The sequence below is a fragment of the Microvirga sp. P5_D2 genome, from assembly GCF_054049475.1.
Window position 1 is genome coordinate 1 of record NZ_JBFUMH010000032.1, and the last position, 42228, is coordinate 42228.

General features: G+C 62.1%; 38 protein-coding genes and 1 pseudogene. 19 read left to right on the forward strand and 20 right to left on the reverse strand.

What is annotated here, in order from left to right; translation table 11 throughout:
- The first annotated feature begins 1383 nt into the window (after positions 1 to 1383).
- Positions 1384 to 2487, forward strand: a complete 1104-nt coding sequence (locus ACXJKO_RS11315) for an AraC family transcriptional regulator (protein WP_457091191.1) — start codon at positions 1384 to 1386, stop codon at positions 2485 to 2487.
- A gap of 95 nt (positions 2488 to 2582) precedes the next feature.
- Here ACXJKO_RS11315 and ACXJKO_RS11320 read toward each other — a convergent pair whose 3' ends face one another.
- Positions 2583 to 2759: a hypothetical protein gene (locus ACXJKO_RS11320; RefSeq protein WP_457091192.1), complete on the reverse strand. Its 177-nt coding sequence runs from the start codon at positions 2757 to 2759 to the stop codon at positions 2583 to 2585.
- 108 nt (positions 2760 to 2867) lie between these two features.
- Positions 2868 to 3011: a hypothetical protein gene (locus ACXJKO_RS11325; protein ID WP_457091193.1), complete on the reverse strand. Its 144-nt coding sequence runs from the start codon at positions 3009 to 3011 to the stop codon at positions 2868 to 2870.
- Positions 3012 to 3398: 387 nt separating this feature from the next.
- Between ACXJKO_RS11325 and ACXJKO_RS11330 the strand changes: the two genes are divergently transcribed.
- Positions 3399 to 3629 carry a hypothetical protein gene (locus tag ACXJKO_RS11330; protein WP_457091194.1) on the forward strand — a complete coding sequence of 77 codons (231 nt, stop codon included), beginning with the start codon at positions 3399 to 3401 and terminating at the stop codon, positions 3627 to 3629.
- A 381-nt stretch (positions 3630 to 4010) separates the two neighbouring features.
- On the opposite strand, the gene ACXJKO_RS11335 is transcribed toward ACXJKO_RS11330, so the two are convergent.
- Together ACXJKO_RS11335 and ACXJKO_RS11340 are read right to left on the reverse strand one after the other, a co-directional pair.
- Entirely contained in the window at positions 4011 to 5417 is a 1407-nt protein-coding gene (locus ACXJKO_RS11335) for a porin (protein ID WP_457091195.1), read from the reverse strand.
- A gap of 310 nt (positions 5418 to 5727) precedes the next feature.
- Positions 5728 to 6507: an outer membrane protein gene (locus ACXJKO_RS11340; protein WP_457091196.1), complete on the reverse strand. Its 780-nt coding sequence runs from the start codon at positions 6505 to 6507 to the stop codon at positions 5728 to 5730.
- A 487-nt stretch (positions 6508 to 6994) separates the two neighbouring features.
- Here ACXJKO_RS11340 and ACXJKO_RS11345 point away from each other — a divergent pair, with 487 nt between their 5' ends.
- Positions 6995 to 7426: a hypothetical protein gene (locus ACXJKO_RS11345; RefSeq protein ID WP_457091197.1), complete on the forward strand. Its 432-nt coding sequence runs from the start codon at positions 6995 to 6997 to the stop codon at positions 7424 to 7426.
- 6 nt (positions 7427 to 7432) lie between these two features.
- Here the strand turns inward: ACXJKO_RS11345 and ACXJKO_RS11350 are convergent, their stop codons facing one another.
- Positions 7433 to 7744: a hypothetical protein gene (locus ACXJKO_RS11350; protein ID WP_457091198.1), complete on the reverse strand. Its 312-nt coding sequence runs from the start codon at positions 7742 to 7744 to the stop codon at positions 7433 to 7435.
- A gap of 147 nt (positions 7745 to 7891) precedes the next feature.
- Positions 7892 to 8059: a hypothetical protein gene (locus tag ACXJKO_RS11355; protein ID WP_457091199.1), complete on the reverse strand. Its 168-nt coding sequence runs from the start codon at positions 8057 to 8059 to the stop codon at positions 7892 to 7894.
- A gap of 364 nt (positions 8060 to 8423) precedes the next feature.
- On the opposite strand from ACXJKO_RS11355, the gene ACXJKO_RS11360 reads away from it, so the two are divergent.
- Positions 8424 to 8642: a hypothetical protein gene (locus ACXJKO_RS11360; RefSeq protein ID WP_457091200.1), complete on the forward strand. Its 219-nt coding sequence runs from the start codon at positions 8424 to 8426 to the stop codon at positions 8640 to 8642.
- On the opposite strand, the gene ACXJKO_RS11365 is transcribed toward ACXJKO_RS11360, so the two are convergent.
- From ACXJKO_RS11365 to ACXJKO_RS11385, 5 genes and pseudogenes are all read right to left on the reverse strand, one after another.
- The gene (locus ACXJKO_RS11365; protein ID WP_457091201.1) at positions 8639 to 11224 is read right to left on the reverse strand and encodes an EAL domain-containing protein; all 2586 of its coding nucleotides are present in this window, start codon (positions 11222 to 11224) and stop codon (positions 8639 to 8641) included. The two genes, ACXJKO_RS11360 and ACXJKO_RS11365, sit on opposite strands and share 4 nt — an antisense overlap.
- Positions 11225 to 11488: 264 nt before the next feature.
- Positions 11489 to 12196: an outer membrane protein gene (locus ACXJKO_RS11370; RefSeq protein ID WP_457091202.1), complete on the reverse strand. Its 708-nt coding sequence runs from the start codon at positions 12194 to 12196 to the stop codon at positions 11489 to 11491.
- A gap of 289 nt (positions 12197 to 12485) precedes the next feature.
- Positions 12486 to 12941, reverse strand: a complete 456-nt coding sequence (locus ACXJKO_RS11375) for an NUDIX hydrolase (RefSeq protein WP_457091203.1) — start codon at positions 12939 to 12941, stop codon at positions 12486 to 12488.
- Positions 12942 to 12982: 41 nt separating this feature from the next.
- A complete protein-coding gene (locus tag ACXJKO_RS11380) occupies positions 12983 to 13483 on the reverse strand; it encodes a phasin family protein (RefSeq protein WP_457091204.1) in 501 nt (166 codons plus the stop codon).
- A gap of 45 nt (positions 13484 to 13528) precedes the next feature.
- Positions 13529 to 13891, reverse strand: a pseudogene (locus ACXJKO_RS11385) (phasin); the annotation flags it as partial.
- 215 nt (positions 13892 to 14106) lie between these two features.
- On the opposite strand from ACXJKO_RS11385, the gene ACXJKO_RS11390 reads away from it, so the two are divergent.
- Positions 14107 to 16944 (forward strand): ATP-binding protein, encoded by a 2838-nt coding sequence (locus ACXJKO_RS11390; RefSeq protein WP_457091205.1) that lies wholly within the window; start codon positions 14107 to 14109, stop codon positions 16942 to 16944.
- Positions 16945 to 17031: 87 nt separating this feature from the next.
- Positions 17032 to 19755, forward strand: coding sequence for a bifunctional acetate--CoA ligase family protein/GNAT family N-acetyltransferase (locus ACXJKO_RS11395; RefSeq protein ID WP_457091206.1), 2724 nt, complete (start codon positions 17032 to 17034; stop codon positions 19753 to 19755).
- A gap of 70 nt (positions 19756 to 19825) precedes the next feature.
- Here the strand turns inward: ACXJKO_RS11395 and bfr are convergent, their stop codons facing one another.
- From bfr to ACXJKO_RS11425, 6 genes are all read right to left on the reverse strand, one after another.
- The gene (gene bfr, locus ACXJKO_RS11400; RefSeq protein WP_457091207.1) at positions 19826 to 20311 is read right to left on the reverse strand and encodes a bacterioferritin; all 486 of its coding nucleotides are present in this window, start codon (positions 20309 to 20311) and stop codon (positions 19826 to 19828) included.
- A gap of 81 nt (positions 20312 to 20392) precedes the next feature.
- Complete coding sequence (locus tag ACXJKO_RS11405) at positions 20393 to 20650, reverse strand: (2Fe-2S)-binding protein (protein WP_457091208.1); 258 nt, start codon at positions 20648 to 20650, stop codon at positions 20393 to 20395.
- A gap of 116 nt (positions 20651 to 20766) precedes the next feature.
- Positions 20767 to 21333, reverse strand: coding sequence for a putative glycolipid-binding domain-containing protein (locus ACXJKO_RS11410; RefSeq protein ID WP_457091209.1), 567 nt, complete (start codon positions 21331 to 21333; stop codon positions 20767 to 20769).
- Positions 21334 to 21410: 77 nt separating this feature from the next.
- Positions 21411 to 22082, reverse strand: a complete 672-nt coding sequence (locus tag ACXJKO_RS11415) for a LutC/YkgG family protein (protein ID WP_457091210.1) — start codon at positions 22080 to 22082, stop codon at positions 21411 to 21413.
- Entirely contained in the window at positions 22079 to 23512 is a 1434-nt protein-coding gene (locus tag ACXJKO_RS11420) for a LutB/LldF family L-lactate oxidation iron-sulfur protein (protein ID WP_457091211.1), read from the reverse strand. Before ACXJKO_RS11420 ends, ACXJKO_RS11415 begins: the two co-directional genes overlap by 4 nt.
- Positions 23509 to 24300 carry a (Fe-S)-binding protein gene (locus ACXJKO_RS11425; RefSeq protein ID WP_457091212.1) on the reverse strand — a complete coding sequence of 264 codons (792 nt, stop codon included), beginning with the start codon at positions 24298 to 24300 and terminating at the stop codon, positions 23509 to 23511. Before ACXJKO_RS11425 ends, ACXJKO_RS11420 begins: the two co-directional genes overlap by 4 nt.
- 220 nt (positions 24301 to 24520) lie before the next feature.
- Between ACXJKO_RS11425 and ACXJKO_RS11430 the strand changes: the two genes are divergently transcribed.
- Positions 24521 to 25561, forward strand: a complete 1041-nt coding sequence (locus ACXJKO_RS11430; RefSeq protein WP_457091213.1) for a hypothetical protein — start codon at positions 24521 to 24523, stop codon at positions 25559 to 25561.
- Between the two features lie 89 nt (positions 25562 to 25650).
- Here ACXJKO_RS11430 and ACXJKO_RS11435 read toward each other — a convergent pair whose 3' ends face one another.
- Positions 25651 to 26037, reverse strand: coding sequence for a c-type cytochrome (locus ACXJKO_RS11435; protein ID WP_457091214.1), 387 nt, complete (start codon positions 26035 to 26037; stop codon positions 25651 to 25653).
- Between the two features lie 191 nt (positions 26038 to 26228).
- Here ACXJKO_RS11435 and ACXJKO_RS11440 point away from each other — a divergent pair, with 191 nt between their 5' ends.
- The 5 genes from ACXJKO_RS11440 to ACXJKO_RS11460 all read left to right on the forward strand — a co-directional run bounded on the left by ACXJKO_RS11440 (position 26229) and on the right by ACXJKO_RS11460 (position 32429).
- Entirely contained in the window at positions 26229 to 27662 is a 1434-nt protein-coding gene (locus ACXJKO_RS11440; RefSeq protein WP_457091215.1) for an FAD-linked oxidase C-terminal domain-containing protein, read from the forward strand.
- Complete coding sequence (locus ACXJKO_RS11445) at positions 27659 to 28840, forward strand: FAD-binding protein (protein WP_457091216.1); 1182 nt, start codon at positions 27659 to 27661, stop codon at positions 28838 to 28840. The genes ACXJKO_RS11440 and ACXJKO_RS11445 overlap by 4 nt, the downstream gene beginning before the upstream one ends.
- Position 28841: 1 nt before the next feature.
- Positions 28842 to 29453 (forward strand): DUF2585 domain-containing protein, encoded by a 612-nt coding sequence (locus ACXJKO_RS11450; protein ID WP_457091217.1) that lies wholly within the window; start codon positions 28842 to 28844, stop codon positions 29451 to 29453.
- A gap of 9 nt (positions 29454 to 29462) precedes the next feature.
- Complete coding sequence (gene glcF, locus ACXJKO_RS11455; RefSeq protein ID WP_457091218.1) at positions 29463 to 30818, forward strand: glycolate oxidase subunit GlcF; 1356 nt, start codon at positions 29463 to 29465, stop codon at positions 30816 to 30818.
- Between the two features lie 165 nt (positions 30819 to 30983).
- Positions 30984 to 32429 carry a hypothetical protein gene (locus ACXJKO_RS11460; RefSeq protein ID WP_457091219.1) on the forward strand — a complete coding sequence of 482 codons (1446 nt, stop codon included), beginning with the start codon at positions 30984 to 30986 and terminating at the stop codon, positions 32427 to 32429.
- Between the two features lie 41 nt (positions 32430 to 32470).
- Here the strand turns inward: ACXJKO_RS11460 and tyrS are convergent, their stop codons facing one another.
- Positions 32471 to 33721 carry a tyrosine--tRNA ligase gene (tyrS, locus tag ACXJKO_RS11465; RefSeq protein ID WP_457091220.1) on the reverse strand — a complete coding sequence of 417 codons (1251 nt, stop codon included), beginning with the start codon at positions 33719 to 33721 and terminating at the stop codon, positions 32471 to 32473.
- Positions 33722 to 34089: 368 nt separating this feature from the next.
- On the opposite strand from tyrS, the gene ACXJKO_RS11470 reads away from it, so the two are divergent.
- The 3 genes from ACXJKO_RS11470 to ACXJKO_RS11480 all read left to right on the forward strand — a co-directional run bounded on the left by ACXJKO_RS11470 (position 34090) and on the right by ACXJKO_RS11480 (position 36267).
- Positions 34090 to 34938: an SDR family NAD(P)-dependent oxidoreductase gene (locus tag ACXJKO_RS11470; protein WP_457091221.1), complete on the forward strand. Its 849-nt coding sequence runs from the start codon at positions 34090 to 34092 to the stop codon at positions 34936 to 34938.
- Positions 34935 to 35534: an NUDIX hydrolase gene (locus ACXJKO_RS11475; protein WP_457091222.1), complete on the forward strand. Its 600-nt coding sequence runs from the start codon at positions 34935 to 34937 to the stop codon at positions 35532 to 35534. The genes ACXJKO_RS11470 and ACXJKO_RS11475 overlap by 4 nt, the downstream gene beginning before the upstream one ends.
- 61 nt (positions 35535 to 35595) lie before the next feature.
- On the forward strand, positions 35596 to 36267 hold the full coding sequence (locus tag ACXJKO_RS11480; RefSeq protein WP_457091223.1) for a DUF2076 domain-containing protein: 672 nt from the start codon (positions 35596 to 35598) through the stop codon (positions 36265 to 36267).
- A gap of 187 nt (positions 36268 to 36454) precedes the next feature.
- Here the strand turns inward: ACXJKO_RS11480 and ACXJKO_RS11485 are convergent, their stop codons facing one another.
- Positions 36455 to 37183 (reverse strand): L,D-transpeptidase, encoded by a 729-nt coding sequence (locus tag ACXJKO_RS11485; RefSeq protein ID WP_457091224.1) that lies wholly within the window; start codon positions 37181 to 37183, stop codon positions 36455 to 36457.
- Positions 37184 to 37442: 259 nt separating this feature from the next.
- On the opposite strand from ACXJKO_RS11485, the gene ACXJKO_RS11490 reads away from it, so the two are divergent.
- The 4 genes from ACXJKO_RS11490 (at position 37443) to ACXJKO_RS11505 (ending at position 42194) form a co-directional block, all read left to right on the forward strand.
- Positions 37443 to 38288 carry a DMT family transporter gene (locus tag ACXJKO_RS11490; protein ID WP_457091225.1) on the forward strand — a complete coding sequence of 282 codons (846 nt, stop codon included), beginning with the start codon at positions 37443 to 37445 and terminating at the stop codon, positions 38286 to 38288.
- 166 nt (positions 38289 to 38454) lie between these two features.
- Positions 38455 to 38742, forward strand: coding sequence for a co-chaperone GroES (groES, locus tag ACXJKO_RS11495; RefSeq protein ID WP_457091226.1), 288 nt, complete (start codon positions 38455 to 38457; stop codon positions 38740 to 38742).
- Positions 38743 to 38794: 52 nt separating this feature from the next.
- On the forward strand, positions 38795 to 40441 hold the full coding sequence (gene groL, locus ACXJKO_RS11500) for a chaperonin GroEL (RefSeq protein WP_457091227.1): 1647 nt from the start codon (positions 38795 to 38797) through the stop codon (positions 40439 to 40441).
- Positions 40442 to 40568: 127 nt separating this feature from the next.
- Positions 40569 to 42194 carry a calcium-binding protein gene (locus ACXJKO_RS11505; RefSeq protein WP_457091228.1) on the forward strand — a complete coding sequence of 542 codons (1626 nt, stop codon included), beginning with the start codon at positions 40569 to 40571 and terminating at the stop codon, positions 42192 to 42194.
- Positions 42195 to 42228: the final 34 nt, after the last annotated feature.

Here is a 42228-nt window from a genome sequence, read left to right on the forward strand (position 1 = left end):
CCCCGGGGACCACGGGCGACCGCGCCACGCGGTCCGCGCGCCACAGCCCCGCCCCGCGGGCCGCGGGCGGCTGCCCGTGCATATACCAGGTCTCGGTCCTGAACGATGGTGAGCAGCGTGGGTGAGAAGTCCATCCGTGAAGCGCTCGATGGCACGGGAGTTGCCCTGGCCGGAGTTCCTGCGATCAGCAATCCGATCAAGCAAGCAGATCCGATGGTCCCAAGGAGGAACCGACCTTGGCATTTGTTATGCATGCGCCTCTCCCGTTAGTGCCTCACGAGCAGCAAGGAGCGGCCCCGTCGTAATCGGAACAAGGTCCGTGAAGAATGTCTTCCATGCTCGGTCTGGGATCAGCATTCTATCGGTTCGCGCCTCGTGCTTGACACTTCAGGACAGGTGGTTTGCAGTTTGCGACATCCAGCACAGGAGAACCCGTGCCGGGTCGAGGGGCGGCGGCTCCAGTCCTGGATCATGCGTTCCTCCGCGACCGGGCATCAGTACGACCAACGGAAAAGCCATCGAGCGTCAATGGATGTTGGCAGCACGATCTCCGTCACCGGATGGGCGGCGCTTAGAGCACCACGCCCATGCACTAGAACTGGTTCAGGCTGTGCGGGTACTGCGTGGCGAGTTGACGCCGAGATTGCGGCCGCAATCTCGGCGCAATTGCCCGCGTGCCGGAGAGCGCACAACGCCCATGTATCCTCGCACCTCGGCATCCGGTTGAACCCGCCTTCGAGACTCGCGAAGCGGCGCACGTCCGCATTTGTGGGGCCGTTGCCTCGGCCGCATTTGGCTCAGGCGACGAAGAGGCCAAGAAGTCCTGTGCTCAAAAAGATTTGCATCCCTTGTGTGAGCAGTCGCACGGTCAAGGATGAAGCAGTGGCGGGTACCGGCTACGGCCTAAAGGGTAACACCAGAATGCGTCTGCTAATTCTGTCAGCATTGCTGTCCCGGTTGCATGCCTATGCCCTAACGGATGTATCGGTTGATTTGACTTCGGAGTAGTTTCGCGGCCTGATGGCCATGTCTTCGGGAACCTCCAAAGTAAAGAAAACCAGATCCTGTCCTCACAAAGGGCAGGGTTTTTTGTATCTGATCTGCCATTTTCAGGGTTTTCCGGCCGGCTTTCCGGGTTTTTCCTGATGGAACAGCTTGGTGGTTCTGATAGTCTTGTGTTGACACTCAGGGACATTACCTGCTCCAATCCGCACCAATGAAGGCCGTCGGGCTTGTTGATGGAGCTATGGTCTGATCCCAGATCTCCAGCCTGGATTGGGATTGGGGCGGCGATCGCCCCAGGCACGACGGTGTGACTGAGGATGCGGGGACATCATCAGGTTGATTGCGTAAGGGCATCCGATCGACCTGCATGAGGTTCTCATGAAGCAAGTTGATGGCACCGAATGCCTGGCGGCGGGTGACAGCCGGCCACCAGGCCAGGTGTCCCACACCGTCCCGGCAGCAAGTGGGCGAGCGCCTTCCCCAGGTTACATCCACCTCGGCGTCTCCAAGGAAATCGTGCCGACCCTGCAAGCACTCGGCGTCGATCCCGATCCGGTCGTCCGAGAGGCGGGACTCGATCCGCGCCTGTTCGATGACAGCATGAACGTGATCCCGTTTGCGGCCCTGGGCCGGCTGTACACTCTGTGCGTGGCCCGCACGGGCTGCGCGCATTTCGGATTGCTGGTCGGCCGGCGGGCGAGCATCCTGTCGCTCGGCCTGGTCGGCCGCCTGATGCGGCACTCGACCACCATGGGCGACGCCGTGCGCGCCCTCGTCTCGAACCTGAGCGTCGAGGACCGGGCGGTGGTGCCGTCGCTGACGATCCGCGACGGCACGGTCCTGCTCACGTATGCGACCTATCAGGTGGAGAGCCGGAGCATGGAGCAGATTCTCGACGCAGCCGTGGGCGTGACCGTCACCAWCCTGCGGACCTTGTGCGGCTCTGACTGGCGGCCGAGCGAGGTTCTGTTGCCCCGGACCGCCCCGGCGGATGAGGCGCCGTATCGACATCATTTCCGCGCCCCGGTCCGGTTCAACCAGGAAAGCGCCAGCATCGTCTTCTCAGCCCGCGATCTGGATCTGCGGATTGCCGGGTCCGATGCTCTGTTGCGGGCCATGCTGGAGGAGAAGATCCAGCAACTGAAGGGCGCGCAAGGGTCCGAACTCTCCGACGACATTCGGCGGCTGCTGCGCACACGGCTGACCAGCAACCGCTGTTCGGCCGAAGACATCGCGGACCTGCTCGCCGTGCACCGGCGCACCCTGAGCCGGCGCCTGAAGGACAGCGGCCTGGGCTACCGGGAGATCACGAACGAGATCCGGTTCGAGATTGCGCGTCAGTTGTTGCAGCACACGACGGTGCCGCTGGGCGAGATTGCGGCGGCACTGGGCTACTCGGAAGCGAGTGCCTTCACCCGGGCCTTCCGGCGCTGGTCGGGCCAGACCCCGACGGCCTGGCGGGCTGAAGGCCGTCATGAGTGACGCGCCGGCGTCCTCAATCGGTCAGTGATCGTCCCCAGGGTTCAAGCACGAGGTGCCGGCTGGACCTGCGGCTCGAAAGTGTTGTGGTCGCCTGACTAACGTGGAAGGTCGCGCATAGGCATTGCGGCTCCCCCGAAGGTGTCGTTGCGGATCGCGGGCGCCTGGTGCGCTTGGGACGAGACGTAGTTCGGCGGTCGGGTCTGGGATCCCGAGCCGGAGACGCAGCCCATCAGGACAGCGCTGGCCGCCAGCGCGACGATGATCATCTTCATGGAGCCTCCTTGATCTGCCGACGGGTCATCCGAGCACTCCGCCGGCATGTCCGTCGGCCATGAACCATCTCGCCAAGCGCCAAGCCCATGAACGTGACGGGATGACGGTCATCGACGATCGTGCAGCCTTCGGGCCGAGGCATCCTCTTCGCCATCGCCGCCCGAACCGTCGGGCTCGGCCCAGACGAGCGCCACCGTGGACAGACCGACGGCGAGACCGAGCGGCACGCTCATCATAAGCAGCCCGAACATGGGCCTTCTCCATGAAAGGGCCCCGTCCGGGCGATCCGAACGGGGCAAAGTTGGCGAAGGCCTCGGGTGCGGGGATGGGAATGGGAGGCCTTCGGATAAGGGATCATGCCGCGTCCGATACCGGGGTGCTTGACCGATCAAGACAGCGGCTGAACTCTTCGGGACAATCGACCTTTTGCGAAGGGATTTCATCCGCTTCCCAACGAGCCCGCAACGATGCCCCGGGTCCTGATTGCCCATTGCTGTCTGAGATCACCGGCCTATCGCCCATCCGGTCTGGTCACTGCTCCTGGCCCGAAATGCCTAGCCGATGAATTGTACCTTGTTGGTCTGGTGCACTGTGATGCGCCTGCAAGGACGGCTTCTTCTTTTTCGAGGAGTTCCAGCATGAGCGAAGTCACCCTTTCCCAAGTCATCTCCCGTCGACGGGCTCTTTCTCTCGTGGGGTGGGCGGCTGCCCTCAGCCTCGCAGCGCCCGCTGCGGTCGTGATGGCGTCACAGGCTGAGGCCCAGACCTCCAGCATGGAACGGCGTAACGAGCAGCGGACAGGCCGTCACGAGCGGCGTGAGGAGCGACGCACCGGCCGCACGGAGCGTCGTGAAGAGCGCCGCAACTGAGCGGGAAAGCTCGCTCTAAAGAGCGTTCCGGACAGTCTTTGCAAAAGGGACCGGCGTGTGAAGCGGAGCGCCTCAGACAGCACCAAGGCACGATGCCGATGGCGGGCTGGAGCCCGGCGGGCGCGTGCAGGTCAGCCTCCAACGCCGTGGGGCCCAGGTTGACGTGACAGGAAATCTCGCGGGGCCATCGGGTTCCGGCCACTGGACCATCGCCGGCAGGATCGACTGTTCGGGCCGGTGGACCGCCACCAAATGGCGCTGATGCCTGAGGCATCGATCATGAGCCCTCAGGATGCGCTCACGCCAATGGACGAGGCGGCTGACCGGCAAAGGCCTGATCGGAGGGCGTAAGGATCAGGATGTCCCTGGATCTTCCTCGCGTCAGAAGTCGCGCTGGACGCGCAGACGGCCTTCCCACGTATCCTGCGAGCTCGTCGATCTGAAGGTGCCGGTCGCATCGCCGGATGCCGTCGTGAGCGGCACGGCAACCCGGTCGCTGGCGTCGACCCTGATGTAAAGCGCCTCGACGCCAATCAGGAAATCCTTCACCGGGGCCCAGATCACATTGGCCCCCAAGCGGTACTCGTTGAAGTCAACCAGGCCCGTGGTCGTCCCGGCTGTTCCCGCGGCAATCGTCGCAGCGGTCGTGGGCACCGCGTATTGCGCGATCCCGGGAGCATCGAAGTGCATCCAGGAGCCGAAAACATTCGTTTGGATCGAGGGTGTCCAGTTGTGGTTGATGCCGCCGGCAACGCCATAAGCCTTATTGGTGTCGAACTCGCCCGTAAACGGGTTGACGAAGGCATCGGCAAAGGGCAAGCCAAGCGGACCGGCGCTGATGAAGGCGTTGCTGATGGGGCTCGCCTGGCCGGCATTGATGTAGCCGACGGCTCCATCCGTGTAAGTGGCGGAGATCCAGCCTGTATCGCCGTCTCCGAGGAACGGCAGATTGACATAGGCATTGGCAGCGATCGCGAAGCCATAATCCGTGTCCGCAGAGGTCGGATTGGGCAGGCCGGTGATGGGATTGATAACGGGAACCACGACACCGCCGTCTGTGGTGAGGCCCGCGGCCACGTCGCGGATCTGATGCAGAGCGCCCGAGAGCTGGGCTCCGCCCCAGGTGCCGGTGTAGCGGATGTTGGCGACGACATCGGGGAAGCGCTCGCCGGCATAGGTGAACGGGATCGGAGCAAAGACCGCGGTTGGGCTGGCCACCCCGAACAAGGGGAAGTCGAGTTCGTTGTTGACCCGGCGCTCAATCCCGTCTTCCAGCGACACAGTGGCGGAGAAGCCGTTGCCGAACGAGAAGGTGTAGGCCAGCAGGTTCACTTCTGCATTGGCCGGATCGTCGAACCGCAGGTCGCCGAAGTTCGGGGCCGGCAGGTTCGGATCGGTGAAGAACGAAACGGCGCGTCCGGCCGTCAGCCCGCCGAACTGGACGAAGGCCTGAGCGATGTTGGGGGTTGTGGAGATGCCGCCGCCCGTGTGCGCGCCGCTGCTGCGGGTGATTTCCATGCGGATGTAGGTGCGCAGCAGGCCGTAAGCCGTTGCCGTGCGAGCGTCGAGGTTCAGGCGCCCCCGGGCGCGGAAGCCGATGGTGTCCTGGGAGCGGTCCGTCGGCTCGACGTACAGATACTCGGCCCGCACGCGGCCGCCGATGCGCAGGCAGGTTTCCGTGCCGGGGATGTAGACGAAGCCAGCGCCATAAGTGGAGCAAACACGGACATACTCGATCGGCGTTGCGGACTTGGCGGGCAGGTCGGCGGCCTGTGCCCCGCCGGTCATGATCGCCACGGATCCAAGCAACACAGTTCGAACAGAAATCATCGTGCAAGCTACAGGACAGGTCCATCGACCCAGGGACGATGATAGGGCTCGAATGCTAAAAACCCGTCAAGCTTCGTTCAGATGAATGTGCCCGATCCCATGAAAAAGCCGACCGCTGTGGTTCTTTTGCAGCAGGGGACAACTGGACGGCTCAACGTGATCGCAGGGCTATGCTGCCTTCCCCACGACCGCCCATGGCACCTCCCGGGTCAGCAACAAAAAGGCCCGGGTTGCCCCGGGCCTCTTCGTCTGCGGATGATGGGCGATCTCAGTACGTGCCRAACTTGAAGTTCAGYTTGGCGCGAGCRATGAAGAACTCATTGTCATTGTTGCCCAGGTTGGGGGCAAACACRTCAACYGYTSGTCCRRYGGCAGRGGTGAAGSKACCGATSGGACGATTGAAGTCAAAGTCGTCATCRTCYTCRAARCTGACCCACAACCCTTCGAKGCCGATGGTGGCCGCRGARCCGATGCTGCCGAACAAMCCRCCGACCGGCAGCGCCCACTCGACGCCTCCGCCGAGGGCCCAGCCGGTTTTGTCGTCGGTAAAGGCAACACCGCCGGTGGCGTAGATCAGCGCCCGGTCAAACGCGACACCCGCGCGGAGGCGCGCCGTGCCGAACCAATCCGAYAGATTGTTGTTGAACTCGCCGGGCACGAAGACGCCAGGAGCTCCRGCYGGCACGAAGCGGACCTCTTCGGCATTGTCGGTGTCGGCCCACTGAATGTCGGCTTCAACACCCCAGACGAAGGAGCCGGTCTGGAAGTTGTAGCCGATCTGGCCACCGCCGACGAAGCCGCCGTCGCCGTTGCCCGGGAAGAACAGGGTGCCCGGAGCCACGCCGTTCAGAATGACGGTTTGCCGGTTATCGTCACGCCAGCCCCAGCCGGCATTCACACCGGCATAGAAGCCCGTCCACGTGAAGACAGGCACCACGATCGGAGCCGGAGGCGGAGCCGGTGACGGCAAATCTGCCGCCATGGCGCCCGTCAAGGCAAGAGTTGAAATGGCGGTGCCGGCTAGAAGACTAAGAACACTTTTTCTCATGCTAACCACCCTTGTGTAGAGATGAACAAGCGCAGCTTAGGGCGGGTTATTTGATATTTCCTATAGCAAACGGGCAACAGGCAGTAATTATCGTTGGGCGAATACATACTACTATAGAAGTAACTCTGCGTAAGATATAGGAATTTATAAACATTCAAATGATTGTAATCTTAGCGCTTTCTGGGGAAATGTAAATCATCTGTTGACGCCACAGAGGATGCGTGGCCTACTCAATGGGCTTTCGGGAAGTTACCGAGGCGAGGAAAGCAGACTGACCCTGCCCTGCGAAGGGCAGGGTATTTTTATTTCAGCCTCATGGTCGTTGCTGATGGCAGGTCGAGCATTGGGCTGAGTCTCCTGCTGCTTTCCGCTCAGACCATGTAGTTCGGGCAAGCGAATACTCCCGCCAACGGCTTTATCGAGCCGGCACTGACTGCCGAATCGGCAACTCATTTCATCGTCTTAGTTCGCGATCATGCTTCCGGTAATGATACTGCTCTCGATCGGAGCCAACGAGCTGACGGACGCGCTCTCCGCACGCCGGAAGGTCACGGTGGCGTCGAGCATCCTGTCCGATCTCATTGCCCAGCAGCGCGATGTGGATGGCATTTATGCGGGCAACGCGTTCATCGCCGTGTCGATGATCATGAAGCCCTTCGCGAGCGATGGGTTGACCTCCATCGTGTCGAGCATCGTGGTGGATAAGGACGGTAATGCCAGTGTCGCCTGGAGCCTTGCGAGAAACAAAGCTTCGCTTCAGGAAGGCGATCCTTACGTGTTGCCGAACGAATTAAAGGTCGCGAACAGCAGCGTGGTCGTGGCCCAGGTTGGCTACAGCTACAGCCCTATGCTCGGCTATGTCCGCCTGCGCGTTGCATCACAGGTGAGCGGCGTCACCTGTACGGCAAGCGATTGCTGAACGAGATTACCGGGAGGCCGACATGCCTGCCGCCTGAGGGACTGGGCTCTTGGTCAGAACCATCCGGTTGTCAGCGCGGCTGCAGGAGACGGTGACGAAACCGTCGGAGGCCGGAATGCGAACCGTCGTCTCATCGCTCGTATCGACGAGGCGCACCGGCTGTTCGTCGATCTCGTCGGAGGCTTCGGCAATGATGGCGAGGCAATCGGCATAGGGCATGGATGCGACGCGCGAATTGACGTCCTGTGCATGAACGGCTGAGCCGAGAGACAGGATTCCCAGAGCGCCGGAGATGACGGAAACGATTGTGAGCCGCATCGATTGATCCTTCCAACGCTCGGAAGATCAGCACGCCCGAGGTTTCGCCGCTGTGTCCTATCACACAGGGCATGAACGTTCCCCTAGCGCGGGGCGTTCCTGACAGGATTGTCGCAGGTGAGTCGCACTTTCTCCACAACAGAAAGCTTAGCCGCTCGACTCTTTCATGCGCGCCGACATCTCGCGCCCGCGACGCTCCGCTTGCTCCAGCGCCTCTGCGATGACAAGTAGGCTCTCGGGTGAGGCGACGGGATTGGTGGATCGCATCTGCGCCAGAATTTTTTCAGCTTCCGCTTCGTATCGGCCTTCCGGCATGGGCATGTCTCCTTCAAGCTATACCGATGCAACGATGGAATTGAGTTGCCAGTTCCGCCCCTCATCACGACTTCGCGAGAGGGCGCTGCCTGCGGCATCGCGCACCCTACGCAAGCCTTGCCATTTGTTGGCGAATGTAAGACAGTTCCATTCGTGAGGCGGCGTTGCATCCACCCGTGTCGCGGTTCCTCCAGCGATCCTTATCCTTAAGCTTGTGCCTTGAGTTCCTGACGTTGCCGGAAGCGGGCTCATGACCCGCCAGCGCAGACGAGTTTTCTGTTCATTCCCCCTTCGGGACTTTCCGTCCCGTTTTTGATTTTCGTGTTCAGCCATGATTCATCCCAAGATCGGCAGGGATGGTCCCATGATGTTATCCGGACCTGATCCCTTGCAGGATGCCCTCGAACTCAGGGCGCAGATCCGGGGCCTGAAGGCCCTGCTCGATCTGCAGCGCTGGCAGATCGAGGTGCTCACAGACAAGCTTTATTMCGCGGAGCCCGGAGGGACCGCGGCCCGACGCTTGCTGGCGCTCAAGCAGAGCGAAGAGCGCTCGCGATACAGGGTTGAAACGGAAAAATCCTAGTGATTGAAGGCGGGCCACTGGTCGCGCGCGAAGACGGAGTTGCGGTCGGGGAGACCGAAGCGCGTGCCGTTCCATGCTGGGATCAGGTTGGGAATGTTCCCGCCTGGGACAGCCCGTCCGAACAGGAAGCCCTGGCCCAGGTCGCATCCCTGGCTGCGCAGGAAGGCGGCCTGAACCGATGTCTCCACACCCTCGGCGACCGTCGTGATCCCGAGGTTGCGTCCCAGATTGAGCACCGCCTGCAGGATAGCGGTGTCGTTGGCGTTACTCGCCAGATCATGAACGAACGAGCGGTCGATCTTGATAATGTCGACCGGGAACTGCTTAAGGTGCGACAGGGACGCGTAGCCCGTGCCGAAATCGTCGAGGGCGATCTTGACGCCTTCCGCGCTGAGCGTGCGCAGCGCCTTCTCGACGCTCTCGGCTCCATGGCCGAGGAAGACGGTTTCCGTGACCTCGAGTTCGAGATGGTGGGTAGGAATCTGTGCCCGGCGCAGGCGTTCCAGAATCTGATCGGCGAAATCGCCGGCCTTGAATTCGGCGGGGGAAGCGTTGATGGCCACATGGCCGAACTCGAGACCGGATTGCAGCCAGCGGCGCATGTCGTCGAAGACGATGTCGTGCATCTGCTTGCTGAGGCCGAAGGCCAGGTGCGGATCGTCGAACGCAGCTTGGAGCTTTCCGGGAAGCTCGATGCCGTTGCTGGGATTGCGCCAGCGCAGCAGCGCCTCGAAACCCGCGAGCAAGCCGGAGTTCAGGAAAACCTTGGGCTGGTAGAAGGCTTCGATGCTGCGGTTGTCGATGGCGTCGCGCGCGTTGTTGCGCATCTGCGCCTTCTTCTGCGTTTCGGTGCGCATGGAAGGCTCGAAGACCATCACCTTGCTACGCCCCGTGATCTTGGCGGTCATAAGAGCGACGTCCGCCTGCTTGAGCAGATCGGCCGCCTCCTGCGCATGGTCGGGCCAGATGCTGACGCCGAAGCTCGCGCGGCAATCCAGAGTACGGCTTCCGTACGTGAAGGGTTTCTGAAGCTCCTCGAGGATCGGTAAGGCAACGGCCTTCGCCTCGTCTTCGCCCGTGATGCCGGGAAGGATGATGGCGAATTCGTCGCCGCCGTTGCGGGCGACGATATCGGCGGGGCGCACCAAGCGGCTGAGATTGTTGGCAACCGCCTGAAGAACGGCGTCGCCGGCATCATGGCCGATTGTGTCGTTGATTTCCTTCAGGTGATCCACATCGAGCAGGATCAGACCGACCTTGCGCCCGATATTTGCGGATTGCTCCAGGGCCTTCGCGAGGCGTGCATGGAAGAGGGTGCGGTTCGGGAGCTTGGTGAGCGAGTCGTGGTGAGCGGTCCAGAGGATGCGCTCCTCCGCCTCCTTTTGAGCCGTGATGTCGCTGATGATGCCCTCAAGCGCGATGGGCTTTCCCGCTGCGTCGTAGATACCCTGGCCCCGGTCCACGACCCAGCGGACGGTGCCGGTTCGCGTGATGATGCGGTAGACGATGTTGAAGATGCGGTTCTTCTCCACGCCGTCGCGAACCATCTCCTCGACGAGCGCACGATCGTCAGGGTGAATGATGTCCCCCCACGAGACCCTGTGCTCCTCGAAATCGCTGACCGGATAGCCGCTGAGAACTTCCGCCCCTTCGCTTATGAGGGAGAAGGGCCAAGGCGATGTAATGCTGCACCTGTAGACGAGACCCGGCAGATTATCGATGAGCGTCGCAAGCTGGCGCTTGCTCTCGCGCAGTTTCGCTTCAGCGTCGATACGCTCCTCTTCCGCGAGCTTGCGGGCGTGGATGTCATTCGCGACCGTGATGATGGAGACTATTTTGCCCGTATCGTCCCGGACGAAGGAGACATAAACCGCGCACCAGATGGTCGATCCGTCGGGGCGCACATAACGCTTTTCGATCTGGAAAGGCACGCCGCTTCTCAGGCTTTCCTGAAAGATGGCTTTGTTCGCCTCTGCATCCTCGGCATAAGTGAAGTCCTGCATTGGCAGGCCTTCCAGCTCGTCAGGGCTGCGGCCGACGATCTCGCAATAGCGCTCGTTGACCATCAGCACATGAGCGTTCAGATCCCGGTGCAGAATGCCGACTATGGTTTGCCGGAAGACCGTGGCGAGCTGCCTCTCCCTGATACGCAGGGCCTCCGCCGCATTCCGGCGCTCATTGATGTTTCGGAAGATAACCGTCAGGCCCGTATCGACGGGAACGGCATGGACTTCGTACCAGGCGGAAAGCGGTTCGAAATAGGCCTCGAAAACCTGCAGCTTCTTCTCCGATACGGCCCGGCGATAATGATGCTCGAAGATCGAACCCAAGGTCCTCGGAAAGCGCTCCCACAGAATGGAGCCGATGAGATCGCTTTGGGTGCCGAGTTCCCGGCAGGCACGCTCGTTATGATAGATGAAGCGCCATTGGTCATCGAGAAAGAACACGCAATCCGTCGTGCCCTCGACGAAGGCTTGGACATAGCAGGATGGCTGAGCAATAGCGGAGGGCGCGCTGACACGCGATGGTGGGCGAATGCCGAGGGAGAGGCGATGCAGCCAGGAGCGGCCCCAATTACGCATTACTGCACTCGTTGTTATGACCGCGAAAAAACTCCGCAGCCTTGTTCTGCTTGGTCAGTTCCAGCGTTCTGTGATGCCGTCGCAATGAATGACGATAGGATCGGAAAATTATGATGGCCGCTCAACGGGAAAATCAAGCAGAACTTGCCGCGGCGTTTCGGTAAATAGATCAAGAAACGCAGTAACATTCCCGCAAGGGCGCGAGCCCGAAAAGCAAAAAGCCCGGCGTGAACGCCGGGCTTTCGAAATGTCTTTAGAGGACGATCAGTTGAACTTGTAGTTCACGCCGGCGCGGATCACGCCGAACTCCGTGTCGCGACGGATGTTGATGCGATCGGCGAGGGCGTAGTTGTCCTTCGTGTCGAGGTTCACGTAGAGGCCTTCGACCTTCGCGGTGAAGTTGTCGGTCACAGCATATTCCATGCCGCCGCCGACGGTCCAGCCGCCGTTGGTGTCGTTGCTGCGGTGATTGCCGAGCACGGTGTCGAGGCCCTTGTTGCCGCCGATGTCGCCGTAAGCAAAGCCGGCGGTGCCGAACACGAGAGCGCGGTCGAAAGCAACACCGGCGCGGGCGCGGATCGTACCGAAGTAGCCATCCGAGTCACCGGCATAGTAGGTGTTGCCGTAGGACGAGCCCTTGTTGCCGACTGCGGCATACTGAATGTCGGTCTCGGCGCCGATGACGAACATGCCCATCTGGTAGTTGTAGCCAGCCTGAGCGCCGCCGATGAAGCCGCCCTTGCTGCCGCCGCCAGCCACGCCGAAGGCGGGATCGTAATAGCGGCTCGTGCCCGAGCTCCAGCCGTAGCCAGCATTCACACCGGCGTAGAAGCCGCTCCAGGTGAAGATCGGCATCGCGTTATAGGCCGGAGCGGGCGAGTAGCGGGACGGAAGATCGGCGGCCTGAGCGGTCGAAGCGACAATCGCGAGAGCGGCGGTGGCGGCAAGCAGTCCGAAAGCAGAGGTACGCATAACTATATTCCATTGTTGGACACGAATGATGGTAGGCATCTATTGCCCATGCCCTCAGTAATAAAGGCGGATATGCGGTAATTGCAATATGATTACGCGTAATCGTTGCCGACATGCTTGATGATTTATGAACGTTTACTATTCATCAACCATGATCGGGTGGTAATGTTGACGCTGCTTTCATGATGGTGTGCAGATGCGCCCATCAATTGGGCCTTGCGGCACAAAGTTTGAGACAAACTTCAACCCTGCTTCTTCGCGAGGCAGGGTTTTTTCTTGTCCGCAGGGATCAGTCGGTCGAGAGCTTCATCATCGCCTCGGCCCGTCTGGCGATCACATCCACATCCGCGCTCATGAGCAGCGTCTCGGGGCGCAATTCGTCGAGCGAAAACCAATCCGCTTCGAGCGCATCGTCCGCTGCAACGGGTTCGCCGGACAGCCATCGGCAGAGAACCGCGATCAGGATGTAATGCTGCGTGACCGCGCCATCCTCGGCGCGCACCAGAATGTCGAGCGTCGTGATGATGTCCTGCGCTTTTGCCTCGACGCCCGTTTCCTCGCGCAACTCTCGGATTGCCGCCTCGGAAACCGTCTCGCCATATTCGATCTTGCCGCCGGGATATCCCCATAGTCCCGCATCGGGCGGATTGGCGCGGCGCACGAGCAGGGCCCTGTCGTTCTCGATGACGACGGCAATCACTGCCGGGATGGGAGAGGGAACATGAAAAAAGGCTTGGCTCGTCATGGAGCCAAGCCTTATCGCAAATTGGTTGATCTCAATAGAGATCAGCGCTGACGGTGCAGGGTGGACTGAAGCGGCTCGAAGCTCTTCGTCATCCAGCTCACGGTGGTTTCCGCGATGTCCTTCCACTGGGCGGAAGCCGCCTCGAAGGCCTGCCGGGCTGCCTGAGTCTGGGCCTTGAGGGCCGTCTGCAGGTCCGCGCTGTCGAGGGAGCTGCGCCACAGCTCTATGGCCGCATGGCCCTGGCTGTGGAGCGCCTCGATGATCTTGCCGTTCACTTCCAGCGCGCCCTTGGCCGAGACCGTTGCGGATTCGCGCATGGCATGACGAAGGGCATCGCCCTGGCTGCGAACGGTGGAGAAAACCTCCTCGGTCTTCTTCACGGTTTCGACGACGGGGGCAGGGAGCGTCGCGACGGGAGCCACAGGCGCTGCCGCCTCGATCACTTCCACCGTTTCCGCAACCGGCGCCGCCGCCAGCTCGACGAGATCAGCCTTGGGAGCAATTTTCAGGCTCCGGGTTCTGGTCTTCTTCGTTTCCGCCATAGGAACGTCCTCTAAAAGTTTGAGAAGTTACTTCTTCGAAGTGGGCTGCTTCATCGCCGACTGGGCGAGGGAGCCGAATTCCTTCATCTGAGTCTGCATCGCCTCGAACTGCGAGCGGACGAACTCGGCCTGGATCTGCATGGCTTCCTGCACGTCCTTGGCGCGCACCATGCGCTGGGCGAGGTCGAAAGCGGCCGTGAGGTTCTGCTCCGCATAGGTGAAGGTCTTGCGGGTGGCATCCTTGGCGCTGGCCTGAACCGTGTTGGCCGAGCCTTCGAATGTATCGACCGTCTTCTGGGCAGCGCTCATGAAGCCGTCGATGGCCTTGCGGGCCTGCTCGACGCTCTTTTCGGCGAAGTCGCGCATTTCGGCCGGGATTTCGTAGTTCTGGTTCGGGTTCGTCGCCATGGGGCACTCCTCTTGAGGTTGGTCTTGGGGCTGGTATTTGTGCAGTGCAATATCACATTGTGCACCGCAAAATCAACTGGCTTTTCAAGCTTATTATTAAGGTTACCTCTAAGTAAAAGGATTCAAGCCCTTCGTCCCCCCTGCCACCTTGCCAACAATAGTCTAAAACCTCTTCAATAAGGTGACTCTTAAAAGAGGTGAGGGCGAGGCTTTTCATGATCCAGGCCCCGGACCAATACCAGACGATGATCGCGCGGCTTGCCGCCGAACCCGACTTGAGCGTGCTAGCTCAGCCGGACGCTGTCGTTTTGGTGTGGGATAGGGGGATCGACAGGCTGCTCTGGGCTTCGTCCGCCGCACAGGGTCTTCGGGACGCTTTGACGGTCGAGGCGGGCTGGGTCACGTCGGACCTGCGGGCGAAGGACCGGCTGAAGGCCCTGGCTGCCGGCGCGGCGCCGACTGAGGGCGCCCGCATCGAGCGCCTGCGCATCAACCCCGTCCGGCCCTGGCAATCGGTCTCCTGCCTCTGTCGCCTCGCCACGCTCGACGATGGCGAGGCCGTTCTGGTGACGGTGGCCGTGGGTTCCATTCCAAAGCTTCCAGCCCGGCAGGACGAGACCGCGCTACCGGTCGTCCAGCCCGAGCCCGTCGCTGCTGAGGAGCCGAAAGCGGCTCAGGAGAAGCCGCGCGGGCCGATCCGTTTCATCTGGCAAGCCGATGCCGGAATGCGCTTCACGCAGGCCTCACCAGGCCTTGCCCAGGCGGTCGGCCATCGCAGTGGCGATATCGTCGGCCGGACATGGGGTGAACTCACCCGATCCTTCGTCAACGATCCTTTCGACAGCATTGCCGCGCTCACCGAACGCGGTGAGACCTGGAGTGGGCGCACGGTTTTCTGGACCCTCGACGATCCCTCTCAGGAGGTGCCCGTGGACCTCGCCGGCATGGCGRTGTTCGGGGCGGACCGAGAGATCATCGGCTATCGCGGTTTCGGCCTTCTGCGGATGGACGAGCTGCGCAAGCGGGACGCTACGCCGGACGCCCCCAAGAGCGCAGACGAGCCGCCCCAGGCATTCGCGCAAGGCCTCCCCGAAGACGATATTCAGGAGATCTCCGAGGACACGGAAGTTCTAGAGCAAGGCTCAACGGAGCTGTCGGTCGATCCGATGGTCGAAGCCTTCCTGACGGATGCGGCCCTGCCTTTCGCACCGCCGGAGGAGGCGAAGGCCGAAGAGGTGGGCGAGCCCGCTCCCGCGGAAGAAGAGAACTGGTTCGCGAACCTGCGCGACCGCGTGGCGGAAGCACTTTCGACCACGAAGCCGGAAGCCGCGCACGCAGCGGACACTTCAAGTGAGGAAGGCATCCAGCCGCCCAAACCTGAGCAGCCCGCTTCAAGCCTCTCGAATGCCGAACGCCATGCCTTCCGCGAGATCGCGCGTGCCTTGGGTGCGCGCCTGGAAGGTGAGGAGAAGCCTCAGACTTCCGATCCGTCTCCGGCTTTGGCCATCGCGGAGGAGAATGCTCCGTCCCTCGACGCGGAGGACGTTGCCGACGAGCCTGAAGCTCCAGTGGAGCAACCGGAAGAGAAGACGCCGGATTTGCGCGTTCCGGATGACAAGCTTCTCGACAGGCTGCCGATCGGAATCCTCGTTCATCGCGGCGAGCGCATCCTGTTCGCGAACCGCTTCCTCCTCGATCTCACCGGCTATACCGATGCCGACCAGCTCGCCAATGAAGGCGGACTGGTGCAGCTGTTCCGGGATTCTCCCGCGCTCACGGGATCGGATGAGGACGATACCGGCCTTGCACTCACCACGCGCGTGGGCGACGCCATCGCCGTCACCGTCCGCTCGACGGAAACGGAATGGGCGGATGCGCCTGCGCAGCTCATGCTGGTTCGCCGGGCGTTCAGCCAGGAAGCGGCGCAGCTCACACGCGACAGCCGCGTGCTGGAGCTGGAGGCCATTCTCGATACGGCGACCGATGGCGTGATCCTGTTCGATGAGGCGGGCCGCATTCTCTCGCTCAACCGTTCAGCGGAAGCGCTCTTCGGCTATCACCAGCGCGAGGTCGTCGGCAGCGCCATCACGGTGCTCCTGGCACCCGAGAGCCACATGGTTGCGCTCGATTATCTCGAGGGCCTGCGCTCGCCTGGCGTGGCGAGCCTGCTCAATGACGGACGCGAGGTTCTGGGCCGCGAGCGGCAGGGCGGCACGATCCCGCTCTTCATGACCATGGGCTCCGTAGGCGAGGGCGCGAACCGCAAGTTCTGCGCGGTCTTGCGCGACATGACCACTTTCAAGAAGGCCGAGGGCGAGCTCGTCGGCGCCAAGCGTGCGGCGGAAGAGGCGAGCGCGCAGAAATCGGATCTCCTCGCCAAGATCAGCCATGAGATCCGCACGCCGCTCAACGCCATCCTCGGTTTCGCCGAGGTAATGCTGGAGGAGCGTTTCGGCCCCATCGGAAACGACCGATACAAGGAATACCTGCGCGACGTCCACGCCTCCGGCTCGCATGTGATCAGCCTCGTCAACGACCTGCTCGATCTCGCGAAGGTCGAGGCCGGGCGGCTTGAGCTTTCGTTCACAGGTGTGAACCTGAACGATCTCGTCTCGTCCTGCGTCACGCTGCTTCAGCCGCAGGCGGCGCGGGACCGCATCGTGATGCGCATGAGCTTCGCACCCAAGCTGCCGACGGTGGTGGCCGACGAGCGGTCCGTGCGCCAGATCGTGCTCAATCTCGTGTCGAACGCCATCAAGTTCACGGATGCCGGCGGGCAGGTCATCGTCTCGACCGCCATGACCGATCGCGGCGAGGTCGCCTTCCGCGTGCGCGACACAGGCATCGGCATGACGGAGAGCGAGGTCGAAGCCGCGCTTGAGCCTTTCCGGCAGGTCGCCACCTCCCGCAAGCCGGGCGGCACGGGCCTCGGCCTGCCGCTCACCAAGGCTCTCGTCGAAGCGAACCGGGGCGCGCTGCAGATCGCGAGCAACCCGAACGAGGGCACCCTCGTCGAAGTGATCTTCCCGCCCACGCGCGTATTGGCCGAGTAAGCCAGTCAGCCTCGGGGAGTTTGATCCCTGGCGGATCGGCGCTAGCTTGTGGCTGTCACTCACGCTCCCGCGAGACGAAGGATCGCCATGTCTACCTATCGCCTCGATACGCTGTTCTCGCCCCGCTCCATCGCGGTTGTCGGGGTAAGCCCGCGCCCCGGTTCCTTGGGCATGACCTTCCTCAAGAACCTGATCGAGGGCGGCTATGCGGGTGCTCTTTATCCCGTCAATCCGCACCATACGGAGATCAAGGGAAGGCCCTGCCACGCTTCCATCGCCAAGCTTCCGGAAACGCCCGATCTCGTGATCATCGCCGTGCCGCCGGACAGGGTGCTTGAGGTGGTCGAGGATGCGGGCAAGCGGGGCGTCTCGGCGGCCATCATCGCAACGGCGGGCCTCGGCTATGGGCCGGGGAGCCAATCGGAACAGGTCAGGCTCGCCGCGCGGCGCCATGGCCTGCGTATCGTCGGTCCCAACTGCATCGGCATTCTCGCGCCCCGTGCGCGAATGAATGCGAGCTTTGCAGCTCATCATGCCAAACCCGGCGACCTTGCACTGATCTCGCAATCCGGCGCGGTCGCGGTCGGGCTGGTCGAATGGGCGGCGCAAAGGCAGGTAGGCTTCTCGGCCATCGTGTCGCTCGGCGACAAGATCGACGTGGATTTCAGCGACTGTCTGGACTTCTTCTCGGCCGATGCGGGAACGCGCGCGATCCTGCTCTACATCGAGTCCATCGACAACGCGAAGAAGTTCATGTCGGCGGCACGCGCCGCCGCCCGCATCAAGCCGGTCGTCGTGATCAAGGCAGGCCGTCATGCGCTGGGTGCTAAAGCTGCGGCCACGCACACAGGTGCTCTTGCCGGTTCCGACGCGGTTTATGACGCAGCCTTCCGGCGCGCTGGATTGCTGCGCGTGCTCGATCTCGATCAGCTCTTTTCCGCAGCCGAAACGCTTGGACGCCAGAAGCCGTTTCCCGGCAGCCGCCTTGCGGTGCTCACCAATGGCGGCGGTATCGGCGTGCTTGCCACCGACAGGCTGATGGATCTGGGTGGAACGCTCGCGACGATCTCGGATGCGACGCTGGAGAAGCTGAACGCGATCCTGCCGCCCACATGGTCGCGCGCCAACCCGGTCGATATCATCGGTGATGCGGATCCCGCTCGCTATTCGGGCGCGCTCGAGGCACTTCTGACGGATCGCGAGAACGATGCGGTTCTGATCCTCAATGTGCCGACTGCTGTTGCGAGCGCGGTCGATGTGGCGACGGCCGTCACCGATGTAGTCAAGCGCGAACGCGCAAAAGGCATGCGGCAGAAGCCTGTCTTCGCCGCATGGATCGGCGAGGACCCGGATTCCGCACGGGTGTTTGAGCAGGCGCGCATCCCGCATTTCGCCAACGAGGCCGATGCGGTGCGCGGCTTCCTTCAGCTCGTGCGCTACCGCGAGGCGCAGGACCAGCTGATGGAAACACCCGACAGCCTTCCGCACGATTTCGCGCCCGATGTGGAAGCCGCCCGCGCTATTGTCGCCGAGGTTCTTGCGCAGAAACGCCGCTGGCTCAATCCGCTCGAAGTCGATGGGTTGCTGAAGGCCTACGATATTCCCACGGCCCCGGTGTTCCTGGCCAAGAATCCCGACGAGGCTGCCGCTGCCGCGAAGCCCTTATTGGAAGAGGGCGGAACGGTCGCGGTCAAAATCCTGTCGCCGGACATCGTCCACAAATCCGATATCGGCGGCGTGCAGCTCGATCTCACGACGGAAGCCGCCGTTCGCAAGGCAGCCGCCGAGATTTTCGAGCGCGCCGCGCGTCTGCGCCCGCAGGCCTCCGTCACCGGTGTGACGGTGCAGCCCATGGTGCGTCGCGCGAAGGCGCGCGAGCTGATCGTGGGTTTGGCGGACGATCCTTCCTTCGGCCCCGTGGTCCTTTTCGGGCGCGGCGGCACCGCGGTGGAGGTGATCAACGACAAGGCGCTTGCCCTGCCGCCTCTCGATCTCAAACTCGCGGGCGATCTCATTGCGCGGACCCGCGTCTCGCGCCGCCTGAAAGCCTATCGCGATGTTCCCGCAGCCGATGAGCGCGCCATTGCGCTGACCCTCGTGAAATTGGCGCAGCTCGCCGCCGATCTGCCCGAGGTGCGCGAACTCGATATCAATCCGCTGCTTGCCGATCATACCGGCGTCATTGCCGTCGATGCGCGTGTGGTCGTCGCACCGGAAGCGCGCAAGGGTACGGGACACCCGCGCTTCGCCGTTCGGCCATATCCGAAGGAATGGGAGCGCACCATCAAGCTGCGCGACGGACGCACGGCCTTCGTGCGACCGGTCAGGCCGGAGGATGAGGAGGCGTTCAAGCGCTTCTTCGAACAGATCACGCCGGAAGATTTGCGCCTGCGCTTCTTCGCTCCCGTGCGCGACTTCAGCCACACGTTTCTGGCGCGGCTCACGCAGCTCGATTACGCCCGCGCCATCGCCTTCGTCGCCTTCGACGAGGCAACCGGGGAGATGATGGGTGCGGTGCGCGTGCACGCGGATGCCAACCATGAAACCGGCGAATATGGCATCCTCCTTCGCTCGGACCTGAAGGGCCTTGGTCTTGGGTGGACGCTGATGAAGCTCATGATCGAGTGGGCGAAGGTGGAGGGCCTGCGCGAGATCGAGGGGCAGGTGCTGCGCGAAAACACCACCATGCTCGACATGTGCCGCAGCCTAGGCTTTTCCATCCGCATCGATCCGGACGAGCCTGAGCTGCGGATCGTGAAGCTGCCGATCGCGACGATCGAGGAACCGGGCAAGCTCGCCGAGCCGGCTTGAAAACAATGCGGGCAGCGGATGAGATCACATCGCGCTGCCCGGCAATAAAATAAAGCTGTTGTCTGCTGACTTAGTGGTCGTCTTCGAGACCGCCGATATGCTTCTGGGCGTAGAGTTCGACGCCGACCTGCTCGACGAGGTTGAGCTGGGTTTCGAGGAAGTCGATATGGCCTTCCTCGTCCTTCATCAGCTCTTCGAAGAGGTTTTTTGAAACTCGGTCGCCGATGCTCTCGCAATAGGCGGCGGCTTCGCCGTAGAGGTTGCGGGCATCGTATTCGGCGGCGAGATCGGCTTCCAGGATCTCCTGGATGCTTTGGCCGATGCGCAGCGGGTCGAGCACTTRCAGATTGGCGAAGCCATCAAGGAAAATGATGCGCTCGATGAAGCGATCCGCGTGGTGCATCTCCTCGATGGATTCCTTGCGCCACTGCTTGGCCAGTTCCTTGTAACCCCAATCGTCCAGCAGCCGGTAATGCAGCCAATACTGGTTGACCGCCGTCAGCTCGCTGCGCAGGCCGCGATTGAGATACTCGATAACCTTCGGATCGCCCTTCATCATACCCTCACGTCAAGACGGCGCCTGGAAGCGCCGGTCCTTCTTTAGAGGATTTGTGAACTAGAGGGGAAGCCCCTTTGTTCAAAGGGTAGGTTCTGCAGCAGCTTTTTCGAGGGAGGCCGGACAGCATCCACGTTGGCAGGCGGCGATGGGCTCCACACCGGCTTCTGCCAGCGCCTTGTCCATGATGGACCGGATCGTACGTGCACAGCGACCGCAATTGGGGCTGCAGCCCAGGCAGCGATAAACCTGCGCGGGGGTGCGCGGGCATTCGGGGCCAGGCTTTAGGCAAGCCTTCACGTCGCCATCGGAGAGGATGTTGCAGGAGCAGACGATCATGGAATTCTAGTTTAGAATGATTAAAAACTACTTGAGATTTCAAAGACTTAACGTGAATCTCCGGCGAGCGCTAGCCCTTACGGGCGCGCCGAGTTGTCACGCTTGTGAAATATCCGTCAGTCCAGGCGTCGGAACAACTCAGGATAATCCCGTACGAACCCATCCGCATCGATGGGCAGGTCTGCCGTGAAGCCGTTTTCCAGGCTTTCGAAACGGTAGAGAGAGGGGGCAAGCACCGTGTAACGCTGCTCCGCGACGGAAACCGTCAGTTCCGGCACATCGATGTAGCAAAGGCGCAGGTCCAGGCTCTTGCCCTCTTTAAGATCGAGGCGGCGGATCGGCAGGGTGTTGGTGAGGGGCGTCGCCTGGATATCGATGTCGATGCAGCCCTGAAGATCGGGCCGGGCGGCACCGTCCATCTGCCAATGCCCATGGCCGTCGCTTTCCAAGTGAAGCACATGACCTGATGTGGTGCGAAGCTGCGCCTCCCGCGTGTGCCAGGTCGCATCGAGCCTGATCCGATAAGTGAGGCCGAAGCGGGCCTCATCCTTCGCGCCGATCACGATGCCCGAGATATCGAGGCCGCCATCGGCGGGCCGCACGTCCAGGTGCTCCATGCCGGCCTCGCAGCCGTCCCAGGCCGACCAGCGGATGGTGCGGAAGATCAGGTTGGACAAAGGCATCGTCTAGCCTCACGACATGGTTGCACGATCGCTCCAAGATTTTTGGGCAGGCGCGAGACAATGTTGAGACCGAGCCTTTAATCACGCACCACCACCACATGCAGCCTGCGGGGGCCATGGGCGCCGAGCAGCAGGGTCTGCTCGATATCGCCCGAGCGGGAAGGGCCGGTGATGAAATTCACGGTTCGCGGCATGCTGCCTTTGCCGAAGGCGAACCGCACCCGGTTCCAGACGGATTCGTAATCGCCCGCGATGTCCTTGGCCGAGACGACGATGATGTGGTTGTCCGGCAGGAAATTGAGGGTGGAGGGGTTTTCCGCGCCCGACACCATGGCGAGGGTGCCGGTTTCCGCCACGCCGCCGAAGGCATGGCTTACCGCATTGAGATCCTGCCCTTCACTCGGGCCGTGCGACATTTCGAGCGTCGTATCGGCCCAGGGCATCGCCACGAGACGTGGATCGTCGCCCATGCGCAGCGTCGCGGGCAGGTTGTGATTGCGCAGGAAGAGAGCAATGGATTGTGGAACTTCAGCAGCAGAGGCCACCTCCGTCACTGTTGCAAGCGAGGCTTCCGCCTGCATCTTGAACAGGGCGATCCGCTCATCGCCCTGAACCTGTCCGCGTTTCGGGATCACGCCCTTCGGCGCGCGTTCCAGCCTGTCCTGCACGATCTGGCGGCGGATGGTCTCTTGGCCCTTCACGCCTAGGGAACGGCGGATATTGGCGAAGATATCGTCGCGGGCGCTCATGCGGTCCGTCCCTTGCGCTCGCGCTGCCAACGCGCCTGGAATGTCTCGCCCTGCGGTGCCGGGAAATCGCGGTACTTCGTCCAACCCTTCGCAAGCGGCAGCCATGCGAAGCGGCCGCGCTGGTGGCCTGCAAAGCCGAGCGTCGCCATCGCGGCACGAGTGGCGAAACGATAGAGCGCCGGGCGCTTGGCGAAGAAGCCCCAGAGGCTCAAGCCCGAACGCACGGTAGCGGGCGTGAGGTGGCGCTCGAATTCTCGCTCGCGCCAGTGGCGCATGAGTTTCGGCAGGGGAATACGCACCGGGCACACGCTCTCGCAGCGTCCGCAGAAGGTAGAGGCGTTGGGCAGGTGGCCCGCCTTGTCGACGCCGATCAGGGACGGCGTGAGCACCGCGCCCATAGGGCCGGGATAGACCCAGCCGTAAGCGTGACCGCCGACCGCGTGATAGACCGGGCAATGGTTCATGCACGCGCCGCAGCGAATGCAGCGCAGCATCTCCTCGAAGCTCGTGCCGAGCATGGAGGAGCGGCCGTTGTCGATGATGACCACGTGATAATTCTCAGGCCCATCCGCATCGGTTGGGCGGCGCGGACCTGTCGAGAATGTGGTGTAGACTGACATCTCCTGGCCCGTCGCGGAGCGCGCCAGCACGCGCAGCAGCTGGCTCACGTCTTCGAGCGTCGGCACGAGCTTTTCGAGGGAGGCGAGCACGATGTGGGTCTTCGGCAGGATCTGCGTGAGATCGCCGTTGCCCTCGTTGGTCACGATAATCGACGTGCCGGTTTCGGCCACGAGGAAGTTGGCGCCGGTAATGCCCACATCGGCGGCGAGAAAACGCTCACGCAAGACGGCACGCGCTTCGGTGAGCAGTTGCACCGGCTCGGAGAGATCGCGCTTGGCGTCGAGATGCGTGTGGACGCGCCGGAAATCCTGCTCCACCTGGGTGGCGTTGAGATGAACGGCGGGCGCGATGATGTGGCTCGGCAGCTCGTTGCGGAGCTGGATGATGTATTCGCCCAAATCGGTTTCGACGGGCGTGATTCCGTTCGCCTGGAGATAGTGATTGACCCCGATCTCCTCGGAGATCATCGACTTGCCCTTGGTGACGGTCTTGGCATCAACCTCGCGGCAGATGTCGAGAACGATCTTGCAGGCCTCGTCCGCGTTGCGGGCGAAATGCACATGCCCGCCGGAGGCCTTCACCTTCTCCTCATAGGCTTCGAGATAAAGATCGAGATGCTCGAGAGTGTGGTTCTTGATGTCCCGCGCGGCGTCGCGCAGGTCCTCGAATTCCGGCAGCTTGTCGGCGGCGGCCTGGCGCTTGTCGATGAAGCCTTGCTTCACGTTGCCGAGCGCCTTCTGCAACTGCGCATCGTCGAGAGCGCGCGCCGCGTTCTGCTTGAACTGGGGGGAGGTGGAATGAACGCTCATGGCTGCTTCGTCGCCTGCGCTTTCGCCATGCCGATGGGCGGCTCATCCGTCATACCCGCCAGCACTTCGGCGACATGACGCACCTCGATGGGCTTGCCCTCGCGGCTGAGCCGGCCGGCCATGTTCATGAGGCAACCGAGATCGCCCGCGAGCAGGGTGTGCGTTTTCGCGTCTTCGACATTCTTCGTCTTGGCTTCCACGATGGCGCCGGAAATGTCGCTGTATTTCACGGCGAAGGTGCCGCCGAAGCCGCAGCAGACATCGCTGTCCTTCATCTCCACGATGGTCAGGCCGTCGATGCTGGCGAGCAACTGGCGCGGCTGGGTCTTCACCCCGAGCTCACGTAGGCCCGAGCAGGAATCGTGATAGGTCACCGCGCCGTCGAAAGTGGCGGCGACGCCTGAGATTCCGAGCACATCCACCAGAAAGCTCGTGAGCTCGTGAGTCTTTGCCGCAAGCACATCGGCTTTCGCGCGCCAGTTCGGGTCTTCCTCGAAGAGTTCCGGGTAATGTGCCTTGATCATCCCGGCGCAGGAGCCGGAGGGAACGACTATGTAATCATAGCCCTGAAAGGTGTCGATCATCCGCATCGCCAAGTCGCGGGTGGTGCCCCGGTCGCCGGAATTGTAGGCGGGCTGCCCGCAGCAGGTCTGCACCGGCGCCTCGACGATGCAGCCGACATCCTCCAGAAGCTTCACGGCCGCGAAGCCTACGGACGGGCGCATCAGATCGACGAGGCAGGTGACGAAAAGGCCAACCCGAGGGCGGCCGTTGCGTTCAGGGTTCACTGGTATAACCACTCCAAAGACAGCCTACACCATCATCGTTCCTTGGAATTGGTCAAGAGGACGAAAGATACTGCTCACCTGAAGCAGGCTCTGTGCAGCGACAAGTTCATAGGCGCTACGGGATGTGACAGAGCACACCGTGCTCTTCGTCAACAATGATGTTACGTTTCAAAAAAATGAAACGGCCTGCTTATGGGCATGACATTTCAGGATTGACGAAATGACGTCACTTTTTCGGCTCTTCCGGCTTGGGGCCTTCATCCTCGGCTTTGCAGCCCTGCCAGCCATGGCCGCCTCGCGCGCCCCTCTCACGCCCGCCGCTGAGCGTACCCTCGTCGCTTATGTGGAATGGGTCTACGACGTGAAGCTCGACAGCGCTCAGAAGGAGCCTGTTCTGGCGGTGTTCCGCAAGGAATGGCTCGGTTCCGACGAGACCTATCGGAACGTGAAGAACGTCATCGAGATGTATGAGCGCTCGCGGCGCATGCCGGAGGGCGAGGCCGTCAGCGCGCGCATCGTCGCCTTCTCCCAGGCCTGGCCGATGATGTATGCCGCCCGTCAGTTTCCGGACGTCAATGCGGTCATGACGGCTTATCTGGCCCAGCATCGCATCCTTGCCGATGGCCAGCCGCCGCTGAGCGAGGAGATCGCGGACGCCAAGGCGAAATATGTCCAGTTCACCCTGAAGGAGGGTTCGGGCGGGGCCATCGACCTCGATCTGGAAGCCCTCAAGGCGCAACTGGTGAAGAGCTATCCGTCGCTCTCCGCTGACGAGCAGAAGAAGACCGTTCACGCCATGGGTCAATGGGCTGAGCTTCATTACGGCTGGCCCACCATGTCCGAGGGCGAGCGCAACGATCATCGCCGGCAATGGCGCCGGCAGGCCGAGCAGCTCTATCCGGATGCCGTCGCGCAGATGCCGCCGCTTCCCGGCGAGGGCACCGGGGACAAGTCTTCCGGCAAGGAACGGAGCATCGTCGGCATCCTCGATCAGTATCAGACCGATGTAAAGAAGGTCGATGAGAAGCGCGCCGCCGAGATCGAGGCCGCGTTGAAATCCATGCCCGAGCCTCCGGTCGAGCCGTCCACGGGCAATGCGGACCTGGACAAGTTCAAGGCCGCGCAGCGCAAGGTACTGATGGATCAGATGAAGACCCAGATGATCAGCAACATGCTCAGAAGCCAGCATGAATCGCGAATGGGCATCATCCGCAACATGCCGGGCGCGCCGCAATATCAATGGGTCTGGACCTACCGGTAGTCCGGCCTCGTCGATCCGGGCTCTACAGAATAAGGAAGGCCGCCTCGAAGGGCGGCCTTTTCTTGTGATACCAAGTCTCAGCGGCCCGCTTACTGCGCCTTCTTCCCCGATGCGTCGAACTGCTTCAGATAGGCAACCAGATCGTTGATCTTCTGTTCGTCCTTGAGGCCCGCAAAGATCATCTTGGTGCCGGGGATCTTGGCCTTCGGGTTCTGAATGTACTCGCGGAAGGTGGGCTCATCCCAGGTGATGCCCGAATTCTTGTTGGCGGGGGAGTAGTTATAGCCTTCGACGGAGCCGGAATGGCGCCCGATCAGGCCGTTCAGAACCGGGCCGACAGCGTTTTTGGCGCTCTCGCCGATCTGATGGCAGGCCCGGCACTGGGCAAAGACCTTCTCGCCGGCAGCGGCATCCTGGGCCTGGGCCTGGGTGAGCCCGGCGAGGAGCAGGGCGGCGGTGAAGACGACGGTACGCATCGAAAACTCCTTTGCTGGACTAAGCTCTCTTTTCAACAGCGTATCGACGGAAGCACAAAACCGGGTCCATATTTCCGTGCGATAGGCTAGAGAGATTCTACATTATTGGAAAACTGCCCCAAGGCCAGGTACCTTGTCGAGAGAGGCAGCCATGCCGAGAATGCAGCCTATAACCGCCCAGGGAGGGTGCCATGACGATTGCATTTCCCAAGCCGGACGAAGCGATTCTGTCGCGCCGGAAGGAGATCATCGAGGGGTTGGGGCGACTTGTCCCATCCGAGGCCCTCATCGTGACGGAGGATGAGCGCCGCGCCTTCGAGACGGACGGCCTGACCGCCTATCGTCGGGTGCCGCTTGCCGTGGTGCTGCCCTCGACCACAAGCCAAGTCTCCGAGATCATGCGGTTCTGCAACGAGCGCGGCGTCAAGGTCGTGGCCCGCGGGGCGGGAACCTCGCTTTGCGGCGGTGCGATCCCGCAGGAGGATGCCATCGTGCTCGGTGTCGCCAAGATGAATCAGGTGATCGACGTCGATTTCGAGAATCGCACGGCTAGGGTCCAGTCGGGCATCACCAATCTCGGCATCAGCCAGGCGGTGTCCTATGAGGGCTTCTTCTACGCCCCCGACCCGTCGAGCCAGCTCGCCTGCACGATCGCCGGCAACATCGCCATGAATTCGGGCGGCGCCCATTGCCTGAAATACGGCGTGACCACCAACAACCTGATGGGCGTCACCATGGTGATGCTCGACGGCACGGTGGTGGAGATAGGCGGCGATGCCCTCGACAGCGCGGGCTACGATCTGCTCGGCCTCATCTGCGGCTCCGAGGGGCAGCTCGGCATTATCACGGAAGCGGTGGTGCGGATCCTGCGCGCGGCGGAAGGGGCGCGGCCCGCGCTCTTCGGCTTCAACACCGTGGAGGATGCGGGCGCATGCGTCGCCGCGATCATCGGTGCGGGCATCATTCCGGTGGCGCTCGAATACATGGACAAGCCCGCGATCCAGATCTGCGAGGCCTTCGCCCATGCGGGCTATCCGCTGGATGTGGAAGCCATGCTGATCTGTGAGGTGGAAGGGTCCGATCAGGAGATCGACGACATGCTCCGGCGCATCGTTGCCATCGCGGAACCCTTCAAGCCGAAGACCATAAAGGTCTCGCAATCGGAGGCCGAGAGCGCGGCGATCTGGAAGGGCCGCAAGTCAGCCTTCGGCGCCACGGGGCGTGTGGCCGATTACATCTGCATGGACGGCACCATCCCCACGGGCCAGCTGCCTTATGTGCTCAAGCGCATCGATGAGATCGCGAAATCCTACGGACTCGGCGTCGCCAACGTGTTCCATGCGGGCGACGGCAATCTCCATCCCCTCGTCATGTTCGACACCAATAAGCCGGGCGAGATGGAAAAGGCCGAGAAGGCGGGCGAGGATATCCTGCGTCTCTGCGTCGAAGTCGGCGGTTGCCTTACCGGTGAGCACGGGGTCGGCATTGAGAAGCGCGATCTGATGACGGAGCAGTTCAACCCGGTCGATCTCGCTCAGCAGATGCGCGTGCGCGGCGTGTTCGATCCGCTCTGGCTGCTCAACCCCGCAAAAGTGTTTCCCCTGGAAGGAAGGCTCGCCGCGTGACGACTCATAACCCCCGCGACGAGCAGGACGCCTCGGTCATCATCCGCGAAGCCTCGGAGAAGGGCACGCTGCTCAGCGTATCCGGCCAGGGCACCAAGGCCGGGATGGGCCGCCCGAACCAGACGGATGCCTCCATCTCGTCCGCTTCCATGAGCGGCGTGACGCTCTACGAGCCGGCCGAGATGGTGATTGCCGCCCATAGCGGCACGCCGGTTTCCGAAGTGGTTCGGACGCTGGCGGCGAAGGGCCAGCAATTGCCCTTCGAGCCGATGGACTATCGGCCGCTTCTGGGCGCCAGGGGCGAGCCGACCATCGGCGCGGTGGCGGCCATGAACATTTCCGGCCCGCGCCGGATCATGGCGGGCGCCGCCCGCGACAGCCTCATTGGCGTGCGCTTCGTCAATGGGCGCGGCGAAGTGGTGAAGTCAGGCGGGCGGGTGATGAAGAATGTCACCGGACTCGATCTCGTGAAGCTTACGGCCGGGTCCTGGGGCACGTTGGGCTTCCTGACGGAAGTGACCTTCAAGGTGCTGCCCAAGCAGGAGCGCATGGCGACCCTCGTCCTGCGCGGTCTCAACGACCGGCAGGCCATCGAGGCTCTGTCGCAGGCTCTAGGCTCGCCCTTCGACGTGACGGGCGCAGCGCATATCCCGTCCAAGGACCGGCAGGGCGCCACCACGCTCATCCGCCTCGAAGGATTTTCCGTGTCCGTCGATTACCGCCTGGGCGAACTCAAGCGGCTCCTCAAGCGCGCGACCTTCATGGACATCCTGGAGGGCAGGGGCGCGGAAGCCTTATGGCAATCGGTGCGCGATGCCACAATGTTCAACGACAACGATCGGGCCATCTGGCGCGTCTCGACGGCGCCGACGCGCGGTCCCGATTTCGCGGCCCACATCGCCCGCTCGCTCGATGCGCAGTGGTTCTACGATTGGGGCGGCGGCCTTCTGTGGATCGCCACGCCGGTCAATGGCGATGCGGGTGCCGCAATCATGCGTGAAGCGACCCGCGAGTTCGGCGGCCATGCGACGCTGGTGCGAGCCCCCGCGGAGATCCGCTCCAGCATCGATGTGTTCGAGCCGCAGTCGGATGCGATCATGGCCCTGACGAAAAGCATCAAGGCCTCCTTCGATCCGGCGGGTATCCTCAATCCGGGCCGGATGTATGCGGGAGTTTGATGTGAGTAGTGCTGTTCTCGCAAGTCGTCCTGCCCGCAAAGGTCTGTCCCCCGTCGTTTATGTCAGCCTCGCGGCAGGAATGATTGCGCTTACCGCGCTCATCCTCTTCGCCATGGGCCGCACGCCGATCTGCACCTGCGGCACGGTCGAGCTTTGGCACGGGGTCGTGCGCGATTCCGGCAACTCGCAGCACCTGACGGATTGGTATACGCCGTCCCACATCATCCATGGGTTCCTATTCTACGCGGGCATCTGGCTCGTGGGACATCTGCGTGGAAAACACCTGCCGTTCGGCGCGGCGCTTCTGATCGCCATCGGCATTGAGGCCGCGTGGGAGATCGTCGAAAACACCAGCCTGATCATCGACCGTTACCGTGCGACGAATATCGCTCTCGACTATTACGGCGACAGCATCATCAATTCCGTGTTCGACATCCTGGCGATGATCGCCGGCTTCACGCTGGCGAAGATTCTGCCGGTCTGGGTGACGATTGTTGCGGCCGTGCTGATGGAAGTGATCGTCGGCTACTGGATTCGGGACAATCTCGCACTCAATATCATCATGCTGATCTATCCTCTTGATGCCATCAACCAATGGCAATCGGCGAGCTGAGCAAGAACCATGCAAACGAACTTCACGCCCGATCAGCTGAAAGATTCCGCTACCGCTTCGTCCGAGAAGATCCTGCGGACCTGCGTGCATTGCGGCTTCTGCACCGCGACCTGCCCGACCTATCTGCTGCTCGGCGACGAGCTCGATTCACCGCGCGGGCGCATCTATCTCATCAAGGACATGCTGGAGAGCGGCAAGCCTGCCTCGCCCGAGGTGGTGAAGCACATCGACCGCTGCCTCTCCTGCCTCTCCTGCATGACCACCTGTCCCTCGGGCGTGCATTACATGCACCTCGTCGATCATGCCCGCTCTTATATCGAAGCGACCTACAAGCGCCCCTGGCATGACCGGTTGCTGCGCTCGGTGCTGGCGAAGGTGCTGCCCTATCCCAGCCGCTTCCGCTTCGCCATGGGTGCTGCCATCCTGGCAAAGCCCTTCCAGGGCGTCATCGGCGCTCTGCCGCTCCTCGGCAATCGCCTCCAGGCGATGATCGATCTGGCGCCGGCGCATGTTCCGGCCCGCTCGCCCTTCAGCGATCCCGGCACGTTCGCGCCGGAAGGCGAGCGCAGGGGGCGTGTCGCCATCCTGTCCGGCTGCGCCCAGCCGGTGCTCAAGCCCGGCTTCAACCAAGCGGCCGTGCGCCTTCTCAACCGCCATGGGATCGAGGTGGTGCAGCCGAAGGGGGAGGGGTGCTGCGGCGCCCTGGTCCACCATATGGGCCGCGACGAGGAGGGGCACTCCTTCGCCAAGCGCAACATCGACGCTTGGATCGCCGAGATGGACGGCGAGGGCTTGGACGCCATCGTCATCACGGCGTCCGGCTGCGGCACGACGATCAAGGATTACGGCTTCATGTTCCGGGACGACCCGGATTATGCCGAGAAGGCCGCCCGGGTCTCAGGGATAGCCAAGGATATTACGGAATACGCCCTGTCCCTCGACCTCATGGAGCCCGTACGCGAGACCGATCTGGTAGTCGCCTATCATTCCGCCTGCTCCATGCAGCACGGTCAGGCGATCCGCACCGAGCCCAAGACCCTGCTCAAGCAGGCGGGCTTTACCGTGAAGGACGTGCCGGAAGGGCATATCTGCTGCGGCTCGGCGGGCACCTACAACCTGCTCCAGCCGGAGATCGCCGCCCAGCTCAGGGCCCGCAAGGTGGCCAATATCGAGCGCACCAAGCCAGACCTCATCGCCACCGGCAATATCGGCTGCATGACCCAGATCGGGAAGGGAACCGAGATCCCTATCGTCCATACGGTCGAGCTTCTGGACTGGGCAACCGGCGGGCCGATGCCGGAAACCCTTGAGAAAGCAGGATTCGAGAGCCGGGTCTCCCGACCGTTAACCATAGCCGCCGAGTAAATCCGCCACAGGGTTGCGCAACGAAATTTTGTTTTCCTCCAGCCTGACTCTAGGTTAAAAGACTCTGACAGAGTGAAATTTCAGGCGTGAAGGGGCGGCACCATGTCTTCGGGTTGGACGTCTTTCAGAAACCGTTTCGGCAACAAGAGGCCAGAGGATGAGGTGTTGAACGTTCTGCCCGGGCAGAGCGATTCCGCCTTGCCGATGTCGGCTGCCGCCGCTCCCTCGGCAAAGAACGAGGTCGTCGTGGCTCGCCACAACGCTCCCCTCGATTCCGTCGGCCAGAAGAACGAGCTGATCCGCGTCCGCTTCGCCAACATGATCGACCGGCTGGAGGAAATCCGCTCCCTCAAGGAGGACTTTGCCCTCCTGAACGAGCCGGTGAACGAGCTGATCCGCTCCTATCCCCAGCTTCAGTCGCGCCTGATGGAGACGGAGGCCGTGCTCAAGCAGGAGAGCGAGACCACCGCGGCGCTCCGCCGGGAGCTCGGTGATCTCAACGCGGTCCATGCCCGCGCGATGGACGACCTCTCCGCGACGGTTTCCCAGCTGCGCAAGGCCGAGTCCAAGACCCGCGAGCAGGAATCGCATATCGAAGACCTGCGCCTGAACGTGAAGGACAAGGAAGCGATCGTCACCGACCTGGACAACCAGCTCGCCATCGAGACGGAGCGCGCCCGCAACATCACGGAAGAAAATCAGGCCCTGCGCCTGGAGGCCCAGGAAGCGGATCAGACGGTCGCCCGCGCCGAGCGCGAGCTGATCGAGACCCGCGAGCGCAACGGCCTCCTCGACCACGAGGTGAAGCGCCTGCAGAAGGTCGCCGAGGAGCAGAACTACCGTCTCTCCAGCCTCACCAACCGCTACGGCGAGATAGAGACACAGCTGGAGGCAACCCGTCAGCGTGCCTCCGAGCTCGAGAGCAAGCTCATGTCCGAGCAGGTGCTGCGCCAGCGCCTCGAGACCCAGCTCGATTCCGAGCGCTCCTCGCACCAGACCGACCTTTCGGCCCTGGATATGAAGATCGAGGGTCTCAACTCGCGTCTTGCCGCCACGGACAAGATCCTGGCTCATACCCGCGACCAGCTGCGCGACAAGAACGAGGCACTTCGCGGCGTCGAGCGCGGCCTGAAAGAGACCACCATCGAGAAGAACACCCTCGACCGCCGCCTCGAAGCGACCCAGCAGGAGGTCGAGCGCCAGGTGGCCATGGTCAACGAACTCCAGCGCTCGCGCATCGAGCTGCAGGAGCGCGTCGAGATGCTCAACAAGGCCATTGCGGCCAAGGACTTCCAGATCGAAAGCTCCGACAACAAGTTGTCGAGCCTCACTGAGCGTAACGACCAGATCACAAAGCGCTTCGAGCAGGAGCGCAACACCCTCGAAGCAGCCAACCGCCGCCTCACAGAAGAGCTGCAGAACGAGAAGGCCGAACGCGCGCTCGTGCAGGGCGGCCTGGAGATCGCGCGCGAAAGCCGCATCAAGATCCAGAAGAAGTACATCGCCCTGCGCAAGAAGACCCGCCTCGACGCGCAGGATGACGATGGCCTCATCGAGGATGATGAGGTCGAGACGAATGTCCATCCGCTGAAATCGACGGATGGTGAGTAAGTAAAAAGCCCTGCGATTGCGGGGCTTTTTCATGTTGGGGCTTAGGCAGTCCTCACTAAGCTATGCCGCTTGCGCCCTGCGGTCAGCATGAGTGCGCCGTCACGCAGATGCGCCGTTGTCGCAACCGCGTTCTCGTCGGTGAGCGTGTCTCCGTTGAGCTTGGCGCCGCCACCCTTGATCAGTCGGCGCCCCTCGCTGCGTGATGCGGCAAGGCCCGTCCGATGCAGAAGGGCGGCCACCGGAATGCCTGTATCGAGATCCGCCGCAGGCACCTCGATGCTCGGCAGGCCTTCGGCGGAGGTTCCTTCCGAGAATGTGCGGCGCGCCGTCTCCGCCGCATCCTGCGCGGCGGCGTCCCCGTGGGCGAGGCGCGTCACCTCCGTGGCGAGGATCTGCTTCGCCTCGTTGATGTTGGCGCCTTGCAGCCGTGCCAGCCGCTGCACTTCGTCGAGCGGCAATTCGGTGAAGAGGCGCAGGAAGCGGGCGACGTCGTCGTCCTCCGTGTTGCGCCAGAACTGCCAGAACTCGTAAGGGGACAGCCGGTCGCTGCTGAGCCACACCGCGCCGCCTGCCGTCTTGCCCATCTTGGTGCCCGACGAGGTGGTGAGCAGCGGCGTCGTCAGGCCGAAGAGCTGGCGCTGGTCGATGCGCCGGGCGAGTTCGATGCCGTTGACGATGTTGCCCCATTGGTCCGACCCGCCCATCTGCAGCACGCAACCTTGCCGGCGCGACAATTCCAGAAAGTCGAAGGCCTGCAGCACCATGTAGTTGAACTCCAACAACGTTAGCGGCTGCTCGCGTTCGAGCCGCTGGCGCACGCTGTCGAAGCTCAGCATGCGGTTGATGGTGAAATGCGTGCCGAAGTCGCGCAGGAACGGCAGGTAGCGCAGCGGATCGAGCCAGTTTGCATTGTTTACCATCACCGCATCGGTCGGCCCGTCGCCGAAGGTGAGGTATTGCGAGAATACCGTCTTCAATCCGCCGATGTTGTGCGCGATCTGCGCGTCATCGAGGAGCGGGCGGCTGGTGTCGCGAAAGCTCGGATCGCCGATCTGCGTGGTGCCGCCGCCGATCAGAATGATCGGCTTGTGGCCTGATTTTTGCAGCCAGCGCAGGGTCATGATCGGAAGCAGATGCCCCGTGTGCAGGCTGTCCGCCGTAGCATCGAAACCGATATAGGCCGCAATAGGCCCGGCGCGGAGCGTTTCATCGAGCGCTGCGAGGTCGGTGCATTGATGGATGAAGCCGCGCTCCGTGAGCGTCTTCAGAAAGGAGGATTGTGGGGTCGTCATCGGGGTCTCCTGGGGCTTTTTCGAAAAGCCGAATTCCGGAGACCGATCCAGAAATGAAAACGCCGCCGGAATGCGGCGGCATGGATCGTAAGGTCGCAACCAAACGCAGCCGCCCTATGGGGACGGCGTATAATAGCTGAAGAAGGTGGCGCGGCTTGTGATCATGGCGCGGTTGTAACGCTTCCGGCGTTTCGCGTCAATCGCGATGAGTGTACGGCCCCTTGGCAGGCAAGGGAGGAAACTCCACTTGTGCAGCATGTCGGCTCCTGTTGAGAGCCTGTCCGGTGGCTTGCCAAAGCGTGCGGCCGCCAGCATTCAAATGACGCCGGCGCGAGACCGGCCTGACCCAGCAACGAAGGATCCCAGCAATGGCCTCTCATCCTGCATTTGCCCAGAACCGAGTTGCGGTCATCACCGGAGCCGCCAGTGGCATCGGCTTGGCGGCTGCCAAGCGCCTCGCCAGCTTGGGCATGAAGGTTTGTCTGGCGGATCTGCCAGGTGATGCACTTCAGCAAAGCGCTGCGGAGGTTGCGTCGCTCGCCGGTGATAAAAATGTGCTCGCCGTTGCTACCGATGTGGGCAAGCGCGAGGCGTTGGAGCATTTGAAGGAGCAGGTTTACTCCGCCTTCGGCGAGGTCGCCGTGCTCATGAATAATGCCGGCATCGAAGGCAGCGGCGCGATCTTCGGCGATCCGCAACGCTGGCGTTCCATTCTTGAAACCAACCTGTGGGGCGTCATCCATGGAGTGCAGGTATTCGCTCCCGCCATGCTCGATCAGGGCAATCCTTGCGCCATCATCAATACGGGGTCGAAGCAGGGCATCACCACCCCTCCGGGCAACACGGCGTACAATGTCTCCAAGGCAGGCGTGAAGGTGTTCACGGAAGCGCTGGCGCATGAGTTGCGCAACAGACCGGACAGCAAGGTGACGGCGCACCTCTTCATTCCAGGCTTCGTCTACACAGGGCTCACGAAGGCGCGAGGCGTCGCGGAAAAGCCCGCAGGCGCATGGACATCGGATCAGACAGTCGACTTCCTGCTGTCTTCCATCGAGCGCGGCGACTTCTATGTCCTTTGCCCTGACAACGAGACCACGCGCGAGACGGACGAGAAGCGCATCCGTTGGGCTGCGGACGATATCATTCAGAACCGTCCCGCATTGTCCCGCTGGCACCCGGACTACAAGGATGCCTTTGCGAAGGTGATGGAGGAATGACGACGGATTCCGCATCAATCTTCGATGCCACAAAATTTCGCCAAACCGTGCAGGCCTCCCTCGATGCCCATGTGGCGGCCTTCGGCATCGAGCCCGGACGCCATGTCCTGCTGCGGCGCCAGCTTGCGGATAGGGACGATATCCATTCACGGCGGACCTTTCCCGGCCACATCACCAGCTCGGCCTTCATTATGGACGAAGCCGGAAGGCGCATTCTTCTCATCCACCACCGCTCCTTGGGGCGCTGGCTCCAGCCGGGCGGGCATTACGAGCCGCCGGACGATCTCGCGCAATCGGCCCTGCGGGAGGCGTTCGAGGAAACGGGCGTGGAGGGGCTGAGGCTGGATTCCTGGCACGCCGCCTCCGGCATCCCGGTCGATATCGACAGCCATCTTATTCCGGCCCGCCCGGCGCGCGACGAGCCGGAGCATTGGCACCACGATTTCCGCTATATCGTCAGGGCGGCAGGAGTTAGCGGAATCCGTCCGGATTTCGCCGAGGTGCACAATGCCGAATGGCGTGGCCTCTCGGAGCTCGAGGCGATTGCGCCGCAAGCCTTACGCAATCTGTCGAAGCTTGGTCTGGCACACCTCTAACAATCCTGAAGGCTGCGCTTACATCTGATTTGAGATCACATTGGTCGTGAGGAGGCTTGCCATGAACGAACAGGAACGCGAGGTCATTTCCGATATCTTCCGACGCCTCGAGCAGGTGGCGAACCAGCCGCGCGATCCGGAAGCCGAGCGCTTCATCGCCGAAAAGCTTCGCCAGCAGCCCTATGCGCCTTATGCGATGGCGCAGGCGGTCTTCGTTCAGGAACAGGCGCTCGCCAATCTCCAGGCCGAGAACGAGCAGCTGCGCGCCGAGCTCGATCAGGCCAGCCGGCAGCCGCAGCAGGGCAGTTTCCTGTCCAGCATCTTTGGCGGCGCCCGTCCGCCTGGACCGGATTACAACGCACCACCCGCCCGCCGGGCGTCGCCCTGGGGCGCTCCGCAATCCCATGCCATGCCGCAGCAGCCTTACGGCGCTCCCGGCCCTTGGGGCGGCGCGATGCAGGCCCGCGGCGGAGGTGGTTTTCTCCAGAGCGCCCTGTCCACCGCCGCAGGCGTTGCGGGCGGCATGATGATCGCCAACGCCTTGTCCAGCGCCTTTAGCGGTGAGAACAATCCGTTGGAAGCAGGCCAGCAGGCCCTGGCCGATCTCGGCAATCAGGCCGGCAACACTGACATGGCCGGCATCACGGATTCGCTCTACGACAAGCCCGCCGCGGACAACCAGGACTTCTCCGATTTCGGCGGGGATTCCGGCGACGACGGCGACTGGGCTTAAAGAGCGCTTCGCATCAGGACAAAGCGCCCGCCATTTGGCGGGCGCTTTTCGTTTAAACACTCACTGCCTTCATCCTTAGGAGCCTGCAAAGCAGGCGTCTCGAAGGAGGGTTGTGTGATGGAAGCCAGGCAAAAGAAATGGCCGGGGCGAGCCCGGCCATCATGCGACTGTCAAATTCCACGTCCGATCAGATCACGATCACGCTCGTGCCGACCTTCACGCGGCTGTAGAGATCGACCACGTCCTCGTTGAGCATGCGGATGCAGCCCGAGGAGACGGCCTGGCCGATGGTGTGCGGCTCGTTGGTGCCGTGGATGCGGTAGAGCGACGAGCCGAGATAGAGAGCGCGGGCGCCGAGCGGGTTGTCAGGGCCGCCTTCCATGTAGCGCGGCAGGTCGGGGCGGCGGCGGATCATTTCGGCCGGCGGGCGCCAATCGGGCCATTCGCGCTTCATCGACACGGTCTTGCGGCCGGCCCATTCGAAGCCGGGGCGTCCCACGCCGATGCCGTAGCGAATGGCGCGGCCGCCTTCCTGCACGAGGTAGAGGAACTTGTCGTTGGTATCGATCACGATGGTGCCGGGGCGCTCACCGCCGCGATAGGACACAAGCTGCTTCTGAAACTCCGGCGAGATCGCATAGTCGATGCTGTTGTCGTAGCCGGGGTCCGAATAGGTCTGCGGCAGCGTCGCGACGACCGTGTTGCCGCGCACCGAGCCGGTCGCGTAAGGATAGCCCGCCGCCGTTCGGGGCGCGGCCGGGCGCGTCACCATGGGATAGCCGGGGTCGTAGCCGTCCTGCGTTCGAGCATAGGGGTAGTTGTACTCGGAAGAGATGTAGGTATTGCCGTAGTAATACCCGCCTCCTTGCCTGGCTTGGGCCGAGGCCGTAGCCGGAACGAGGACAGCCAAAAGCATTGCAGAGCAAGGGATCCAAGCGCGCATCGGAGCATCCTGTTTGGTTGTTTTCCTAATAACGGCAAGCGCGGCTTTTGTTTCCGCCAAGCTCGATCGGAATATGCACAAACGCACATTTCTTCCTGTCCCCCCTTTCTTGTCGCCTTTCCTGTCGACAGGACGAAAGGAGAGATGAAGCTGCGTCTAAAGTGGGGTAAGAGCGTCGTTCCTCTGCGACCCTGTCCATCCCGGATGTCGCGTTTCACATCGTTGTGAGCCTATGCAATACGGTCCCGCCCTGCGGGCTGCCGCGGGCATCGCGGTCCTGTCCGTTTTGGATGCGGTCATCAAAGGGATGTCCGCCTTTTACCCGACCTTTCAGGTCGCATCCTTGCGTTTCCTGTGCGGCTCGCTCATCGCCACGAGCATGGTCCTGGTCTTGCGCCCCGGCTGGCCGAGCCGCGAGACCGTCACCGCGAACATGCTGCGCTCCGTCGCCGGCGTCATCACGGCGGTCACCTTCTTCTATGCTCTCGGACAGCTCCCGCTCGCCGAGACGCTCGTCCTGTCGTTCCTGTCTCCCATGTTCATCGCCCTTTTCGGGCTGCTGATGCTCAAGGAGAAGGTGGACGCGCGCATTATCGTCGCCATCGTGGTCGGCTTCGTGGGAACACTCGTCGTCGTCTTGGGGCAAACGGAAGACGTGGGCGCCACCCGCTCCTGGAGCGGCGTCGCGGCAGCCCTGCTCTCGGCCGTGAGCTATGCCCTGAGCCTTGTGCTGCTGCGCCAGCGCGCCCAGCGGGACAAGTATCTCCACATCGTCCTCTTCCAGAATATCGGGCCGGCCATCCTGGTGGCACCGTTTGCGGTCTGGGTCTGGCAGCCGGTCAACCCGATCCATATGGCCTGGTTCATGCTGCTGGGCGTACTCGGCTTCATCGGCCATGTGCTCATGACCACAGCCTATGCCAGAGCCGAGGCGGCCCGCCTCGCGCCGCTGGAATACACGGCCCTCATCTGGGCCGTCCTTCTCGGCTATGGAGCTTTCAGCGAAGTCCCGACCTGGGCGACGCTGGGGGGAGGGCTCCTCATCGTCGGGGCAGCCCTGCTGACCTCCAAGCGGTAGTCCTTCCAAAAATGTAACAAAATTCAATGGGGCGGTGAGTCTTGACTCCTCCCAAGCTCCTCCTTATCTCGGCCTCGACGTTGGCACTCGTCTCATGACAGTGCTAACAGAACACAGACCAGGGTGCGGCCAGAGGGGCCGCGCCAATAGTCAAAGGGGAAGTTCCATGAAGTTCCGTCCGCTGCACGACCGCGTCGTCGTTCGCCGCATCGAAGCCGAAGAGAAGACGGCCGGTGGCATCATCATCCCRGACACCGCCAAGGAAAAGCCGCAAGAGGGCGAAGTCGTCGCCGTCGGCGCYGGCGCCCGTGACGAGAACGGCAAGATCGTCGCTCTCGACGTGAAGGCTGGCGACCGCGTCCTGTTCGGCAAGTGGTCCGGCACCGAGGTGCGKATCGATGGCAAGGATCTCCTGATCATGAAGGAATCCGACATCATGGGCATCGTCGGCTAATTGAGCCCGAACGCCCTCATTCAAGATTTCAATTTAACTGGAGGCTAAGCCCATGGCTGCCAAAGACGTTAAGTTTTCTTCCGAAGCCCGCGAGAAGATGCTGCGCGGCGTCGACATCCTTGCCGATGCGGTGAAGGTGACCCTCGGCCCGAAGGGCCGCAATGTCGTGATCGAGAAGTCCTTCGGCGCTCCGCGCATCACGAAGGACGGCGTGTCGGTCGCGAAGGAAATCGAGCTCGCCGACCGTTTCGAGAACATGGGCGCCCAGATGGTGCGCGAAGTGGCCTCGAAGACCAACGACATCGCCGGTGACGGCACCACCACCGCGACCGTCCTGGCTCAGTCCATCGTCCGCGAAGGCGCCAAGGCCGTTGCCGCCGGCATGAACCCGATGGACCTGAAGCGCGGCATCGACCTCGCCACGGCTGAGGCCATCAAGGACATCCAGGCTCGCGCCAAGAAGGTGAAGTCCTCCGACGAGGTTGCCCAGGTCGGCACGATTTCCGCTAACGGCGACAAGGACATCGGCGAGATGATCGCCCATGCCATGCAGAAGGTCGGCAACGAGGGTGTCATCACCGTCGAGGAAGCCAAGACCGCCGAGACCGAACTCGATGTCGTGGAAGGCATGCAGTTCGACCGCGGCTATCTCTCGCCGTACTTCATCACGAACGCCGAGAAGATGGTTGCCGAGCTCGAGGATCCCTACATCCTCATCCACGAGAAGAAGCTCTCCTCGCTGCAGACCATGCTCCCCATCCTCGAGGCCGTTGTGCAGACCGGCAAGCCGCTGCTCATCATCGCCGAGGACGTGGAAGGTGAAGCTCTCGCCACCCTCGTCGTCAACAAGCTGCGGGGCGGCCTGAAGATCGCCGCCGTGAAGGCTCCGGGCTTCGGCGATCGCCGCAAGGCCATGCTCGAGGACATCGCGATCCTGACCGCCGGTCAGACGATCTCCGAAGACCTCGGCATCAAGCTCGAGTCCGTGACGCTTCCGATGCTCGGCCGCGCCAAGCGCGTTCGCATCGAGAAAGAAAACACCACGATCATCGACGGCGCCGGCAAGAAGGAAGACATCGAAGCCCGCGTTGGTCAGATCAAGGCGCAGATCGAGGAGACCACCTCGGACTACGACCGTGAGAAGCTCCAGGAGCGTCTCGCCAAGCTSGCWGGCGGCGTCGCGGTGATCCGCGTCGGCGGCGCGACCGAAGTCGARGTGAAGGAGAAGAAGGACCGCGTCGACGACGCCCTGAACGCCACCCGCGCTGCGGTGGAAGAAGGCATCGTTCCCGGCGGCGGCGTGGCTCTGCTGCGCGCCAAGGCTGCGGTTGCCAAGCTCACCAGCGACAACGCAGACGTGAAGGCCGGCATCAAGATCGTCCTGCGCGCTCTCGAGTCGCCGATCCGTCAGATCGCCGAGAACGCCGGCGTGGAAGGCTCGATCGTGGTCGGCAAGATCAACGAGAACAAGTCCGACACCTTCGGCTTCAACGCCCAGACCGAAGAGTTCGTGGACATGCTCCAGGCCGGCATCGTCGATCCTGCGAAGGTCGTCCGCACCGCTCTGCAGGACGCAGCCTCCGTGGCCGGCCTCCTCGTCACGACGGAAGCCATGGTCGCCGACGCTCCCAAGCGCGACAACGGCGCTCCGGCCATGCCGGGCGGCGGCATGGGCGGCATGGGCGGCATGGACTTCTAAGAAGTCCAAGCGCTTCAGCCTGAAGAATAAGGAAGCCCCGGAGGGAACTCCGGGGCTTTTTGTTGCCTAAGCTGGACTGCTGACACAAATGTAATAACATAAGAATATAAGCAGATTGGATCTCGCTATGCTTGGCCGTGTGATTGACGCCTCAAATTCCATAGAAACCTTCGGAATCCGGGAACACGGCCTTCGACTGCAAATCGGGCAGACCGCAACCGTCATGCATGACGGAAGCGTCTCCACTTATGGAGACTGGGCCAACGGGATCGTGGCTGAACTCGACACCACTGTGAATGTGGACGGGCGGGTTCATAGTTTTGGAGGCGCCGCTGTTCTGACGAAGGGGACGGTCGATGTCGGCATAGCTGGAAATGTCACCGGCTATCATGGCGTCATTTTTTATGACGATAGCGAATTCCCTGCCCTAGGAAAAAAGATTCTAAATAATCACGGCGTGATTAGCGCATTGATGACCGCAGTCCAAATTTCATCTATTGAGAATGTCATCACAAATACAGGAAAGATCATCGGATATTGCGGCATAGACAATAATTTTAATATAGGCGGCTTGGCGCAAACGCTCGTTCTGAACAATGCAGGGCTCATCAGATCAACAGAAATGGACTCTACTCCTGAATGGGCTGCAGCGGTACGCGGCGCTGCGGGCTCCAATGCCGTAACGAACACGGGCAGAATCGAAGGGAACATTGCCCTTGGGGCTTTAGGAGATCTCTATGATGGCCGTGGCGGGACGGTTACCGGTAGCGTTTTTCTGTGGGATGGCGATGACACGGCGTTCGGCGGCGACGGGGCAGAAACCTTCTTTGCCGGGAAGGGCAAGAACTTCATCGACGGTGGTGCGGGCGCCGACACCCTCGAATTCCGAGATCGCTCTCCAGCCACCGTTGATCTGAGAGTTGCCGCGGAGCAGCGAACCAGTTTCGACAGTTGGGATACGATCCGCAACATCGAAAACCTGGATGGCAGCCCGGTAGCGGATATGTTCATCGGGAATGAGCATGCGAACAGCCTCTCGGGTGGCGGGGGAGACGACAGCCTCCGCGGCGAGGGCGGCAATGATTACCTGAATGGTGCATGGAACAATGACGTCCTCGACGGTGGTGGAGGAGTCGATACGGCTGTATTTTCCGGCAATATTTCCAACTACACCATCACTCTCGGCGCTGACGGCGCATTTACTGTTACCGATAATCGCTGGTCCAGAGATGATGGTGTCGATCGCCTCACGAATGTCGAGCTTGCGCTCTTCGGGGATCGCATTTTCAGGCTCTCCAAAGATGCGCCGCCCGGCGATGTCCTGACGCCTTCAGTCAACCTCACATTCATCGGCACCAAGCGCGCCGACACTTTCATTGGCGGAGCAGGCGACGATTATCTGAATGGAGCCCTCGGGCGTGACAGGCTCACGGGAGGCGAAGGCAAGGATGTATTCGTCTTCAACACGAAGCTGAAAAGCAATGTCGACACCATTGCCGATTTCCAGCGTGGCGAGGACATGATCCAGCTGTCGAGGGGGATCTTCAGCAAGATAGGCATGGGTGCCCTGAAGAAGAGCGCGTTCCATGTCGGGACGAAAGCAAAGGATGCGCATGACCGGATCATTTACAATAAGAAGACCGGCGCTGTGTCCTACGATGCGGATGGCAGCGGGAAGAAATATGCGGCAGTGAAGTTCGCGCAGCTTGAAAACAAGGTGCTACTATCCGCGAGCGATTTCTGGGTTCTCTGAGAACCTCAACAGCATCAATCAAAAAGCCACGGAT

Excerpts from the sequence above, each read along its gene's own strand:
- ACXJKO_RS11365 (WP_457091201.1), bottom strand. The coding sequence starts at position 11,224 with ATGCGTAATTGGGGCCGCTCCTGGCTGCATCGCCTCTCCCTCGGCATT.
- ACXJKO_RS11440 (WP_457091215.1), top strand. The coding sequence starts at position 26,229 with ATGACGATTGCATTTCCCAAGCCGGACGAAGCGATTCTGTCGCGCCGG.
- ACXJKO_RS11380 (WP_457091204.1), bottom strand. The coding sequence starts at position 13,483 with ATGGCGGAAACGAAGAAGACCAGAACCCGGAGCCTGAAAATTGCTCCC.
- ACXJKO_RS11405 (WP_457091208.1), bottom strand. The coding sequence starts at position 20,650 with ATGATCGTCTGCTCCTGCAACATCCTCTCCGATGGCGACGTGAAGGCT.
- ACXJKO_RS11415 (WP_457091210.1), bottom strand. The coding sequence starts at position 22,082 with ATGAGCGCCCGCGACGATATCTTCGCCAATATCCGCCGTTCCCTAGGC.
- ACXJKO_RS11470 (WP_457091221.1), top strand. The coding sequence starts at position 34,090 with ATGGCCTCTCATCCTGCATTTGCCCAGAACCGAGTTGCGGTCATCACC.
- ACXJKO_RS11350 (WP_457091198.1), bottom strand. The coding sequence starts at position 7,744 with ATGCGGCTCACAATCGTTTCCGTCATCTCCGGCGCTCTGGGAATCCTG.
- ACXJKO_RS11430 (WP_457091213.1), top strand. The coding sequence starts at position 24,521 with ATGACGTCACTTTTTCGGCTCTTCCGGCTTGGGGCCTTCATCCTCGGC.
- ACXJKO_RS11370 (WP_457091202.1), bottom strand. The coding sequence starts at position 12,196 with ATGCGTACCTCTGCTTTCGGACTGCTTGCCGCCACCGCCGCTCTCGCG.
- ACXJKO_RS11485 (WP_457091224.1), bottom strand. The coding sequence starts at position 37,183 with ATGCTTTTGGCTGTCCTCGTTCCGGCTACGGCCTCGGCCCAAGCCAGG.
- ACXJKO_RS11330 (WP_457091194.1), top strand. The coding sequence starts at position 3,399 with ATGAGCGAAGTCACCCTTTCCCAAGTCATCTCCCGTCGACGGGCTCTT.
- ACXJKO_RS11420 (WP_457091211.1), bottom strand. The coding sequence starts at position 23,512 with ATGAGCGTTCATTCCACCTCCCCCCAGTTCAAGCAGAACGCGGCGCGC.
- ACXJKO_RS11505 (WP_457091228.1), top strand. The coding sequence starts at position 40,569 with ATGCTTGGCCGTGTGATTGACGCCTCAAATTCCATAGAAACCTTCGGA.
- ACXJKO_RS11410 (WP_457091209.1), bottom strand. The coding sequence starts at position 21,333 with ATGCCTTTGTCCAACCTGATCTTCCGCACCATCCGCTGGTCGGCCTGG.
- ACXJKO_RS11320 (WP_457091192.1), bottom strand. The coding sequence starts at position 2,759 with ATGAAGATGATCATCGTCGCGCTGGCGGCCAGCGCTGTCCTGATGGGC.
- glcF (WP_457091218.1), top strand. The coding sequence starts at position 29,463 with ATGCAAACGAACTTCACGCCCGATCAGCTGAAAGATTCCGCTACCGCT.
- ACXJKO_RS11335 (WP_457091195.1), bottom strand. The coding sequence starts at position 5,417 with ATGACCGGCGGGGCACAGGCCGCCGACCTGCCCGCCAAGTCCGCAACG.
- ACXJKO_RS11480 (WP_457091223.1), top strand. The coding sequence starts at position 35,596 with ATGAACGAACAGGAACGCGAGGTCATTTCCGATATCTTCCGACGCCTC.
- ACXJKO_RS11435 (WP_457091214.1), bottom strand. The coding sequence starts at position 26,037 with ATGCGTACCGTCGTCTTCACCGCCGCCCTGCTCCTCGCCGGGCTCACC.
- ACXJKO_RS11375 (WP_457091203.1), bottom strand. The coding sequence starts at position 12,941 with ATGACGAGCCAAGCCTTTTTTCATGTTCCCTCTCCCATCCCGGCAGTG.
- ACXJKO_RS11475 (WP_457091222.1), top strand. The coding sequence starts at position 34,935 with ATGACGACGGATTCCGCATCAATCTTCGATGCCACAAAATTTCGCCAA.
- ACXJKO_RS11345 (WP_457091197.1), top strand. The coding sequence starts at position 6,995 with ATGATACTGCTCTCGATCGGAGCCAACGAGCTGACGGACGCGCTCTCC.
- ACXJKO_RS11325 (WP_457091193.1), bottom strand. The coding sequence starts at position 3,011 with ATGTTCGGGCTGCTTATGATGAGCGTGCCGCTCGGTCTCGCCGTCGGT.
- ACXJKO_RS11355 (WP_457091199.1), bottom strand. The coding sequence starts at position 8,059 with ATGCCGGAAGGCCGATACGAAGCGGAAGCTGAAAAAATTCTGGCGCAG.
- ACXJKO_RS11395 (WP_457091206.1), top strand. The coding sequence starts at position 17,032 with ATGTCTACCTATCGCCTCGATACGCTGTTCTCGCCCCGCTCCATCGCG.
- tyrS (WP_457091220.1), bottom strand. The coding sequence starts at position 33,721 with ATGACGACCCCACAATCCTCCTTTCTGAAGACGCTCACGGAGCGCGGC.
- ACXJKO_RS11490 (WP_457091225.1), top strand. The coding sequence starts at position 37,443 with ATGCAATACGGTCCCGCCCTGCGGGCTGCCGCGGGCATCGCGGTCCTG.